This is a genomic window from Geodermatophilus sp. CPCC 205506 (assembly GCF_051383635.1).
GTDB lineage: Bacteria > Actinomycetota > Actinomycetes > Mycobacteriales > Geodermatophilaceae > Geodermatophilus.
This window is the reverse complement of sequence record NZ_JALPKP010000021.1, coordinates 1-57,538: the sequence shown is the minus strand read 5'-3', so window position 1 is coordinate 57,538 and position 57,538 is coordinate 1. Positions and strand designations below refer to the sequence as shown.

Here is a 57,538-nt window from a genome sequence, read left to right as displayed (position 1 = left end):
CGTCCGCAACGAGGCGTCCTTCCGCTGGCACCACGAGGACCCGTTCGCGGCCCTTCGCTTCGCCCAGCGCCTGTACACCGGGCTCAAGGGCGGGAAGGTGCCGTGGCGGCTGCGCCGCCGACTGGCGCGCAAGTTCATCGAGGGCGTCCGCTTCGACCCGAAGCCGGCCTTCCCCCGCACCGTCCTCTGACGATCTCCGAGACGACGAGAGCCGCCGGCCCCTGGGGGGCCGGCGGCTCTCGTCGTCTCGGGGTATACCGTCAGCTGTCCCAGGGCGTGGTCAGCACCGTGGCCACCAGCTGCTCGTGGTCGAGGCTGTAGGCCTCCCAGCGGTAGGTGACGCCGGTCTGCTCGACGAACTCCATCCAGGCCTTGTGCTCGTGGCCCTGCCAGCCCGGGTAGTTGAAGTACTCGTCGAACACGACGACCGACCCCGGCCGCAGCCGGCGGCCCAGCGCGTCGAGCACGGTGCGCGTCGAGGAGTACAGGTCGGCGTCCAGGTGGAGGAAGGCCACCGGCCCGTCGTTCTCCTCGACGAAGCTCGGCAGGGTGTCCTCGAAGAGACCGACCACGAGCTCGGCGCCGGGCACCTCGGGCAGGGACTCCTGCTTGAACGTCCCGGCCGGGAAGTCGCTGCGCCACGTCTCCGGCAGGCCGCTGAAGACGTCGAAGCCGACGACCTTCCGGCCGGTGCACCGTTCGGCGATGATCCGCAGGGTCGTGCCCTGGCCGACCCCGAACTCGAGGGCCATGCCCGGGGTCTCCCCCACCAGGTCCAGGCCGTGCCGCAGCGTGTCGTGGGGGGCCGGGTACCGCGGCAGTTCGGGCATCTCGTCGAGGATGAAGCGCGTCGTCTCCTGCAACGCCAGGACGTCACCGGCGAAGCCGATGTCGCGGCGGTGGCGGTGCTCGAAGCCGGCGACCGCGGCCTGCAGCCGCAGCACTTCCGCCTTCAGCTCCTCCAGCTGCCGCGTGACCTCCTCGGCCCGCTTCTCCGCGTCCCGACGACCGGCTTCGGCCGCGTCGAGCACCGACTGGACGAGCGCCCGGGTCTCCTCCGGCCGCGACTCGCCGACCGCGTCCCGGGCGGCCTCGCGGACGGCGTTGATCAGCTTGCCGCGCACGGCGACCTTGGCCCGCTCGATCATGGGTCCCCTCTCGTGGGTCATCTGCGGTCCCCGGGCATCGCGAAACGCTCGCGCCGGCCGTCCCGGGTGAGTGCCAGCCAGTCCCGCAGCCCCCGGAGGTCCCGCCGGCTGAGGAAGAACCAGCCGAAGCGGACGAGCTCCAAAGGGAACAGCCAGCGCATGCCGGGCTGTGCCATGAGGTACCCGCGGTTGCGGTAGGTGAAGTAGCGCTTGGCCTCGTCGCTGGGGTACTGGGCGGACAGGCGCCCGCCGAGGATGGGGAGGAACTCGTCGCCCCCCTGCGGGTGCACGTAGGTCGCCCGCAGGGTGGTGCCGAACCGCAGGCCGGACCGGCGCAGCCGCCGGTGGATCTCCGTCTCGTCACCACGGATGAACAGCCGCAGATCGGGGACGCCGACCGCGCGGAACGCCTCTGCGCGGAAGAGTGCCCCGTTGAACAGCGACGCGTACGAGGGCAGGAACTCGTCGGTCCCGAAGTCGTCGACGGAGCCCCTCCAGCGCAGGCCACGACGGAGCGGGAAGGCCAGCCGCCGGGGATCGGCCTCGTCGACGACGGCCGGTGAGATCTCGGCGAGGCCCCGGCGCAGGGCCTCCTCCACGAGCGTGGCCAGCACGTCGGGGCCACCCGGACGGCCGTCGTCGTCGGCGCACCACACCCAGTCCGCGCCGAGCGACAACGCGGTCAGCAGGCCCAGCGCGAACCCGCCGGCGCCGCCCAGGTTGGTCTCCGACGGCACGTAGACCGTTCGGAGGGGGCAGTCGCGGACGACCGCCTCGGTGGCGTGGTCGGCCCCGTTGTCGACCACGACGATCGCACCGACGGCGCGGGTCTGTCCGACGACGGCCTGCAGACTCTGCCGCAGCAGCTCGGTCCGGTGCCGCGTGACGATGACGGCGACGACCAGGTCGCCGCCGGTGGGGCGCGCGGCGGTCACGCCGCGCCGTGCCCCTCGTCCACCCACGCGTCGGGACCCTTGTAGGCGAGCAGGATCTCCTTCAGCGAGCCCTGCTGCTTCACCCGGCCGTGCTCCATCCAGATCGCACTGGTGCACAGCTGCCGCAGGAACTCATCGGAGTGGGAGGCGAAGACGAGGAGGCCGGCACGGTCGACCAGGTCGCTGAGCCGGTCGCGTGCCTTCTCCAGGAAGGCGGCGTCCACCGCGCCGATGCCCTCGTCCAGCAGCAGGATCTCCGGGTCGATGCTCGTCACGACGCCCAGGGCCAGGCGCACGCGCATGCCGGTCGAGTACGTGCGCAACGGCATGGAGAGGAAGTCCCCGAGTTCGGTGAACTCGGCGATGTCGTCGACCCGCTCCTCCATCTGCTTGCGGGTCATGCCGAGGAAGAGGCCCCGGATGAGGATGTTCTCGTAGCCGGAGATCTCCGGGTCCATGCCCACACCGAGGTCGAACACCGGCGCCACCTTGCCCTGCACCTCGGCGGACCCGCGGGTCGGCTCGTAGATGCCGGCCAGCAGCCGCAGCAGGGTGGACTTGCCGGCGCCGTTGTGCCCGACCAGGCCCACGCGGGCGCCGTGGTCGAGATCCACCGTGATGTCGCGCAGGGCCTGGATGATCGGCACCTTGGTGTCGCTGGAGATGTTGCCGCCGACGAGGCCGAGCACGGTCTTCTTCAGGGACCTGCTCTTGGCGTCGAAGATGGGGAAGTCGACCGACGCATCCCGCGTCGTGATGCTGACCACGAACCGTGCCTTTCTGTCGGCTGCTCGGGCGGGGCGTCAGACCCAGTAGGCCACGCGTGCCCGGTAGCGGCGCATGACGACGAGGGCCAGGGTCCAGCCGACGACGGTGATCACCAGGACGACCACCCAGTGTCGCACCTGCTGGTCGGCCCCGAGCAAGGGCGCCCGGATGATCTCGATGAAGTGGAGGAAGGGGTTGAACTCGGCCAACCGCGCCCGCTCGGCGACGGCGGGGTTCGGGCTGTTGAGGAAGTCGTCGTAGATCCACACGATCGGCGTGAGGAAGAACATCAGCTGGACGATGCTCTGCGTGATCGGCGTCAGGTCGCGGAACCGCGTGCTGACGATGCCCGCCAGCAGGGCCACCCACGCGCCGTTGACCACGAGCAGCACGAACGCCGGGATCGCGGCGAGGGCGGTCCACTTCAGCGGCTGCGGGAAGATCACGAGCATGACGGCGTAGACGATCAGGTTGTGCAGGAAGAACAGCACCTGCCGCCACACCAGCCGGTAGACGTGCACGCTGATCGGCGAGGGCAGGTGCTTGATCAGGCCCTCGTTGGCGATGAACACCTCCGAGCCCTCGTTGATGCACCCGGCGATGAAGCCCCAGACGATGAAGCCCACGAGGATGTACGGGAGCTGCTCCTCCAGCGGGTTGTTGAACAGCCCCGCGTAGAGGATGCCCAGGGCGACCGCGGTGACCGCCATGCTGAGGGTGATCCAGATCGGGCCGAGCAGGGAGCGGCGGTAGCGCTGCCGGATGTCCTGCCAGCCCAGGTGGCCCCAGAGCTCGCGGTGACGCCATCCGATCTGGAGATCCGAGAGGGTCTTCGCCATGGACGTGGGGGTGGTACGGGCCGAACGCACGCGGGGGACGGTACCCGCCGCCGGTCTCGCGGCGGCGCAGGAGCGGGGCACGCGGGACGGGTCCGTCTCACGTGTGACCAACCAGTCCCACGGGCCCGGTCCGCCCCACGAGCAGCACCCCCGGAGGGGCTCCAGAGGGCCGATCAGCCGGCCGGACCGGACCGCAGGGCCGGGTCGGCCAGCGCCGCCCGCAGCGCCGTCCGCCACGGCTGTGGGGCGGGCAGCCCGGCGGCGAGCCAGGCACTGCCGTCGAGGACGGAGTACGCCGGGCGGGGCGCCGGGCGCGGGAAGGCCGCCGTCGTGGTCGGGCTGACCAGGCCGGGGTCGGCGCCCAGCTCCTCGTAGACGGCGCGGGCCAGCCCGAACCAGCTGACCGCGCCGGCGTCGGTGCGGTGGAGGACCGGCGGCACCGCGTCCGGGCGGGCGCCGAGGTCGACCAGCCCGGCCGCCAGCCCGGCCGACCAGGTGGGTGAGCCGACCTGGTCGTCGACGACCGACACCGGCGCGCCGGCGGCGGCGCGCCCGGCCATCGTGCGGACGAAGTTGGCGCCGTGCGCGCCGTAGACCCACGAGGTGCGGACGACGACGGCGTCCCCGCCGGCCGCCGCGACCGCCCGCTCCCCCGCGACCTTGGTGCGCCCGTACGCCGACCGCGGCGCGGTGGGCGCGTCCACGGGGTAGGGCTCGCGCGCGGTGCCGTCGAAGACGTAGTCGGTGGAGACGTGCACCAGCCGCCCGGCGCCCGCCAGCTCCTCGGCCAGCCAGCCCGGCGCCCGGCCGTTGACCAGCAGCGCCGTCTCCTCGTCGGTCTCGGCGGCGTCGACGGCGGTGTGGGCGGCCGCGTTGAGGACGACCGGCCGCAGCCCCCGGCCGCGGGCGCCGGCCAGCCAGTCGCGCAGCACGGCACGCACCCCCGCCTCGTCGGTCAGGTCGACGTCGGCGCGGCCGAGCGCGGTGACGGCATCCCCCGGGCGCCCGGCCAGGACCGCGAGCAGGTCCCCGCCGAGCTGCCCGCGGGCGCCGGTGACCAGCCAGGCGGTGCCGGTCATGCCCGGGCGGTGGCGGCCGCCGCCTTCAGCGGCTCCCACCAGGCCCGGTTGTCCCGGTACCACTGCACGGTGAGCGCGAGGCCCTCCTCGAAGGTCATCCGCGGCGCGTAGCCCAGGGCCGCGGTCTTCGAGTAGTCGACGGAGTAGCGCAGGTCGTGGCCGCCGCCGCGGGGGTCGACGATGTGCTCCACGTAGCTCCAGTCGCGGCCGGTGGCCTCGAGCAGCTTCTCGGTGAGCTCCCGGTTGGACAGCTCCCGGCCGCCACCGATGTTGTAGAACTCGCCCGGCCGGCCCTTCTCGAGCACCAGCTGGATCCCGCGGCAGTGGTCGTCGACGTACAGCCAGTCGCGGACGTTGGTGCCCTGGCCGTACAGCGGCACCCGCTCCCCGTCGAGCAGGTTGGTGACGAACAGCGGGATGACCTTCTCCGGGAAGTGGTACGGCCCGTAGTTGTTGCTGCACCGGGTGATCGAGATGTCGAGGCCGTACGTCCGCGCATACGCGCGGGCGACGAGGTCGCCGCCGGCCTTGGCCGCCGAGTAGGGCGAGTTCGGCTCGAGGAGGTGGTCCTCGGTCCAGGACCCCTCGTCGATCGAGCCGTACACCTCGTCGGTGGAGACGTGCACGACCCGGCGGACGCCGTGCCGCAGCGCGGCCTCGAAGACCTGCTGGGCGCCGAGCACGTTGGTGAGCACGAACTCCGACGCGCCGGAGATGGAGCGGTCGACGTGCGACTCGGCGGCGAAGTTGACCACCACGTCGTGTCCCGGGAGCGCGGCGTCGAGGTCGGCGGCGCTGCAGATGTCACCCCGGACGAAGCGGTACCGGGAGCTGTCGGCCACCGGGGCCAGGTTCGCGAGGTTGCCGGCGTAGGTGAGCTTGTCGAAGACGGTCACCTCCGCGTCCTCGTAGCCCGGGTAGCCACCGCCGAGCAGGGTCCGGACGTAGTGGGACCCGATGAAGCCCGCTCCACCGGTGACAAAGACGCGCATGGCCCCGATCCTGCCGTGACCGGGTGTCCAGGTCATCCTCACGAGGTGTGACGTCTGCGCACGGTGGGAAGAGGGGCGACGGTCGTTCCCGGTGAGACGGGACGGTCCCGTGTCGGACCCGGTCGGGCGACCGTCCGCGTGGCTACCCTGGCTGTCGCCGACCTGCGTCGGCGCCCTCCGGCCACACTCCCGCCGGCACCAGCCGGACCGGTCCTACAGCTGGAGCCGCTCCCAGAGTCCGCCGGCGCCGCCGCTCCCCGAAGTGAGGACACCCGTGAGCCGAGACCGCTCCGAGCAGGGCCCTGCTGGTCGCCCGCTCCCGCCGCGGCTCGACCCGCGCGCCGGGCGTCCGTCCCGTGCCCGCTCCTCCGCCGGCCGCGCCGAGGAGCGCCCGGCCGAGCGCGGTGACGCGGCCCGCGAGGCGACGCCGGGGCGCCGCGGACGCCGCGGACGCCGCGGGGCGATCGTCGCGCGGACGGTGGCCGGCCTGCTCTCCGCCGTCCTGCTCGCCGGGTCCGGCTGGGGCTGGTACCTGGGCCAGGTCGCCGAGGCCACCGTCAACCGCACCGACGCCATCCCGGCCTCGGGCAACGACGAGACCGGCGCGGCGCCCGAGGCCATGAACCTGCTCCTCGTCGGCAACGACAGCCGGGCCGACCTCACCCCCGAGCAGCTCGCCGAGCTGCAGGCCGGTGAGGACTCCGGCATCAACACCGACACGATGATCCTGGTGCACATCCCGGCCGACGGGTCCCGCGCGTCGTTCGTCTCCTTCCCGCGCGACTCCTACGTGGAGATCCCCGGCCACGGCTGGGAAAAGCTCAACGCCGCCTACGCCTACGGGTACGCCGACACCTCCGAGGAGGCGCCGGTCGACCAGCGGCAGGCCGGCGGGGCGCAGCTGCTCGTGCAGACGATCAGCCAGCTGACCGGCCTGCAGATCGACCACTACGCCGAGGTGGACCTGCTCGGCTTCTTCAACCTCAGCTCCGTCGTCGGCGGCGTCGAGGTCAACCTGTGCGAGCCCGTCGACGACTCGCGCTGGTCCGGTGCGGTGTTCCCGGCCGGCCAGCAGACGATCAGCGGCGCGGACGCGCTCAAGTTCGTCCGCCAGCGCCACGGTCTGCCCCGCGGCGACTTCGACCGCATCGTCCGGCAGCAGGTCTTCATCGCCGGCGTGCTGCGCAAGATGCTCTCCGACGAGGTCCTGCTCGACCTGGGCAAGCAGCGCGAGCTGGTCCAGGCCGCCTCCCAGTCGCTCACCGTCGACCAGGGCCTGGACCTGTTCCAGCTGGCCGAGCAGATGCAGTCGGTGACCGCCGGCAGCATCGAGTTCCAGACCATCCCCTACGTCGGCACCGACCGTGACGAGCAGGACCGGTCGATCATCCGGCTGGAGGACGAGGACGTCCTGCACGACTTCTTCGCCCAGCTCTCGGCCGAGCCCGAGGCCCCGGCGGAGCAGACCCCCGAGGCGCCCGCGACGGTCGCGCCGGCCGAGGTCTCCGTCGACGTCCTCAACGGCTCCGGGATCTCCGGGCTGGCCGCCGACGCGGCCACCGACCTGGAGGCCGGCGGGTTCGTCGTCGCGAGCACCGGCAACGCCGACTCCTCGGACTACGAGCAGACCATCGTCCGGTACGCCGCGGGCGACGAGGCGCTGGCCACCACGCTCGCCGGTGCGATCCCCGGCGCCGTCGCCGAGGCCAGCGAGGACGCCACCTCGGGCACCGTGCAGCTGGTCCTGGGTACGGACTTCAACGGCGTCGGCCAGGCCGTCACGCCGCCGGCACCGTCCGAGCCGGTGGAGGGCGAGGACGCCCGCACCGCGGCCGACACGACCTGCATCTACTGACCCTCGGCCGACGCCGACGCCGAGAGGGGCCCACCGCCGCGGCGGTGGGCCCCCCTCGGCGGATCTCAGGAGTGCGTGACCGGTGGCCTCACACGGGGGCGCCGGTTGCCTCGAAGGCGGCCAGCTCCTCCGGCGTCCCGAAACAGTAGAAGTCCCCCCGCACGAGGCCCACCCGGTGCCCCGACGCGATGAGCTCGTTGAAGACCAGCGACACGTAGTACTCGGGCATCGCCGCCCCGATCTGCTTGTCCATGAGGCGGTCCGCCGCGTCGAGGAAGACCTGGGCGCGGGGGAAGGAGTAGACGCCCATCAGCGCGTCGGAGGAGATGGCCTGCTTCTCCGCGGTCCGGACGACGAGACCGTCGGGCCCGACCTCGGCGAAGCTGTACCGCGGCTCGGTGGAGGCGAAGGAGAGGAGGAGGCCGTCGACGTCCTGCCCCTCGACCGCCGTCTGGAGAGCACGGAAGTAACCGGGGCTGTCGAAGGCGATGTCGCAGTCCATGATGACCAGCGGCTGATCGGGGTCGAGCCGGCTGCGTGCCTCCAGGCACGTCTCGACCGCGCCGCGGGTGTCGTGGTCGAGCAGGACGATGGACGCCGAGGACTCGACCGCCAGGACCCGCTGGGCCAAGCCGAACTCGCGGTCGTCGTCCTCCCGGACCACGACGGTGACGCTCTTCTCCCCCGCCCACGGCTCGAAGGAGCGCAGCGCGCGCTGGAACATCGGCACGCCCTGCACCTCGATGAGGGGCTTGGGAGTGGTGACGCCGACCTTGCGGAACCGTGTCCCGAGTCCGCCCATCGGCATGAGCACCTGCAGGGTGGTCATCACTGCACCTCGTCCCACTCGTAGTCCCGCGGCTCGGCCGGCGGCTCGGACGTTCGCCGGCCCAGCCGCCACAGCGCCAGGTTGCGCAGCGCCGTCCGGAAGATGTTCCAGTTGCGCGCGTTGGACACCTGGTCCTCCTCGCGCCAGGTGATCGGGACGAAGGTGAAACGCACCTTCCGCCGCACCAGGTCGAGGATCAGCTCGTAGTTGAACGTCAGCTTGTCGGCGAAGCCGAGGTAGGTCGCCGGGTCGAGGTCGCGCAGTGCGAAGAGGTTCAGGCCGGAGCCGAGATCCTGCAGGGGGCGCAGGGCCACCGCGCTGTACACGGCGTTGAGCACCCGGTTTCCCCAGACCCGCTTGGCGTCGTAGCCGTGCAGCCGCGAGCGGCGGCTGAACCGCGAGCCGAGGACGGTCTGCGTCTCCGGGTGCGCCTCGGCGTGGTCCAGCAGCAGCGTGACCTCGTCGCTCTTGGCCTGGTTGTCGCCGTGCAGGATCACGACGTGGGTGTGCCCCGCCGCACGGGCGTGCTCGAAGGCGACCTTGTGCGTGCCGCCGAGGCTGTTGTTCTGCCGGTTGAGGAACACCCGGAGGTTCGGCAGCCGGCCACTGCGCTTGTACTCCAGCGCCCGCTCGAGCGTGTCGTCGGTGCTGCGGTTGTCGATCACCCAGATCTCACGGAGCCGGTGGGCCACCTCGGGGCTGATCTCGTCGAGCACCCGGCCGATCTGCGGTGCGCAGTTGTAGGCCGGGATGGCGATCACGGCGTCCACGGGGTCAGTACCTGGCCTCTCATCGCGGGCTCGGCGGGCACCTCGGACTCGAGGGGCTCGCTGCTGAAGATGTCGGGCTGCTCGTCCCGGACGGGCAGCTCGTACTGGTCGAGGAACCGGTTGAGCGCCAGGACGCACACCCCGTAGTACTTCAGGGCGGTCGCCGGGTTGATGACGATCCGGTGCGTGAGCATCCGGCCGTAGAAGAGCCCGATGTGGAAGAGCACCGCCCGTTGCTCGGCGGGTGTGAGGTGCCGCGTCATCACCTGGGCGCTGATGTAGTCGGCGAGCTCGGCGTAGCGGGCCGAGCGGTGGTCCCGGTACACGATCTCGGGCATCCCGTCGCGGTTGCCGAGCCGGACCGGCGCCTCGTCCTCGTTGAGGAACTCGTAGCCGTACAGCAGGGACTGCATGTGCCGAGCGAAGTCGATGACCGGACCCCGGACCTGGTTGTCGTCCGACGGATCGATCACGAGGACCCGCCGGGTGTCCAGATCGACCAGCACGTTGTCCACGGTCAGGTCGCCGTGGATGTTGGTGGAGGTCCGGTAGGTGGCCAGGTCGCGCCAGGCCTCCTCGTGGGCACGGATGCGGTCGATCACCCGGTCGAAGTTGTCGACCTCACGACCGTTCACGAAGATGCGGTCGGCCTTCATGGCCTCCGCCAGGTCGGGGTCGGAGTCGGCGGCCGCCCGGACGCGCAGCACCAGCCGCTCGGCGACGTAGTCCTCGAGCAGTTCGGTGTGCTCCTCCAGCGGCCCGAGCGCGTACACCTCGTCGTACATGTACTGCCACACCTCGGCCAGCATCGCCGCCCCCTGGGAGAAGGGGTTGCCGTGCACGTAGTCGAACAACGGGACCGAGTTCGGCCGGTACTCGAGGTCGATGGCGTAGTGGTCCTCGGCGTGCTGCTCGCGCAGCACCGTGACCAGCCGGGCGTGGTCTGCGCGCTCGGCCAGCCAGTCGTGCTGGTTCTTCAGCCGGTGCGCGTACTCCGGCGGCACCATCTTCTTCACGAAGGTCTCCCCGCCGGAGGTGGCGAGGATGGTGACGGCGTTCGAGCCGCCCTTGAAGAAGCGGACCAGGCTGACGTTTCCGTTCACCTCGAGCCGGTGCAGCACCTGGCTGAGGTGCTGGCCCTGGAAGTACGCGTCCAGGAAGTGGGTCATCGCGCCGGAGATGTCCTGGTCGCGGCCGAGCTTGTTGACGTACCGGTCGGCCGGGCTCAGCTCGGCACCGGTCAGCGGGGCGCTGGTGCGCCGGGCCCAGTTCACGAACAGGGCGACGACGGCGACGACCAGGACGGGGACGGTGACCACCGCCCAGGTGGCCGTGGCGAAGAGGAGCACCGCTTCGCCGTCCAGGCCGCGCCCGTCCCCGAGGAAGCCGGCCACGCCCTCGGTGTACGCGCCCGGGGCGCCGTTGCCGAGAGCCGGGCTGCTGACGGCCGACGGAGCGGCGGTCGCCGCGGCCCCGTCCCGCCAGCCCAGCAACGGGAAGACGGCGAGGGCGACCAGCAGGGCCGCGCCGGCGTAGCAGACCCACGAGGCGAGCGCGAGGCCGACGTACCGGACCAGCTGGCGGCGCTGCCGGAAGAAGCGCTGGAACCCGAAGATGACCGACCACAGCTTGAACCGGGCGCGGTTCTCCAGCTTGGTGTTGAGCAGGGCGGTGCCGCGCCACGCCAGCCGCATCAGCAGCGCGTTCTCGCGGACCAGCAGCGCGAACGCGGTGATCGCGGCCGCGGAGACCAGCAGCGCGACCAGGGCCACCGAGAGCACCCCGCCCAGCGGGATGTCGGCGAGCGCCGCCACGACGAGCAGAGCGCCGGCGACCAGGACGACGTCCAGCAGCCGCTCGAGGACGACGGCCAGGAGGGTGTACAGGAAGCTGATCCGCAGCGTCCTGGCGATGAGGAAGGCGCGGACGACCTCGCCGAGCCGCAGCGGCCACACGAGGCTGAACAGGTAGCCGATCGACAGGTGCCGGAACTGGCCGGCCAGGCTGCCGCGGCGGACGTTGTCGATCGGGACCTTCGTGCGGGCCGCGCGCAGCACGTGCCCACCCAGCTGGACGACGCAGGCGACGCCGAGCACCGCCCAGTCGCCGCCGGAGAGTCCGTCGGCCAGGCGGGCGGCGCCCGCCACGAGCGAGGGCCACGTGGAGGCCACGAACACGGCCAGGGACGCGAGGGCGAGCCCGATGAGGACGAGACGGCCCCGGGAGTAGCGATGGACCATCAGAAGTGCGGCACCTCGAGCACCGCGAGCCCGGCGGCCAGCGCCGCGTCGCGGCCGGTCGCGGAGTCTTCGAAAGCCAGCCCCTCCGCCGCCTCGACGCCGAGCAGTGACAGCGCCTTGAGGTAGCCCTCGGGGTCGGGCTTGCTGCGCGACACGTCGTCGCCCCAGACCACCACGTCGAACAGCTCCCGCAGGCCGTGAGCCCGCAGGATCTGCTCACCGTTGGCGGACTTGGCCGTGCTCACCAGCGCGGTGCGGTGGGTCGGGGCGGCCAGCCGGAGGAAGGCGATCAGCGCTGCGTTGGCGGTGGTGCGGTCGAGCAGATCCGCGTAGAGCGTGCTCTTGGCCGCGCGGATGGTGTCCACGGCCGTGCGGTCGACGCCCGGCAGCAGGTCGGGGATGAAGTCCCGGGAGTCACGGCCCCACGTGGTGGCGAACTGCTCCGGCGTCAGGTCGTGCCCGGAGGCGGCGAAGGCGGCGCGGTAGGCCTCGTAGTTGGCCTCACGCGTGTCGACGAGGGTGCCGTCGAGGTCGAACAGCAGTGCGCGAACGGTCCCGGCGGTCGGTGCCATGGCTCCAGGCCCCCCAGTGGTCGGTTGTTCAGACATCGGCGCGGTCCCGCACGGGCGCGGCGTCCACGGAGGTCGCGGACGCGCCCTTCGAGCCCCGGAACAGCAGCTTGCTGGCGAGGAAGTTCGCCCCGAAGGAGGCCGGCAACGAGAGCAGCTTGCAGAGGAACGGCGACCAGCCGGTGCCGCCGTGGAGCACCTCGATGAGCACGGAGAAGAGCAGGATCGAGGTGACGTACCAGCCGACGAACAGCAGGAAGGACGAACGCGTGCGGCCGGTGCGGAACGCGTACTTGGTGACGAAGAGGTACACGACGACGACGGCGCACCCGGCACTGACGATGTTGGCCAGCCACGGGGCAGCGCCCAGCCACACCGACGTCTGGAACAGCGTCAGGTCGACGAGCAGGCCCAGGCACGAGCCCAGGAGGAACCGGACGAGCTGGTGCAGCGTCGACCGCGTTCGCGGGCTCACCGCAGCACCCGCCGGCCGGTCGGCTGCACCTGGGCGGCGCCGGGGAACGGCGGGGAGTCGGCGAATACCGGCTCGTGGAGGTGGCTGGTCACAGGTCTGCGGTCTCTTCTCCGATGCGGGCGGCGCTCGGCGTCCGCACGCGACGACCGCCTCGGGTCGTCGTCGGGCATGGTCGCGCGCGGCGGCACGCATGGGTGGGCTTCGGTCATCGACTGTAACCGCAGAACCGTGGTGCCGACGGGGGGTCCGGACGATCCGGTGCCACCCTCTCCCCATGGACCACAACCGACCCGCCACCCCCGGGGACCTGCTCGCGGCCACGCTGCGGCGGGATGCCGCAGCGCCGCTGGTCACCTTCTACGACGACGGGACCGGCGACCGGGTGGAGCTCTCGGCCACCACGCTGGCCAACTGGGTCGCCAAGACCGCCAACCTGCTCCAGGACGAGTTCGACGTCACGGCGGGCAGCACGGTCGCAGTGGCGCTCCCGGTGCACTGGCAGACCGCCGCGGTGCTGCTGGCGGTGTGGAGCTGCGGCGCGACCGTCCTCGACACCGCGGCGGAGGACGACGGCCGGCTCGACGGCGTCGACGTCGTCCTCGCCGCCCAGGACCGGCTGGCGCCGCTGGAGGAGCAGGACCTCCCCGAGCTGCTGGGCCTCTCCCTGCACCCGCTGGGGATGGGCATGGCCGGCTACGCCGGCCCGGCGCGGGACTTCGCCCTGGAGGTCCGGGCGCACGGCGACGTCTTCACCGCCTGGCAGCCGCCCGACCCGGGCGCGCCCGGCCTCCTGGTGGGCGGGCTGGAGCTGACCCTCGGCGGGCTGGCCGGCACCGCGGCGGAGCTGGCCGACCGGCTGGGGATCGCCGAAGGCGACCGGGTGCTGGTCGACGACGTCGTCGCCGCCGAGGCCGGCCCGGTGGCGTGGCTCCTGGCCCCGCTGGCCGCCGGCGCCTCGATCGTGCTGGTCCGCTCCGCCGACCCGGGCCAGCTGCCGGGCCGGGCGTCCGCCGAGCGGGTCACGGCTACGCTCGGACGCACGATCGACGGCGTCCGCGAGCTGGGCCGTCCCTCCTGAGACGTGGCCGCCCGGCCGGCCACGACCCATCGCGCGCCGGCGAGGAGCTCCCGTGACCTTCTCGGTTCTCGCCCGCGACCCGGCCACGGGGCACCTCGGCATCGCGGTCTCCTCCTGCATCCTGGCCGTGGGCCGTGCCGTGCCAACCGCGCGGCCGGGCGTGGGCGTGGTCGCCGTCCAGGCGCGCAGCCGGCGCGGGCTGGGGCCCTCCCTGCTCCAGGGACTCGAGGAGGGGGCGACCCCGGCCGAGCTGGTCCGGGCCGCCGCGCACGCCGCCGAGGACGTGGACCGGCAGATCGCCGTCCTGGACACCGGCGGCGCCGTGGCCGCCGACACCGGGCGCGGCTCGTTCCCGGTGAGCGGGCACCTCGTCGGCGACGGGATGAGCGTCCAGGGCAACATGCTGGCCTCCACCGACGTGCTGCCGGCCATGGTGCGGGCCTGGGACGCCACGACCGGGGACCTCGCCGACCGGTTGCTCGCCGCGCTCGCCGCCGGGCAGGACGCCGGCGGCGACCTGCGCGGCCGGCAGTCCGCCGCGCTCCTGGTGGTCGGCGGGACGCCGGCCACCGAGGAGGACGACGGGGTCCGGGTGGACCTGCGGGTGGACGACTCCGCCGACCCGGTCGCCCAGCTCCGGATGCTGCGCAACCTGCAGCGCGCCTACGACGAGCGGGACTACGAGCACCTCGCCCTGTTCGCGCCGGAGGGTGCCCGCGACCTCTACGCCGCCCTCGCCGCCTCGCGACGCGGCGACCGGGCGGCCGCCCGGGCCGCGCTGGAGGCGATGCGGTCCCGGCCGGGCTGGTCGGCGTGGCTGGCGGCGATGGCCGGCGACGCCCGGCTGGCGGCGGTGTCCCGGCTGCTCGACGGCGCCGGCCCGGACGTCAGGTGCTGAGCACGCTGGCGCCCACGCACAGGCCCCAGACCAGGCCGAGGACGAGCAGCACCTTGTCGCGCAGCACGATGTCCTCGGGTGCCCCGGCGTCGCCCCGGTCGACGTCGACCGCGTAGCGCAGCAGGGCGAGCACGAAGGGGGCGATCGAGATGGTGGTCCAGGCGATGCCGTCGTCGGCCCGCATCTCGAAGGCCCAGAAGCTGTAGGTCGTGCACGCCACGCCGGCCGAGAGACTCCAGACGAAGCGCAGGTAGCTCGCCGAGTACTCGCGCAGCGCCCGCCGGGTCTCCCCCTGCTCCCCCAGGGCCACCAGCTCCGCGTAGCGCTTCCCCGCCACCATGAACAGCGCGCCGAAGGCGGACACGAGGATGAACCACTGCGAGACCGCGATCCCCGCGGCCGCGCCGCCGGCCACGCCGCGCAGCACGAAGCCCGACGCCACGGCGGCCAGGTCGACGACCGGCTGGTCCTTGAGCCAGAAGCTGTAGGCCACCGAGATGGCGACGTAGCAGGCCAGCACCCCGGCCAGCTGCCAGCGGGTGAGAAGGGCCGCGCCGGTCAGGGCGACGACGAGCAGCACCACCCCGGCGACCACCGCCACCGGGACCGGCACCGCCCCGGAGGCCACCGGGCGGAACCGCTTGCGCGGGTGCCGGCGGTCCTGCTCGACGTCACGGACGTCGTTGAGCAGGTAGATGCCGCTGGCGGCCAGGCAGAACACCACGAACGCGAGCGCGGTGGCGCGCAGCACCGACGGCTGGAACAGCGTGCCGGCGGCCAGGGGGACGGCGAGGACCAGCACGTTCTTCGTCCACTGCCGCGGTCGCATGGTGCGCAGGACGCCGAGGGCCACGGCGCCGGCGCCGCCCCGCCGCGCACCGGCGGCCGGCGCGGCGGTCCCCGGCTCCGCAGGCTCCACGGCGGGCGGGACGGTGCCCGGCTCCGCGGGCTCCGCGGCGGTCACCGTGGGCAGGTCGGCCACGACGTTGTCGGCGAACACCGCCCGCACCGTGGCGTTGCGCCGTTCGTCCTCGACGTCCATCCCACCTCCTCCGGGCTCATGCCGCACGCAGGGGTGGCCCCCGGCTCCTCCGGCCGGCCGGCCGAACTGATGTGTAGTCCACGGTAACCGGCCCCGGGAGACAACCCCTGCGATCAGGGAGCCGGGGCACCCGTCCAGCCGGGCACGACCACACGGGTGGGTGACAGGTCGTAGCCGCGCTCGGGGTGGGGCACGCCGAACCGGTAGACCTGCACGTCGCGGATCTCCGGGTGGCCGCGGATGACGGTGTCGAGCTCGGTGACCGACGAGGTGCGCTGCACGGGCGCGAACAGCCCGCCGCGGGCGACCGCCCAGGTGTTGTCGGCCAGACCGTCGCCGTCGGCCCCGAAGCGCCAGAGCACCCCGTACTCCGCGGGCTCGGTGATCCCGTACCGGACCACCGGCTGGCGCTGGCACGGGAAGGCGAAGGCGAACTGCCAGGCGACGGCGACCGCGGCGTCCTCGGGGAGGTACGCCGACAGCGGCACCCGTGGCAGCACCGAGGGCCCGGTGAACGCCAGCCACCCGCCGGTCCCGCCGCTGCGGTCCTCGGCCACCAGGCGGAGGAGCGCGGCGTCGCCCGCCGGCCCGGCGTCGAGCACGAAGGTGCGCCAGCGCGGCGCGTCCTGGCGGTCGGTGAGCTCCTGGGTGGCCACGACCTCGCCGTCCGCGCGGGCGTACTCCACGCGCAGCTCGTTGCCCACGGTCAGCCGCCCGGCGGCGAGCACGGCCAGCGCCTCGTCGTCGCCCGTGGCCGGGACGGCGAACCACGGCGTCACCTGCTCGCCGGTCGCGTCCTCTCCCCCGCCGTCCGGCAGGCTGCCCCACGCGTACCGGGCCACCCCGGTCCCCGGCGCGGCCGGCGGCGGGCCGGGCGCGAACCAGCCGCCGCCCGGGACGAAGTCCCCGGGCCCGGGCGCCTCCGGTGCCGCCGCGTCCGGCTCCAGCGGCCGGGCAGCGGACACGTCGAGGACGTCGATCCCGCCGGCGGCGCCGCAACCCTCGGCCGACGGGTCGGTCAGCGAGTCCGCCCAGGGCGACCAGGGCAGGCCGTCGAGCGTCCGCAGGGTGGCCACGGCGAAGCTGCCGAGCAGGTGCCCGACCGAGACGGCCAGGAACACCAGGACGAGCACCGGCACCGCGACCGGCCACCCCCACCCGGTGCGCCGTCTCCGCCCCACCAGCCGGACGGCCAGCAGCACGACGACGGCGACCGCCGTCCAGGTGGCCAGGCTGCCCAGGACGACCGGCCCGACGAACGGCGGTTCCCCGGGGTGCGGCATCCCGGGCAGCCACGTGTAGGGCCAGCTGTTGGGCCCGTGCAGGGCCAGTGCGGCCACCACGACCGCGGAGCCCACCGCGAGCACCGGCGTCACCGGGGAGGCCGCCGTCTCCCGGAGCAGGCGGCGGACCAGCACCGGGGCCGACACGAGGAAGAGGGCGAGGAAGAGCGGTCCCAGGCCGGACAGGGCGCCGAAGTGGTGGGTCCACTTGCTCGGGGTGAGCCAGAGCAGCAGCAGCGCCGCGGCCAGCGACTGCCCGGCCAGCAGCAGCGTCGCCGGGATCCGCAGCCCGGAGGCCCGGGCGGCGACCGACAGGACGAGGAACCACAGCAGCGCCGCGATCCCGGCCAGCACCGCCGCGCGGCGGGCGTAGGACCCCATCGGGATCTCGTTGAGCAGGAAGCCGTAGCGCTGCCACTCGTCGTACCAGGAGTTCTGCTCCTGGATGGACAGGAAGATCTCCTGACCGCGCCGGAAGTCGTACAGCGACCCGTCGGCGAAGGCGGCCACCGCCGCGAACGCCCCGGGTGCCAGCAGCAGCGCCACCCGCGCCGCCACCCCCGAGCCGGCGGCGTCCTCCCGCACCAGCCGCGCCAGCCGCGGCAGGGCGGCCACCAGCGGGGCCAGCGCGACGAAGCCCGTCGGATGGCCCGCCACCGCCAGGCCCGCGGCCCCGACGGCGAGCGCGACCGGCAGCAGCCGCCGGCGCCGCAGGCCGGCGAGGATCCCGGCCAGGACAGCGAGGGCGAGCACGCCGACGACCGCCTCGGGCCGGACCCCCATGCCGTAGGGCAGCCACCAGGCCAGGAAGACCGTGGCGAGGACGACGACGGTCACCGCGCCGCCCCACCGCGCGCCGGCGACCGCGGCGGGCAGCGCGCCCGGGCGGGTCGTGAGCCGGCGCAGCAGCACCCAGGTGGCCAGGCCGCAGACCAGCGCGGGCACCCGCAGCAGCGCCGGGCTGTCGCCGAGTTCCTGCCACCAGCCGAGGAACCGGTAGAACCAGGTGAACGGCGTGAAGGACTGGTTGAGCAGCTGGTAGTAGTTGCCGACGAACCCCTCCTGCTCGGCGTTGCGGGCCATCGCGGCGTAGTAGCCGTCGTCGTCCGACAGCGGCGCGAGGAAGAGCCAGAGCACCGCCGTCGCGACGACGACGACGTCGACCGCCGCGGACAGCACGCGGGCCGCCGGCGCCGGCTTCCCGCCGCCGGACCGGGAGGTGTCCGGGCGCACGGGCGCGCGCCGGCGGTCGGCCCGCCACAGCGCGACCAGCGAACCGGCGGCGGCGAGCAGCGCGAGCGCAACCAGCACCTGCTTGAGCCGCGTCGGCGTGGTGTTGAACTGGTTGTCGACGGTCAGCTCGACGCGCAGGTCGCCGTCCGAGGGCAGCGCGGTCAGGCTCGTGGCGAGGACGTCGACGTCGGGCAGCGCGTCCGCCCCGCCCGCCGCGGCGGCGACCTCACGGCCGTCGCGCTCGAGGACCAGGCCGCCGGCGTCCCCGGTGACCCGGTACGCGCAGTCGCCGGCGGCGACTGGCTCGTCGAGGAGCTCCTGGCCGCGGTCGAGGACGGCCAGCCGGCCGTCGCGGGCGGTGACGAGCAGGCCGTCGGTGCGGGCCGCCGGGTGCCCGGGCTCCAGCGTGGAGACGAGGACCCCGTCGGGGGTCGCCGCGGCCGCCCGCACCGCCGCGCAGCTGAAGGAGACGTCGACGGCCAGCGGCTGCTGGTTGGTCAGCTCGAGCATCGTGGACGCCGGCCGCGCCGGGTCCTGCGGCCAGCTGACCGTGGGCACGCTCATCTCGACCGGCGCGAGCGGCAGCGCCACCGAGCAGGCGATGGCGACCAGCGCCAGCAGCAGCGGGAGGACCCGCCGCACCCGGCCGCCACGGGACACCGACGGGCGGTCGGTGACGTCGGGACCGGCGGGCACCCGGTCGACGACGTCCAACCCAGTCCCCCTCCACCGCCGACCGTCCTGGCCGGGCGTCAGTCAACACGGTCGGGGCGGAACCCGTCACGCGGCCGTCGCCCGATACGGTCCCTGCGTGCGACTGCGGACCGCTCCCGGCGAGCCCTCGCCGGGAGCCGCGCACTGAGCGCCACCGAGCGCCGGAGGCTGGCGCCCGCGCTGAGCTGGGTCGCGCTCAGCGTCGTCGTCTCCGGTGTGCTCACCTACGGCTACCTCGCGCTCGTCGCGCGCAGCCTGCCCGCCGACGAGTACGGGTGGTTCGGCGCCTACTGGTCGCTGGCGCTGGTCGTCGGCTTCGGCGTCTTCCTCCCGCTCGAGCTCGAGGTGACCCGGCTGGTGCACCGTGCGGGCGGGGGCGGACTCCCGGCCGGGGCGGGCACGGCCTGCGCCGTGCTCACCGGGGCCAGCCTGGCAGCGGTCCTGCTCGCCGGCCCGCTGCTGCTGCCGGCGCTGGGCGGGCACCGCGGTCTCCTGCTGGCCCTCGGTGCGGTCTGCGTCGTCTCCGCCGGGCAGTTCCTGCTGCGCGGGCTGCTGCTGGGCAACGGGCGGTACGGCACCCACGGCACCGTCCTGCTCACCGACGCGGCCGCGCGGGTGGCCGGCGCGGCCGCCGTCGCGGCACTGGTGGGACCGGCCGACGCGACGGCGTTCGGCTGGACCCTGGTCGCCGCGCTCGTCCTGGCACACCTGCCGCTGCTCGGCTGGCTGGCCCTCCGGCCCCGACCCGCGCCGCCTCCCGGGGCCCGCGCCGAGCGCCTCCGGCTGCCCGCCGTCGGCCACCTCGCGATCGGCACCCTCTGCGCCCAGGCGCTGCTCAACGCCGCGCCGGTGCTGGTCACCGGCACCGCCGGGCCCGGGGAGGCGGCCGCGGCCGCCGCGTTCGTGGCCGCCTTCACCCTGGTGCGGCTGCCGCTGTTCGTCGCCGTGCCGCTGCAGAGCGCGCTCCTGCCGACGCTCACCGACGTCGCCGCCCGCCCCGAGCCGGGCCCACGGCGGCGGATGCTGGGCGGGTTGCTCGCCGGGACGGCCGCGCTGGCCGCGGTCGCCGGAGTGGTCGGCGCGCTGGCCGGACCGCCCGCGGTCGCCCTCGTGTTCGGCGAGCGCTACGCGGTGGCGGCCGACGTCGTCGCCGTCCTCGCGGTCGGCAGCGTGCTGCACCTGGGCCTGCTGGTCTGCAGCCAGGCCGTGGTGGCCGCCGGGCGGCACCGCGACAGCGCCCTCGCCTGGGCCAGCGGGCTGGTGGTGGCCGCCGGGGTCGCCGCGCTCGTCCCCGGCGCCTCGGCGCGCGGGGCGTGGGCGTTCGCCGTCGGGACGGCGGCGGCGCTGGCCTGGTGCACCGTCGCCCTGTTCCACCACCGGCCGCAGCCGGCGCCGGCGGCCGCCCGAACCGGAGGAGGGACCCCGTGACCCGGCTCGACGTCCTGGTGTCGCTCGACTACTACGCGCCCTACGTCAGCGGCCTGACCAACGTGGCCCGAGACGTGGCGGTCGGGCTCGCCGCCCGCGGCCACCGGGTGCGCGTGGTGACCAGCCGGCACGACCCGTCGCTGCCCGAGCACGAGGTGCTCGACGGCGTGGAGGTCGAGCGGGCCCCGGTCCTGGCCCGGGTGGGCAAGGGGGTGATCTCCCCGGCCCTGGTCCGGCGGACGCGGGCCGCGGCCGCATCGGCCTCGGTGGTCAACCTGCACCTGCCCATGCCGGAGGCCGGCCTGCTCACCGGCGTCCGCACCCCGCTGGTGACCACCTACCACTGCGACGTGAGCCTGCCGCCGGGGCTGGTCAACCGGGTGCAGACCGCCGGCGTCGACGCCGCCAGCCGGCGCGCCCTGCGGCGGTCGCACCGGGTGGTGGTGTCCAGCGACGACTACGCCCGGCACAGCCGGCTGTGGCCGGCGATGTCCGACCGCACCGCCGTCATCCCCCCGCCGTGCCGGCCGCGCACGGGCGGGGTCCCCCGGTTCCGGGACGGCGACGGCCCGCACATCGGGTTCCTCGGCCGGATCGTCGAGGAGAAGGGCCTGCAGTACCTGGTCCGCGCCGTGCGCGCGCTGCCCGACCCCACCCTCCGGCTGCTCGTCGGCGGCGACTTCGCCGGGGTGGTCGGCGGCTCGGTGGTGGACGAGGTGCGCCGGCTGGCCGGCGAGGACCCGCGGATCCGGCTGCTCGGCTTCCTCCCCGAGGAGCAGATCCCCGACCTCTACGCCTCGCTGGACGTCTTCGCGCTGCCGTCGGTGAACGCGTTCGAGGCGTTCGGCATCGTGCAGGTGGAGGCGATGATGAGCGGGGTGCCGGTGCTGGCCAGCGACCTGCCGGGGGTCCGGACGCCGGTGCAGGAGACCGGTTTCGGGGTCGTCGTCCCCCCGCGGGACGTCGCGGCGCTGACCGCCGCGCTGGCGCAGCTGGCCGCGGCGCCCCCGGACCGGGCCCGCGGTTCGGCCCGCGCCCGGGAGCGGTACGCGTTCTCGACGGTCCTCGACGCCTACGAGTCCGTGTTCGCCGAGGCCGCCGGGCTGCCCTGAGCCGGCGTGCTCCTCGCGGGCCCGCCGGCGGCGATGCGGACGACGACGTTGCCCCGCTTGCGACCCGTGTCGACGTAGCGGTGCGCCTCGGCGATGTCGGCCAGGTCGTAGGTGCGGTCGCGGACCGCCCGGTAGGAGCCGGCCTCGGCGAGGTCGACCAGGAACGCCAGGTCCTCGGCGGTGGGCTTCCCGACGGTGGCGATGACGCGCTTCCCCGTCGTACGGCTGCGCCACGGTGCCCGCAGGATCCCCGGCAGATCGGCGATGACGAGCAGCAGCGCGCCGCCCGGGTCGAGCAGGTGCCCGACCCGCTCGAACGGCGCGTTGCCGACGCAGTCGACGATCACGTCGTAGCGGGCCGGCCCGGCGGCGAAGTCGTCGGTCGTGTGGTCGATCACCCGGTCGGCGCCCAGCGAGGTCACCAGGTCGCGGTTGCCGCCGCTGCAGACGCCGGTGACGTGTGCCCCGGCGTGCGTCGCGAGCTGCACCGCCGCCGTCCCGACCGCGCCCGACGCCCCGTTGACCAGCACCCTCGCACCCGGCGCGAGGTCGACCTGGTCCAGGAAGCCGCGGGCGGTGAGACCGCCGAAGACCAGCGTCACGGCGTCCTCGAACGTCATGGTCCGGGGCTTGAGGGCGATGGCGCCGTCCTGCCGCACCCGGGCGAACTCGGCGTGGCCGCCGAACTCCGCGCCGGGCATCGCGACGACCTCGTCGCCGGGCCGGAACCGGGTGACGCCGGCGCCGACCGCCTCGACGACGCCGGCGAGGTCCATGCCCAGCACGCGGCGCTTCGGCCGGAAGGCCCCGATGCCGGCCGCCGCGAGCAGCCCCAGCCCGCGCGGCACCTCGCGGCTGCGGGCCCGGTGGTCCGCAGCGCTGACGGTGCTCGCGCACACCCGGACGAGCACGTCGTCCGGGCGCACCGGCGGGCGCGGCAGCTGCTCGACCCGGACGTTCTCCGGGCCACCGAACCGGGAGTAGACCGCGGCCCTCATCGCACGGCCTGCTCGGACGGGAGGGCGGCGACGGCGGCGGGCCGGAAGCCCTTGACGGTGAGGTAGACGCCCAGCGAGAACTCCCAGATCGCGATCGGGAGCGCGGCGACGGCGATCGGGCCCAGCCGGTCGGCGACGCCGAAGAAGATCGCGATGTCGGCGGCGAGCAGCAGCGGGGCGCCGATCAGCCCCAGGGTGGGCAGGATGCGTGGCACGAGGCCGGACCGGTACAGGACGTAGCCCAGGCACAGCGCGTTGAAGACCGGCATGAGGCTCTGGCTGAGCAGGAACGTCCAGTCGTAGGTCGCGGTCAGGGTGGAGCCGACGGTGGCCAGGGACGCGGGATCCGCGTCGGCGCCGCCGGCGACGTCGTTGCGCAGGGTGACGAGCGTGAGCACGCTGACGACGCCGACGATGATGAGCGCGCCCTCCACCACGCGGGCGGTGACGAACCCGATGGCGGCCGTCTGGCTGACCCGCCTCGCCACCGGGAAGAAGACGACGGCCGTACCGATGCCGGCGAGGGCGACGACCACCTCGGAGAAGGCGCCCCACAGCACGCCGGTGTCGCTGCCGGCGCCCAGCACGAAGCCGGCGCCGTCCCGCACCGGCTGGAACACCATCAGGGTGGGCATCGACACGAACGTGAGCAGGTACAGGATGCCGGCGGCTCGGGAGGTCCGGCGCAGCGAGTCGGGCGACGGGCGGGTCGCTCCGGGGGTGTGGGCGGTGGTGGTCATGTCGCGGTCCTTCCGGGTCGTGCGGGAGTGGAGGTGGACGGCTGGTCCGGGCCGAGTCGGGTGACGGCGAGCAGCGGCAGGCCCAGGTCGCGGACCCTGCGCAGCAGGCCGTGCAGTGCCGCCTGGTCGACCACCGGACCGGTGAGGACGGTGCTGCCGTCACCGGCGCGGCTGAGGCTCATCCCGTCGAACCAGACGGCCCAGCGGGCCTCGAGGTGGCCCCCGAGACGGATCTCGTAGCGGCTCGGGTCGGAGGGGCCGCCGGTGGTCTGCGTCGTCATCGAGTCCCCCTGTCCGGTGTCGTCCTCGCACCGGCGTCCCGGCGTTCGTCGGTGCGGGACGAAACGTAGGGAGGAGGGTGGTGAGAGCGGATCACCACGTCTGGTGATCCGGGAGGGTGATCCGCGACCGGGAGGCCGACGTGCTACTGGTCGGCGCGCGCGGGCCGGCGGTGCGGCCGGGCCAGCAGGTCCAGTTCCTCGCCCCGGCGGACCGCCGCGCGGCGGTTGTTCACGCCCAGCTTGGCGTAGATGTTCTTGGTGTGGGTCCGGACGGTGTTCACGGACACGAACAGCCGGCGGGCGATGTCGGGGCCATCGAGGTCGGTGCCGAGCAGCCGGAGCACCTCGAGCTCACGAGCGCTCAGCGGCTCGACCAGGCCCACCGGCGCCGGCGCGCCCTCCCCTCCCGTCCCCAGTGCCGCCAGCAGCCGCCGGGCGGAGCCCGCGGCGGCGCCGCCCTCCACGGCGACCGCCCGCAGCAGGGGCGCCAGGGCTGCGCCCTCGTCCAGCAGCAGCCGGACGTGACCCTCCGGTTCGGCCAGGGTCAGCGCGCGGCGCAGCGCGGCGAGCGCGGCCGGCAGGTGCCCCCGGGCCTGCTCCGCGAGCGCCTGCACCACCAGCACGTCGATGACGGTGCCGGTTCGCCCGCCCTGCTCGCTCGCGGAGAGGAGGCGCTCCAGCAGCTGCAGGGCCCCGGAGATCGAACCCTCCCCGGCCGCGTACCCGGCCACCAGCACCCGGGCCAGGGTGGTGTGCTCGAACTCCCGCAGGTAGTGCAGGTCGTCATCGGTCGACACCCCGCGCTCCTCCGCCCAGGCCAGCGCGTCGGCCCACCTGCCCTGCCGTGCGTGCACGCGCGCCCGGAGCGCGGCGATCGGCCGCACGTCGGGGAAGTAGTCACCGACGTACCGGCGCTGCGCCTCGTCGAGGAGCGCGAGCGCGCCGTCGGGGTCGCCCTCGGCCTCGCGCAGGCGGGCCGAGACGACCCGCCAGCGGTAGGGGTTCTGCGGCAGGCCGGCCTGCTCGCCCAGGTCCCTGCTCGTGGCCAGGTGCCGGCCGGCGGCCTCGAGGTCCCCGCGCTCCAGGAGCACCCCCGCGATGCCCACGTGCATGTCCGCGGCTCCGCGGAGGACCGGGCCGGTGCCGGGGGTCACCAGCCGCAGCGCCCGCTCGTAGGTGCTCATCGCGTCGCGGAGCCGGCCCTGGGTGATCCGGATGTCGGCCAGCGCGATGGCGCAGCCGGTCCCGTCGGACCGGTGCCCGGCCAGCTCGAGGTCCGCCGCGGCCGCGGCGTACGACCGGTGCCCGGCGTCCAGGTCCCCGCCGGCCCAGTGGGCCAGGCCCAGCAGGCCGGCCGCCCCGCCGCGGCCCAGATGGTCGTCGGCACCGGCGAGGTCGATCGCCCGCCGGGCGTGCGTGACGGTGCCGGCCAGGTCGCCGGCCAGCAGGGCCAGCCCGGCGCGGTACATGGCGATCGCCGTGGGCAGCCGGCCGAAGGCGTCGGCGTCCACCACCACCATGTCCGCGGCCGGCGCCCCGGTCGGGTCGAGTCGGCGCTCGGCGTCGCGCAGGCGTGCCTCGACGCCCTCGACCTCGCCCCGCACCATCAGTGCCCCGGCGTACGCGACGCTGAGCACGGGGCGGGCCCGGATCACCTCGTCCGGGAGGGCCTCCAGCCAGCGGCGCATCGTGGCCTCCTGCCGGCCCTGCTGCAGCGCGGGCAGCCCCAGCTCGACCAGGTCCGCCGCTCGGGCGACGTCCCGGCCGGCCAGCGCGTGGTGGACCGCCTCGGCCAGGTCGCCGGTGCGCTCGTACCAGTCGCAGGCCCGCCGGTGCAGGTCCGGCACGGCGTCGGGCTGCTCGGCGTGCAGGTGCACCTGCAGGACGTCGGCGAACAGGTGGTGGTAGCGGTACCACCGGCGCCGGTCGTCGAGCGGGACGAGGAACAGGTTGTCCCGGTCGAGAGCCTCCAGCATCGCCTGGCCGCCGTCCCGGCCGGTGACCGCGTCGCACAGTGGGCCGGTCAGCCGGCCCAGCACGGAGGTCTGCAGCAGGAAGCCGCGCACCTGCTCGGGCTGGCGCTCCAGGACCTCCTCGACCAGGTAGTCGACGACGTAGCGGTCGTCACCGGCGAAGCCCGCGATGAACGCCGGAACGTCGTCGCGGCCCTGCATCGACAGCGCCGCCAGCTGCAGCGCGGCGATCCACCCCTCGGTGCGGTCCTCCAGCGCAGCGACGTCGTCCGCGGTCAGCGCCAGTCCCATCGCGGCGCCGAGGTAGGCCGCGGCCTCCTCCGCCGTGAAGCGCAGGTCGGCGGCGCGGACCTCGAGGAGCTCACCGCGCCCGCGCCACCGCGCCAGCGGCAGCGCAGGGTCGGCGCGGCCGGCGATCACCAGGTGGACCTGCGGCGGGAGGTGCTCCACGAGGAACGCCATCCCGTCGTGCACCTCGCGCGCCTCGATGACGTGGTAGTCGTCGAGCACCAGCACGACGTCCCGGGCGAGGGCGGACAGGTCGTTCACCAGCGTCGCGAGGACCGCCTCCAGGGACGGCTGCGGCGACTGCAGGAGCGCCAGCGCCGCGGCGCCGACGTCGTCCGCCGCGGCCCGCAGCGCGGCGATCAGGTAGCTCCAGAAGAGGGCCGGGTCGTTGTCGCGCTGGTCCAGCGAGAGCCAGGCGACCGACCGCTCCCCCGGGGGGAGGGCGGCCAGCCACTCCGTGAGCACCGTCGTCTTCCCGAACCCCGCCGGCGCCGACACCAGGGTGAGCGACGCCTCCTCCGCACGGTCGAGCCGCTCGACCAGCCGCGGACGCGCCACCGCGCGGCGCCGCCGCCGCGGGACGTGCAGCTTGGTCTCGATCAGCGGGCCGGCCATGACCACCTCCCCTGACGACCCGGTCTCACGTGCCGTCGGCAGGCACCCGTCGCCGGCGGCACCGGTGGCCTCCGGGCGCATGGTGCCATGCGTGACCCGGGCGGTGGCCCGTCGTCAGGGGGACGCGTGCACGACGGCCGGTTCCCGCGCCTCGGACCGCGGAGCCGACGACCCGGTCTCGGCGCGAGGAGGGGTCCGGCCCCTCCGTGCCCGCAGCACCCGCGACAGCGCCGTCCGGTGACCGAACGCGGCCGTGAGCCGGTCGAGGAAGATCGCGAGCAGGACGACGGCGAGGCCACCCTCGACGCCCGAGGCGACGTCGAGCTGCGTCACCGCCCGCACGACCACCGCTCCGAGGCCGAGCGCGCGGGGGTCTGCGCGCTGATCACGGCCGTGGAACTACCCGCTGCTGGCGATCTCCTGGAAGCTGGCGCGCGCTCGCCGCCGGCTGCACCGCCGTGGTCAAGCTGAGCGAGCTCACCCCGTTGACCACCGCCCACCTGGTGGCGCTGCTCGCCGAGGCCGGGCTGCCCTCGGGCGTCGTCGGCCTGATGCTCGGGGACGGGGCGGCCGGGGCCGCGCTGGTCGCGCACCCCGACGTCGACCTGGTCAGCTTCACCGACGGCACCGCCACCGGCCGCGGGGTCCTGCGCGCGGCCGCGGACACCGTCACGCGGGTGCACTGCGAGCTGGGCGGCAAGAACCCAAACGTCGTCTTCCCCGACGTGGACGTGGACGTGGTGGTCGACAACGCCCTGCACGGCGCGTTCCTGCACGCCGGCCAGGTCTGTTCGGCGGGCTCCCGGCTGGTCGTGCACGCCGAGGTGCACGACGCGGTGGTCGCGGGGCTGGTCGCCGGCGCAGCGGCCATCCGGCTCGGCGACGGGCGGGACGACCGCACGCAGTCGGGCCCGCTGATCTCGGCGGCGCAGCGCGCGCGGACCGAGCGGATGGTCGCCGGGGCGCTGGCCGAGGGCGCCGTCCTGGCCGCCGGCGGGCGCCGTCCCGACGAGCCGGCGCTGCGGAACGGCTTCTTCTACCGGCCCACGGTGCTCACCGGGTGCCGGCGGGACATGGCCGTCGTTCGCGAGGAGGTTCGCCGAGCGGGTCGCCGCCGCGCTGCGCTGCGGCACGGTGTGGATCAACGACTACCACCCGTACGTCCCCGGAGCGGAGTGGGGCGGCCGCGGGCAGTCCGGGTGGGCAGGGAGCTGGGGCCCACGGGGCTGGCGGAGTACCGCGAGCTCAAGCACGTGTGGCGTCGTCGCACGCCCGGCCCCAGTGGCTGGCTCACCTGACGGGCCCCGGTCTCCGGCGCTCGGGGAGCCGGGCCGCCGGTCGGCGCCCTACCTCAGCAGGCTCCGGGCGATCACCATCCGCTGGATCTGGTTGGTGCCCTCGTAGATCTGGGGTGGTCCAGGACCTCAGCCCCCCACTCCCCCGCTGACCTGCCCGTTCTCACCAGGCCGTCACGCCGTGTCACACAACACCACGAGACCCCCGGACGACACGTCCTGGGGACGCATGCACATCGCCCACTACCTCGACGTCAGCGAGCGGCACGTCCGCGACATCCGGCGCGAGGACGAGACGTTCCCGCCGCCGCGGATGGTCGGCAGCAAGCCGCGCTGGAGCCCCGACGTCATCCGGCGCTGGGTCGCGGACGGCGGGGCGTCCCGGCCGCCAGCCGGCCCCACCGGCCCGACCGGCCCGACCGGCCCGAAGCGGAAGGGCCGGGGCCTGTCCAGGAAGCGGAAGCTGACCAGGCGCCGGCCCGCGAGCGGTGCGGGTGGCAGTGGAGGGGCTGCCACTGGCTCCGGCACGGGTGGGCGTCCTGGTCGCTCGCACCGGAGTCGGACGGCGGCTACGGGATCAACCCCACCCGCGTCCAGGCGTGGCTCGGACACGCGAAGCTGAGCACGACCACGGACACGTACGTCCACAAGCCCCGGGGGGACGACTCGCACATCCGCGAGGGCGACCCGCCGCCTCCCCGGTTCGCGGACGGGCGAGTAGCCCACACCGCAGGAGGGGGTCGGCTGCGTGAGCAGCCGGCCCCTCGGCTTGCCGCATCCCGTTCAGGTCGGCACCGAACCCGCCACCGGCGGCGGCGACGGCACCGAGGTGCCCGATCGGCTGGGTGTGCAGGAGGAGCAGCGCGGTGGCCACCACAGTGAGCCCCAGCTCGACCAGGACCCACCAGTGGCGGAGCAGGCCCCACGGGGTGCCCACCGACTGGACGATGCCGGTGAGCAGCGAGACGAGGCACAGCGGCACGATGCCTCCGCAGCGTCCGTCGCGGAGCTTCGTGGCCGCTGTCGCACCGTCAGCGGGACACCGGCTCCGGCGCCGGGACCGTGGCCGTCTCGGCCGCGGGCGTCTCGGCCGCGGCGGGTAGCCGCAGCCGCTTGAGCAGCAGCGCGTTGACCGCGACGAGGAACGACGACCCGGACATCGACAGCGCGGCGATCTCGGGCCGCAGCACCAGGCCGAACGCCGGCTCGAACACCCCGGCCGCGATCGGCAGCGCGATGGCGTTGTAGCCGATCGCCCAGCCGAGGTTCTGCCGCATCTTGCGCAGCGTGCCGCGGCCGATGGTCAGCGCGGCGGGCACGTCCAGCGGGTCGGATCGCATGAGCACGACGTCGGCGGTCTCGATGGCGACGTCGGTGCCCGCGCCGATTGCGATGCCAAGGTCGGCGGACGCGAGTGCGGGTGCGTCGTTCACGCCGTCGCCCACCATCGCGACCCGCTTGCCGGCCCGCTGTAGCTCGGTGATCTTCGCGGCCTTGTCGCCGGGCAGGACGTCGGCGATCACGGTGTCGATGCCCAGCTGGCCGGCGATGCGTCGGGCGGTGGCCTCGTTGTCGCCGCTGAGCATGACCACCTCCACGCCGGCCTCGTGCAGTGCGGCCACCGCCGCAGCCGAGGTCGCCCGCGGGGCGTCGGCCAGCGCGATCACCCCGGTGGCCCGGCCGTCGACGGCGACGAGGACCGCGGTGCGGCCGCTGCCGGCCAGCTCCTCGCGGCGCACGCTGAGCGTGCCGAGGTCGACGCCCTCGTCGGCCATCAGCTTGGCGTTGCCGACCAGCACCGGGCGGCCGCCGACCTCTGCGGAGGCGCCGTGGCCGGGGACGTTGCGGAACCCGGTGGCGACCAGCGCCGGTGCACCGAGGTCGTCGGCGTGCCGGGCCACGGCGGCGGCCAGGGGGTGCTCGGACTCGCGTTCCACGGCGGCGACCAGCGCCAGGACGTCGTCTGGCTCCATGCCGTCGACGACGACGTCGGTGACCTCCGGCTCGCCCTTCGTCAGGGTGCCGGTCTTGTCCATCACCACCGTGTCGATCCGCGCGGCGGTCTCCAGTGCGGTGGCGTTCTTGAACAGCACGCCGCGTCGGGCGCCCAGGCCGGTTCCGACCATGATCGCCGTCGGCGTGGCCAGGCCGAGCGCGTCGGGGCAGGTGATGACCACGACGGTGATCGCGAACAGCATGGCCGTGGCGAAGGAGGCGCCGGCCAGTAGCCACACCCCCAGGGTCAGGCCGCCGCCGAGGAGGGCGACGAGCACCAGCCAGAACGCGGCACGGTCGGCCAGCCGCTGGCCGGGCGCCTTCGAGTTCTGCGCCTCCTGCACCATCTGCACGATCTGAGCCAGCGCGGTGTCGGCGCCGACCTTCGTCGCGCGCACCCGCAGCGTGCCGGTGGTGTTCACCGAGGCGCCGATGACCTGATCGCCGGGCGCCTTGTGCACCGGCAGGCTCTCGCCGGTGACCATCGACTCGTCGACCTCGGACTCCCCGTCCTCCACCGTCCCGTCGACGGGGATCTTGGCGCCGGGGCGGACCAGGATCAGGTTGCCGACGACGACCTCGGCGGTGGGCACCTCGATCGGCTGCCCGTCGCGCAGCACCACCGCGCGCGGCGGCGCGAGCTCGAGCAGCGTGCGGATGGCGTCGTTGGCGCCGCCGCGGGCGCGCATCTCGAACCAGTGGCCGAGCAGGACGAAGGCGGTGAGGACGGTGGCGGCCTCGTAGAAGACCTCGCCGCCCCCGGTGAGGGTGATGACCAGGCTGTACAGCCAGCCGGCGCCCACCGCGACGGCGACGAGCACCATCATGTCCAGCGTCCTGGCACGCAGCGCCCGCCAGGCGCCGTCGAAGAAGATCCAGGCCGAGTAGAAGACCACCGGCAGCGAGAGGATCAGCGAGAAGACGTCGTCGCGCAGGCCGAAGGGTGCGGCAGCAGTGAAGCCGAGGACCTCCCGGCCGATCGGCGACCACAGCAGGATCGGGATCGACAGCAGCGCCGCGACCAGGAACCGGTTGCGCATGTCGCGGGTCATGTCGTCCATCGACATGCCGGCGTGGTGCCCGCCGTGACCCATCGCCTCTTGCGGGGTCATGCCGGCGTGACCGCCGTGGCTCGCCTCGTGACCGCCGTGCTCGCGGGTCGCTCCCCCGGCGTCCACGTCCGGCTGGTGGCCGTCGTTGTGCGCGGCGAAGCCGCGCGGTTGCGGCTCGACCGCTGGGTCGCATACGTGTTGCGGTACCGACTGCCCGGCGCAGTGGTAGCCGCAGTCGCGGATCCACCCGGCGAGGTCGGCCACCGAGGTCCGCGTGGGGTCGTAGGTGACCGTCGCAGTCGCGGCCACGGGGTTGGCCTCGACGCCCAGCACGCCGGGGCGGCGGCCGAGCATGCGTTCCACGGTCGCCTTCTCCGACGCCCAGTGCACACCGGCGACCTCCAGCACGGCGGTCGTCTGCTGCGTTGCCATGACCCTCTCCTCCTCCGGCCTGGGTGGTCGATTCGGCCTTTCGGTGTGTGGGACAGCTGTGTCGATGCAGGCGGTCAGTGCGCGACGGCGGTCGCCGGAGGTGAGCTGACGGCATTGGCGCCGCCGGGCCCTTCGGTGGCAGGCGCCGGGCCGTTGGCGCTGCGGAAGCGCCGGAGTCGCAGGCTGTTGGAGACGACGAACACCGAGGAGAACGCCATCGCCGCCCCGGCGAGCATGGGGTTGAGCAGCCCGGCGGCGGCCAGCGGCAGCGCGGCGACGTTGTAGGCGAAGGCCCAGAAGAGGTTGCCCTTGATGGTGGCCAGCGTCTTGCGGGACAGCCGGATGGCGTCGGCGGCGGCCCGCAGGTCGCCACGGACCAGGGTGAGGTCGGACGCCTCGATCGCGACGTCGGTGCCGGTGCCCATCGCCAGGCCCAGGTCGGCCTGGACGAGGGCGGCGGCGTCGTTGACGCCGTCGCCGACCATCGCCACGACCTTGCCCTGGTCCTGCAGGCGGCGGACGACGTCGACCTTGTCGGCGGGCAGCACCTCGGCGATGACCTCGTCGATGCCGACGGCGGTGGCGACCGAGCGGGCGACGGTGGCGTTGTCGCCGGTCAGCAGCACCGGGGTCAGGCCCAGGTCCCGAAGCTCGCGGACGGCCTCGGCGGAGGTGCCCTTGACCGCGTCGGCGACCACCAGGACGCCGCGCGCGGCGCCGTCCCAGCCGACGGCAACGGCGGTCCGGCCCTCACCCTCGGCAGCGGACTTCGCCTGCTCGAGCTCCGGCGTCAGGCGGAGCGACCACTCCTCGAGGAGCTGGGTGCGGCCGACGAGCACCGCGTGCCCGTCGACGACGCCCTGCACGCCGAGGCCCTCGACGTTGGTGAAGCCCTCGACGGGCGGCAGGGCGCCGACCCGCTCGGTGGCGCCGGTCGCGACAGCGCGGGCGATCGGGTGCTCGGAGGCGTGCTCCAGCGCGCCGGCCAGTCGCAGCAGCTGCTCGGGGTCCTCGCCGGGGGCGACGACGACGTCGAGCAGAGTCATCCGGCCGGTGGTGACGGTGCCGGTCTTGTCCAGGACGACGGTGTCCACGCGGCGGGTGCTCTCCAGCACCTCCGGGCCCTTGATCAGGATGCCGAGCTGAGCGCCGCGGCCGGTGCCGACCATCAGCGCGGTCGGCGTGGCCAGGCCCAGCGCGCAGGGGCAGGCGATGATCAGGACGGCGACCGCGGCGGTGAAGGCGGCGGCCAGTCCTCCGCCGGTGCCCAGCCAGAAGCCGAGGGTGCCGACGGCCAGCGCGATGACGATCGGGACGAAGATGCCCGAGACGCGGTCGGCGAGGCGCTGCACCTCGGCCTTGCCGTTCTGGGCGTCCTCGACCAGCCGGGCCATCTGTGCGAGCTGGGTGTCGGCGCCGACGCGGGTGGCGCGGACGACGAGCCGGCCGCCGGCGTTGACGGTGGCCCCGACGACGGCGTCGCCCGGTCCGCCCTCGACCGGCACGGATTCGCCGGTGAGCATCGAGGCGTCCACGGCCGAGGAGCCCTCGGTGATGACGCCGTCGGTGGCGATCTTCTCGCCGGGGCGGACCACGAACAGGTCGCCGACGGCCAGCTGGTCGACGGGGATCCGCTGCTCGCGCCCGCCGCGCAGCACCGATACCTCCTTCGCGCCCAGCTCGAGCAGCGCGCGCAGCGCCGCGCCGGCGCGGCGCTTGGAGCGGGCCTCGAAGTAGCGCCCGGCCAGGATGAACGTGGTCACCCCGGCGGCGGCCTCGAGGTAGATGTTCCCCGACCCGTCGGTGCGGGCGATGGTCAGCTCGAACGGGTGCGTCATGCCCGGCTCACCGGCGGTCCCCCAGAACAGCGCGTACAGCGACCAGGCCAGCGCGGCGAGGGTGCCCATCGAGACGAGCGTGTCCATCGTGGACGTGCCGTGGCGCAGGTTGGTCCACGCCGCCCGGTGGAACGGCCACGCACCCCAGACCACCACGGGAGCGGCCAGGGTGAGCGACAGCCACTGCCAGGAGGTGAACTGCAGCGCCGGGACCATCGCCATCGCGATGACCGGGACGGTCAGGACCGCGGAGACGATCAGCCGCTGCCGCAGGCTGCGAACGTGGTCGTCGGCCTCCGACGTCGCAGGCCGCCCGTCCTCGGGACGGAGCCGCGGCGGCTCCGGCAGGGCGGCGGTGTAGCCGGTCTTCTCCACCGTCGAAATGAGGTCGGCGGGCGTGACGTCGCCGGTGAAGCTGACCTTCGCCTGCTCGGTGGCGTAGTTGACCGTGGCCGAGACGCCATCGAGCCGGTTGAGCTTCTTCTCGATGCGCGCCGCGCACGAGGCGCAGGTCATCCCGCCGATCGCCAGCTCGACGTGGTTCTCCCCGGCCGTTGCCGGCGGGCGCGTGCGCTCAGTGGCGGAACTCATGGTCTTCTTCCTCTTGAACCGCTCGGGCGGGATCGGCGGAGTGCGTCGGTTCAGCCGTGGCCGTGGCCGTCGTCGACGTGGCCGCCGGTGCCGGTGGCGGGCGCGACGGTGTCGCCGGCGCGGACGGTGAACTCGGCGGTGCGCACCACGTCGCCGTGCTGGAAGTCCAGGAACAGCCGGTACTCCCCTGCCGAGGGGGCGGTGGCGTAGAAGGTGATGTCCGGGCCGGGCGCGGTGGTGCCGTCGCCAGGCTCGCCGGCCGGGTGCACGTGCAGGTAGGCGAGGTCGCCGTCGCGCAGGGCGACGAGGTGCCCGTAGGCAGCCAGGTAGGGCTGCAGGTCGGTGACCGGCTGCCCATCGCGGCTGACCGACAGGGTCAGCTGGGACTCCTGACCGGGGGCCAGCTCGCCGTCGAGGGTGACGGTGTACCCGTCGACCTCGGCCGTGGGCGCGGGCTCGGGCAGCGGCTGCGGGGTGTAGTCGCCGGCGACGGCGACGTCGGTGCCCAGGACGAGCGGCTCGGCAGGGCCGGCGGGGTCGAAGTCGGCGAACAGCCGCCACTCACCGGCGGTCAGGTCCAGCGGGATCGACCAGGTGCCGTCGGGCGCCAGCTCGGGGTGGACGTGCTGGTAGCCGGTGAGGTCCCTGCGGACCGCGATCAGGTGCAGGTCTTCGTCGTGCGCGGTGTCGTAGGCGGTCACCGGCTGCCCGTCGGGGCCGAGGATCTGGAAGGACACCAGGGTGGCCGCGCCGGCCGGCAGCGAGCCGGCGGCGTCGAAGGTGTAGCCGTTCTCGGAGACCTGCAGGCCACCGGGCAGGTGGGTGCCGGCGGCGGATGCCTGTGCGCCGGTGTCCATCGGGGACTCCGCAGGCGTCTCGCCGTGGGGAGCGGTGTCGTGGCTGGCGGTGTCTGCGGCGGCCGCGTCGACGGGGCCGACCACCGAACCGAGGCCGGCGGCCGCGCCGAAGACGGCGACCAGCCCGAGCGTGTAGGCGCCGAGCTTGGCGAGGGTGTTCACGGGAGGTCCTCCGTGGTCAGGAGCGGACGAGGCGGGCGATCGCCTCGGAGGCCTCGCGGACCTTCGCGTCGGCCGCCGGGCCGCCCTTCTGCGCGGCGTCGACCACGCAGCCGGCCAGGTGCTCGTCGAGCAGGCCGAGGGAGAACGACTGCAGGGCGCGCGTCGCCGCCGACACCTGGGTCAGGATGTCGATGCAGTACTTGTCGTCCTCGACCATGCGCTGCAGGCCGCGGATCTGGCCCTCGATACGGCGCAGCCGCTTGAGGTGCTCGTCCTTGTCGTGGCTGTAGCCGGCCATGTCTGTCGGTCTCCTCGTGAGGTGGGACGGATCGGGAGGCGGGGCACCGGGCGGCCGGCGCCCCGCCGGGGATGCCGGTCAGCCGGTGACGACCTCGTAGCCCGCCTCGTCGACGGCGGCAGCCACCGCGTCGTCGGGCACGGGTCCGGTGCTGCGGACGGTGACGCGGCCGCCGGCCACGTCGACGTCGACGTCGGTGACGCCGGGGATCTTGGCGACCTCCTCCGTGACCGCGCTGGCGCAGTGCCCGCAGGTCATTCCTCGGACTGTGTACTCGGTGCCCGTCACTGCATCTCTCCTCTCGCGGTTGGGTACCCCCTAGAGGTATTTGGTACCAGTAATACCCCCGGTGGGTACATTCCGCAAGCGGTGGACGGATCCGTCCAGCGAGCCGCGCCGTTCGTCCGGCCGGGCTGACGAAGTCCGCCGAGCCCGCGCGTGCATGCGCCGGTGCGCACCTCGGCTCGGGTGGCTCCCGTGCTGATCAGGCCCTCACGGGGCCGCCGACGATGGCGGCCAGGCGGGCAACTCCCGCTCACCTCCTGGAGTCCTCCTCGGTCGGACCGACCCGGCACCCTCGGGACCGTGGGCCCGTCGACGACGCCGCGGGACAGCCCGTGCCGCCGCCGTCGCGGCTACGGCCGTTCATGTGCTGCGGCCGCGGCGCGACGGGTGGCGCGACGGACGGCTGCGAGGGTGAGCGCCACGGCGGCGAGGGTCAGCGGCCAGCCGAGCAGCAGCTTGCCGACGGCGAGCAGCCCGGGGAGGTCCTCCCGGTACAGGAACGCCTGCACGCCGGCGCGGACCGCGAACACTGCGGACCAGCCGAAGGTGGCCAGCACGAACAGCCGGCGCAGGCGCGGATCGTCGCGCCAGTCGTGACGCCGGTACAGCAGGCCGTAGAGGGTGCCGACCAGCGGATAGCCGATCAGTGCGGAGCCGGCGAAGACGGCCCCGTAGGCGGCGTCGACGAGGATGCCGGGCAGGAAGAACCCGCGCGCCTCACCCGAGGTGGCGGCGAACAGCACCGCGACGGTGAGGCCGGCCAGCCCGCCGAGAGCCTGGCGCAGCGGCTCCCTGCGCAACAGCCGCAGCGCAACGATGCCCAGGCCGGTGGCGGCCGCCGCGCCGATCGCAGCGGTCAGGGCCATCGGCCGCGTGGTCTGCGCGCCGGCGACGGCGTTGACAGCGACGAAGACCAGCGGGGGCAGGCCACCGTCGATGAGGCCGCGGGTGCCGCCGAGCGCAGGGGGAAGGCCGGTGGGTGGAGTTGCCGCGAGAGGAGCGCCGTTGGACGGCGTCGTCCCGGTGCGGGGCGCGGTGTCGGTGGGGCTCATCGCTGGCTTCTCTCCGGCCGGGCGGGCCTGGCGGTGGTGCAACGTCCCCAGGCTCGCCCGACCGGCTGTCGCCTCACTGTCCGTCTGCTTGCGCCGTCGGTGACCCGCGGGCCGGGAGGTTGCGGCCGGGTCAGGCGCCGGTCCGGGCCAGGCGCTTCGGCTTCGCGGCGATCACCGGCGCGAGCAGGCCGATCGCGGCGCGCATGGTGCGCGGCAGCGGTGGGATGTGAGCCCAGTCGATGCCGCCGAACGGCGGCTGCGGGTCGTAGTCCAGGGCCAGCTGGACGCGGCGGGCGGTGGCCTCGTCGGTGAGCCGGGCGACGAGGTGCAACGCCCAGTCGATGCCGGCCGACACCCCGGCGGACATGGTCACGTTGCCGTCCTCGATCCACCGCTGCCGGTGGTAGGTGGCGCCCAGCGGCTTGAGCACTCCGGCGAAGAACCAGTTGGTGGTTGCCTGGCGGCCCCGGAGCAGGCCGACGGCGCCGAGGACGAGCGAGCCGGTGCACACCGACCCGACGACGTCGGCCGAGGCGGCAGCGGTGCGCACGTAGGTCCGCACGCCGGGATCGCTCATCGCGCGGAGGGTGCCGTTCCGGCCGCCGGGCACGACGAGCACGTCGGGGTGCGGAACCTCGGCGAAGCTGCGGTCGGCGGCCAGCTGGAGCGGGAGGTCGGTCGCCATCGGGTCGGTGTGGGCGCCGACGACCACGGTGCGGTACCGCGGCGCGAACCGCTCGAGCTCGGTGAGCACCTGCAGCGGGCCGACCAGGTCCAGGGCGGTGAGCCCCGGGTAGAGCACGACGGCGATGGTCTTGGTATCGGTGTCGGCGGCGGTCATGTCGCTCACCTCGGCTCTGCGTGGTCTTCGGCGCGGGCGGCGCGAGGCCGCGGAGTGCGCAGCCGCACGGCCAGGTCGGGATCACCGCGGTCCCGGCCGAGCGGCCCGAGCGGCGGCTCGGGGTCGTACTCCATGAACAGCTGCGCCAGCTGCGCGGACGAGCGGCTCTTCAGCCGGGCGAGCAGGGCCAGCATCGCGTCGATGCCGGCTGCGCCGCCGGCGGCCGTGAGGAGCCGACCGTCCTCCACCCAGGGTTCCCGCGCCCAGGTGGCGCCGGAGCGCTCGAGGTGCTCGGCGTAGGCCCAGTGGGCCGCCGCCCGCCGTCCGGTGAGCAGGCCGGCGGCCCCGAGGATGAGTGCCCCGTTGCCGGTGGCGCCGACCAGCTGCGCGGTCGCCGCCGCGGTGCGGACGTAGCCGACGAGCGCCTCGTCGGCCATCGCCGCGACCGTCGCCGGCCCGCCGCCGGGCACGATGACCGCGAACGGCGCGGGCACCTCGGTGAACGAGGCGGCCGGGACGACCCGTAGCGCGGTGTCGGTGGCCAGCCGGTCGGTGCGCTCGGCGACGACGACGGTGCGGTACCTCGTGCCGGTCAGGTTGCGCAGCACGGTCAGCGGGCCGATCAGGTCCAACGGCGTCAGGCCCGGGTACACGGCGAATGCCAGCATCTGCTTCTCCCGCCGCCGGGTCCGGGTGGTCATGACGTCGCCGCCGGCGTGACGGTGAAGGTGAACATCATCCCGCTGTGCATGTGCTCGGCGATGTGGCAGTGCGCCATCCAGCGCCCCGGGTGGGTGACGTCGAAGAGCAGGTCGACGGTCTGCCCGGTGGGGATGAGCACGGTGTCCTTCCACACCAGGTTGGGCTCCGGCGTCCCGTCGCGCGCGAGGACGAGGAAGCGCCCAGCTCCGTGGATGTGGAACGGGTGGTGCATCGGGTGGTCGGAGTCCGCCTCGTTGACCACCCGCAGCTTGACCCGGTCGCCGACGGTGAACCGCCAGTCGTCCGGCGGCGCGTCACGGCCGGCGGTGCGGTCCAGCAGCCTCCAGTGCATGTTGGCCGAGGTCATGGCGCGGTTCATCTCGACCATGTGGTCTTCCCACTCGATGCCGTCGCCGGCGTCGTCCGGCACGCCTGGCATGTCGTGGCCCTTCGGCATCTCGTGGCCCATGTCCCCGTCATGGCCCATGTCCATGCCGCCCATGTCCATCTCGCCCATGCCCCCCATGTCCATGTCGCCCATGCCCATGTCGCCCATGTCCATCTCGGCGACGACGGCGATGACCTTGTCCGGCGGTGCCGCCAGCCACCGGTCGAGCTGCCGACGTTCGGCGGTGAGCTCCGGGGCTGAGCGCAGCCGCCCGAACACCTCGGCCAGTGGCGGCGCGGCGGCCTCCTCGGTCACGCTGATCGAGGCGAGGCGGTAGATGCGGTCGGGCGTGCGGTGCTCGAGGGCGTACCGACCGGCGCGGTCCACGAGCACGTCGACCACGGCCCGCTCGGACGGGGCGAGGGTCACGTAGTCGACGAACTGCTCCTGCTCGACCCGGCCGTTGTCGCCACCGATCAGCTTCATCCGCGCGCCGGGCAGGGCGACCCGGAAGACGCGGCTGTTGGCGGTGTTGACCAGCCACAGCCGCAGCACCTCGCCGGTGCGCGCGGTCAGCGTCAGGTCGGTCTCGCCGGCGACGAGCAGCAGGTTGCCGTAGCGGCCCATCGCCGCGTAGTCGGTCTCCGTTCGGCTGAACGGGGCGATCACGCCGTCCTCGAGCAGCACGTCGTCGAGGGTGAGGACGACGTCGCGGTGCGCGGGCGGCCAGTAGTCGGGCTCGGCAGGATCGACCAGGACTGTGCCGTAGAGGCCCATCTCCTGCGTGTAGTCCTCGCGGACGTGCGGGTGGTACCAGAACAGCCCCGGGTCGACGAAGGGCAGGCGGTAGGAGAAGTCGCCGCCGGGCGGGATCGGCGTCTGAGTCTGCCCCGGCACGCCGTCGTACCGGTTCTCCAGGCGCAGGCCGTGCCAGTGCACGGTGGTCTCCAGGTCGGTGTCGTTGGTGACGTGCACGACGATCTGCGAGCCCTGACGCACGCGCAGCGTCGGGCCGGGGATCGAGCCGTTGTAGGCGAGCATCCGCACCGTCGTCCCTGCCAGCTGCTTGGCGACCGGGCCGAGCCGGAGCTGCAGCTCATCCCCGTCGGCGATGTCCAGGCTCTGCTGACGGGTGGCCTCGGGCAGGCCGGTGGTGTCGGTGGAGAAGAAGGTGTCCACGGGACGTCCTCCTGTTCTGGGGATGCCTGGAGGCGGGGAGCCGTCGGTGGCCGCGGCGACGGCGAAGCCGGCGGCGATGACGGCCGCGGTGACAGCGGTGGGATCGACCGGGCCGGTCACCTGAACGGTGCGGGTGGCCAGGTCGGCCTGGAGGGTCTGCACACCGGGGACGTCGCTGATCGAGGCGCTGATCGCTCGGACGTCCTGGCGTGCGGTCATCGCCGGCACGTGGACGGTGAACATGGCGTCTCCCTCGGCGGGTGGGATGGCTTCACCCTGGCGGCGTGCGCTGTCCATCTGCTGTCGGTCCGCTGACCGCGCCGCGTCCGCCGGCTCGTTGTCTCGGCTTCGGTACGAGGGCGAGAATCGGCGCCTCGGCCAGACGGACTCGTTCCGGGAGGGGCGGCGCATGGAGATCCGCGTCCTGGGCTCGGTCGAGGTGGTCGTCGACGGGCAAGCTCGATCGCTGCCCGGTGGTGGTGAGCGGGAGCTGCTGGCGCTGCTGGCGCTGTCGGCCGGGCGGGTGGTCCCCGTCCCGGTCCTGGTCGATGCGCTGTGGGGCGAGGCGCTGCCGGCCAACCCGGGCAATGCGCTTCAGGTGCGCGTATCCAAGCTGCGCCGCGCGCTGGCCGCCGCCGGGGCGCCGAGCGCGGTCGTCGTGACACGCCCAGCGGGCTACCTGCTCGACCTCGACCGGGACCGGGTCGACGCGCTGCGCTTCAGCGACCAGGCGACCGCCGCCCGCGCCGAGGCCGCCACCGATCCCGCCGCGGCCGCCCACCGGTACCGGACAGCCCTGGCGGCATGGCGCGGCCCGGCGCTGGCCGAGTTCCCCGACGCCGCCTGGGCCTGCGGCGAGGCGGCCCGTCTGACCGAGCTCCACCTGGCCGCCCGCGAGGAGCTGGTCGACCTGCAGCTCGCCGCGGGCCGGCACACCGACGTGCTCGGCGAGCTTGCGGAGCTCACCGCCGCGCACCCGCTGCGCGAGCGGCTGCACGCCCGGCTGATGCTCGCGCTCTACCGCGCCGGCCGGCAGGCCGACGCGCTCGCGGCCTACGGGCGGGCCCGCGCCGTCCTCGACGCCGAACTCGGCCTGGAGCCCGGCGCGGAGCTGCGCGAGCTGCAGGAGGCGATCCTGCAGCAGCGTCCCGACCTGCGGGCTCCCGCGCGGTCACCGGTCACCCCGCCCCCTGCGGTGCCCGCTCCCCCACCACCGCAGGCGCCGGCACCGCCCCGGGACCGGTTGCCGACGCGGCTGACGTCGTTCCTGGGCCGCGAGGGGGACCTGGAGCGGGTGGGTGAGCTGCTGCGGGCGGCGCGGCTGGTCACCGTCACCGGTCCCGGCGGGGTCGGCAAGACCAGCCTCGCGCTGGAGGCCGCCCGCGCTGCCGCGGAGCGCTTCGCCGACGGCGTCGCGTTCGTCCGGCTGGCCGGGGTCACCGACCCCGGGCAGGTGCCCGCGGCCGCCCTCGCGGCGCTGGACATCCGGGACGTGGCCACCGCGACCGCGGACGACCAGCTGCTCGGTCACCTCCGCGACCGCGCTGTGCTGCTGGTGCTGGACAACTGCGAGCACCTCGCCGACGCCTGCGCGGTGCTGGCCGAGCGGCTGCTGGAGTCCTGTCCCGACGTCCGGCTGCTGGCCACCAGCCGCGAGCCGCTGGCGGCCCGCGGTGAGGTCCAGTGCGCCGTCGACCCACTGCCGGTGCCCGGCGGTGAGTTGGAGCTCGGGGATGTGGCGGCCAGCGCCGCAGTGCAGCTCTTCCTCGACCGGGCGCGCGCCGCGCTGCCGGACCTCGCCCTCTCCGAGGACAACGCGGCGGCTGTCACCGAGGTCTGCCGGCACCTCGACGGCATCCCGCTGGCGCTGGAGCTGGCCGCCGCCCGGGTGGCCGCCCTCCCCGTCGAGGAACTGGCCCGGCGCATGGGCGACCGCTTCACCCTGCTCACCACCGGCGCGCGCACCGCGGAGGCACGCCAGCGCACCCTGCGGGCCACCGTCGACTGGAGCCACCAGCTGCTCAGCGACCCCGAGCGGGTGCTGTTGCGGCGGCTGTCGGTCTTCCGCGGCGGCTGGACCCTCGAGGCGGTGCAGGCCGTCGCCGGCGGCGAGCCGCTGGGACCGGCGGTGGCGGTGGACCTGCTCGGCCGGCTGGTCGACCGGTCTTTGGTGGTGGTCGACCGCGCCACCTCCCTCCGGGACGCCGGGCCCCGCTACCACCTACTGGAGACCGTCCGCGAGTACGCCGCCGAGCGGCTGGCCGAGTCCGGCGAGGCCGACGCGGTATGCCGGGCGCACGTCGGCCACCTCACCGACCTGGCCGAGCGGGCCGAGGCCGAGCTGCGTGGTGACGGGCAGGCCCGCTGGCTGCCGCGGCTGGCCGCCGAGCGCGACGACGTCGACGCCGCGCTGGCCTGGTGCACCGCGCACGCGGACACCGAGCCGGACGCCGGGTTGCAGCTGGTCGGCTCCCTCGGCTGGTACTGGTACTTCGCGACCCACCCCGACGGCGGCCGGCGCGTCGCCGCCATGCTCGAAGCCGCACCCGGCGGCTCCCCGGCGGCGCGAGCTCGGGCGCTGCAGGCGCTGGCCGTCGCGGCCCGACCCGGGGCGTGCATCGTGCACCCGAATGCGGACTGTGCCGCCGCGGCGACGCAGAGCCGGGCGCTGTTCGCCGAGCTCGGGGACGGGTTCCGCGCCGCGCTGTCGGACACCCTGCTCGCCGTCGAGGCAATCGGCGGTGACGAGCCGGCCGAGGCCTTCGCGCTGCTGGCGCAGGCGGAGCGCCGGTTCGCGGAGGCCGACGACGCCTGGTGCACCGCGCTGGCCGACTTCGTCCGACTGGAGCTGCACGCCGGCAGCGGCGATCTCACCGCGGCCACCGCCGTCGGGCACCGGGCACTGCTCGCCTTCCGCACGCTCGGGGACCAATGGGGGGTGTCGGCCATCCAGTTCCACCTCGGCATGGCCCTGCACCGCGCCGGCCGGCTCGAGGAGGCCCTGGAGATGTACGAGGGGGCACTCGCCAGCGTCCGCGACGTTGGTCCGGCGAACACCGTCCAGTACGCCCTGGCCGGCGCCGGGCACGTCACGCTGCTGCTCGGCGACGCCGACCGGGCCGAGCAGCTGTTCGCCGAGTCACACGCGGTCGCTCACCAGCTCGGCGCCGACGGCAACCCGCGGGCCGCGGTCGGCGAGGCACTGCTGGCCCGCGAGCGCGGCGACCCGGCCGCGGCCCGGGAGCGCCTCACCGTCGCGCAGCAGCTGCTGGCCGGGCTGACCGAGCCGGAGTGGACCGCCGCCGCCCTGGTCGGCCTCGGCCACGTCGCCGAGGCCGACGGTGACCTCGACAGCGCCGAGTTCTTCCACCGCAGGGCGTGGCAGACCGCGCCCGGGCACGCCGCCGCGCTGGAGGGGCTGGCCTGCGTGGCCGCCGCGCGCGGCGATGCCGAGGCCGCGGCCCGGTTGCTCGGCGCGGCCGTGTCGTGGCGGCAGCGCCGGCACCGGCCGGCGTCCCGGCTGGAGTGCGCCGACGCTGAACGCGCCGAGCACCTGGCCCGCACCGTGGTCGGCGACGCCGCGTTCGACCTTGCCTTCGCGGCGGGCACGGCACGGCCCGACGCCGTCCTCGACGACGCCGACCGCGTGCCCGCGCGGCGCTGACCGGAGCCCGGCGATGACCACGACCGGGACGCAGCCGGCGGAGACCATCCGGACGCCGGACCAGCGGATCCGGGTCTTCGTCAGCTCCACACTCGGCGAGCTCGCTGAGGAGCGCCGCGTCGTGCGGGCGGCGATCGAACGGCTGCACCTGGCGCCGGTGATGTTCGAGCTCGGCGCCCGCCCGCACCCGCCGCGCGAGCTGTACCGCGCCTACCTGCGGCAGTCCCACGTCTTCCTCGGCATCTACCACCAGCGCTACGGCTGGGTCGCGCCCGGCGAGGCGATCTCCGGGCTGGAGGACGAGTTCCGGCTCAGTGAGGGCATGCCCCGGCTGCTCTACCTCAAGCGCCCGGCCGCGGCGATCGAGCCGCGGCTGCAAGCCATGCTCGACGCGGTCAGCGCGCAGGGCAGCGCCTCCTACCGGCAGTTCACCGATTCCACCGAGCTCGCCGCGCTCGTCGAGGACGACCTCGCCGCGCTGCTCAGCGAGCGGTTCATGGCCCAGTCCCCGGGCGCCGCCACCTTCTCCAGCCGTGAGCTGGCCCGGCCGGTCCCCGCGCCGGTGCCCCTGACCGCGACAGTCGGCCGCGACGCCGACATCGCCGCCGTCGCCGAGCTGCTCGGCCAGGACGTGAGGCTCGTGACGGTCACCGGGCCGGGCGGGGTCGGCAAGACCCGCCTGGCGCTGGAGGTGGCCCGCGCGGTGGCCGGACGCTTCGCCGACGGGGTCGCGTTCGTGCCGCTCGAGGACGTCCCCGGCCCCGAGCTCGTGTTGCCGGCCCTCGCGGCCGCCCTGCGCCTGCCCGAGGCCGGCACCCGCCCGCTGCTGGACCGCCTCGTCGACGAGCTGACCGGCCGACAGCTGCTGGTGGTCGCCGACAACATGGAGCACCTGCGCGCCGCGGGCCCGGACCTGACAGGCCTGCTCGGCCGCTGCCCGAGGCTCGCGCTGCTGGTGACCAGCCGGCAGACGCTGCGGCTGCGCGGCGAACACGAGTACCCCCTGCCGCCGCTGCCCGTGCCGAACGACGACCAGGTGACCGGCGACGGGGCGGTCGACGACGTGCCGGCAGTGAGCTTGTTCGTGCAGCGGGCGGCCGACGTCCGGCCCGGGTTCGCGCTCACCGAGGACAACCGCGCTGCGGTCACGGCGATCGTGCGGCTGCTCGACGGCCTGCCGCTGGCCATCGAGCTGGCCGCGGCCCGCTCGCGGCTGTTCCCGCCGACCGCGCTGGCCGGCCGGCTTGCCCAGCGGCTCGACGTGCTCGCCGGCGGCGCCGCGGGCGACCTGCCCGCCCGGCAGCGCACCCTGCGAGCGACCCTGGACTGGAGCTGCCAGCTGCTCACCCCGGCCGAGCAGGCGCTGTTCGCGCGGCTGAGCGTGTTCGCCGGCGGCGCGACCCTGGGGGCGGTCGACGCCGTCTGCGGCGACGACACCGTCTCGGACGTGCTCGACGGCGTCTCCTCGCTGCTGGAGAAGAACCTGCTGTTCGCCGACGCCGCCGACGAACCGCGGGTGGGCATGCTGCACGTCGTCCGCGCCTACGCCACCGACCTGCTCAACGAACGCAACGAGGCCGAGCGCCTCAGCGACCGCCACGCGCTCTTCTACGCCGACCTCATCGAGCCTGCCGACATCATCGCTCACAACGACGCGCCTGGGTCCTGGCCGCTGCTGACCCGGGAGGCCGACAACCTGCTCGCGGCCGCGCGCTGGGTCGCGACCCGCGGCGACATCGGCGTGCTGGCCGCCCTGGCCCGCCGGCTGTGGCCGTGGCTGATCTACACCGGCCGGGTCGGCGAACTGCGCGACGTGGTGCCGGCCGCCGTCGACGCTGCCGCGGACTCCAGAGAGGAAGATCCCGGCGCGCGGGAGCAGGCGTTCCTGCACCACCTGGCCCTGTGCTACGCGCAGACGCAGACCGGTGACCACGCCGCCGCGCTCGCCTCCGCGGAGCGGGCCCTGACCCTGGCCGCCGACACCGTGGACCGGGAGACCGCCCTGCTCGCGGCCGCCGTGCGGCTGCTGCGCGGGGCGCTGCGCCTGTCCCTCGGGGAGACCGCCGGCGTCGCCGACGATCTGGACAGCGCGCTGGACACCGCTCGCCGGGAGGACAACGCCTGGCTGCTGGGCCACGCCACCCTGCACCGCGGCGTGTGGCGGGCGCTCACCGGCAACACCGCCGGGGCGCGCGCGGACCTCGAGGAGGCCGCCGGGGTGGCCACGGAGATGGGGCACGACGTCCTGCTCGCCCAGGCCGTCGGGCACCTGGCCACCCTCGACCTGCTCGCCGGCGACCTGGAGGAGTCCCTGTCCCGGTTGCGCTCGCAGATCGAGCATCTGCGTCGGGCGCGGAACCTGGAGGGGCTGGCCACCGCCCTGGACACCACGGCGGCGCTGGCGTCGCAGCAGCAGCGCTGGGAGACCGCGGCCCGGGCGGCGGCCGCCGCGGATGCGCTTCGTGAGCGGGTCGGGCTGCCCGCCCGCCCGGTGACCCGGGACCTGCACGACGCCGCGGTGGACGCCACCTTGCAGCGCCTCGGCGACCGGGCGCCGGCGATCCGGGCTGCGGCGAGCGAAGCCGACCCCTGGGTGCTCGTCGATGACGTGCTGGCCCAACTCGCCGGAGCCCCGTACGCCAGTCGCGGCCACTGACGTCCTGCTCTGTAGCGCCCGACCGACGTCACCGCGTGGCGGCGTTCAGACAAGTGCGGATCACCTTCCCCACGACGCCTGGGTCGGCCATCTGTGCCAGCTTCGAGGACCCGGCCGGGTCGGCGTAGAGGTAGGTCGCGCTGACGTTGACTGCTGCGCACCACCTGCAGCGCGCCGACCGAGGCCGCCGCCCGCGCCGGAGGGCTCGGGACGAGCAGCATCGCAACCCACTGCCCCTCGCGGGTAGCCGTTCTCGCGGGTCGAGTCGCAGCACCCAGGTGCTCCGACCTGCGAAAACGCGGCTCGCCCTCCTACCGTAGGAGACTCCGTGCGATCACCATCCGCTGGATCTGGTTGGTGCCCTCGTAGATCTGGGTGATCTTGGCGTCGCGCATCATCCGCTCGACCGGGAAGTCGGAGGTGTAGCCGGCGCCGCCGAAGAGCTGGACGGCGTCGGTGGTGACCTTCATGGCGACGTCGGAGGCGAAGGCCTTGGCCGCGGCGCACAGCCGGCCCAGGTCCGGACCGCCGTTCTCGCCGCGGGCGGCGGCGACGTAGACCAGGTGGCGGGCGGCCTCGATCTGCATGGCCATGTCGGCGAGCATGAACTGCACGCCCTGGAAGTCGCTGACCGCCCGGCCGAACTGCCGGCGCTCGCGGGTGTACTCCACGGCCGCGTCCAGCGCGCCCTGGGCGATGCCGACGGCCTGCGCGCCGATGGTCGGGCGGGTGAAGTCCAGCGTCGTCAGCGCGGTCTTGAAGCCGGTGCCGGGCTCCCCGATGATCCGGTCGGCCGGGATGGTGCAGTCGGTGAGGTACAGCTCGCAGGTCGGCGAGCCCTTGATGCCCATCTTGCGTTCCTTGGGGCCGACGGCGAAGCCCGGGTCCTCGGCGTGCACCACGAACGCGGAGATCCCGTTGGCGCCCTGCTCCGGGTCGGTGACGGCCATGACCGTGTACCAGGTCGAGACACCGGAGTTGGTGATCCAGGCCTTGGTGCCGTTGAGCACCCAGCTGTCGCCGTCGCGGCGGGCGCGGGTGCGCATCGCGGCGGCGTCGGAGCCGGCCTCCCGCTCGGAGAGCCCGTAGCTGATCATCGCCTCGCCGGCGGCGATCGAGGGCAGCACCCGGTGCTTCAGGTCCTCCGACGCCGAGAGGATGATCGGCATCGAGCCCAGCTTGTTCACCGCCGGGATCAGCGAGGCCGACGCGTCGACGCGGGCGACCTCCTCGATCACGATGCACGTCGCGATCGGGTCCGCGCCCTCGCCGCCGTAGGCCTCGGGGATGTGGGTGGCGTGGAACCCGGCCGCGGTCAGCGCCTTGTGCGCCTCCACCGGGTACCGGGACTCGGCGTCCACCTCGGCGGCGAACGGGGCGATCTCCCGCTCGGCGATCTCCCGGACCGCGGCCCGGATCGCGTCGTGCTCCTCGGTCAGGGCGTACAGCCCAGCATTGTTACCCACGGGTAGAGAATAGGACGGCGCGCCCCGGATGACGATGCTCCCGGCTCCTCAGGAGGAGGCGAGTCGCTCCTGCAGGGCGGCGTCCCGCGCGACCACCGACTCGGCCAGCTCGGCCTGGAAGCGCTCGACCGCGGCCCGCAGCGCGGGGTCGGCCGCGGCGAGGATGCGGACGGCGAGCAGCCCGGCGTTGCGGCCGCCGCCGATGGACACCGTCGCCACCGGCACCCCGGCCGGCATCTGCACGATCGACAGCAGGCTGTCCAGCCCGTCGAGCCGGTCCAGCGGGCGGGGGACGCCGATCACCGGCAGCGGGGTCGCCGCCGCGACCATCCCCGGCAGGTGGGCCGCTCCCCCGGCGCCGGCGATGACCACCCGCAGGCCGCGGCCGGCAGCGGACTCGGCGTAGTCGAGCATCCGGCGCGGCGTGCGGTGCGCGGAGACGACGTTCACCTCGTGGGGGACGCCGAACTCGGCCAGCGCCTGGGCCGCGGGCTCCATCATCGGCCAGTCGGAGTCGCTGCCCATGACGATGCCGACCAGCGGGTTGTCCACGGGGCTCCTCAGTGCTCGGTCGCGAAGGCGAACGCCGGGTCGGTCTCGCCGTCGGCCAGGTAGCGGGCCGCCGCCACCGCCCGGGCGCGGACCCGGTCGAGGTCGTCGCCCAGCGCCGTCACGTGGCCGAGCTTGCGGCCCGGGCGCTGGCCCTTGCCGTACCAGTGCAGCTTCACGTCGGGCCAGTGCGCCATGAGGTGGTGCACCCGCTCGTCGAGCCCGGGGCCGCTCCAGCCCTCCTCGGCGGCCCGCCCGCCGAGGACGTTGGCCATCACCACGACCGGCGCGGTCATCGCCGTGGCACCCAGCGGATAGTCGAGGACGGCGCGCAGGTGCTGCTCGAACTGGCTGGTGCGCGCGCCCTCGATGGTCCAGTGGCCGGAGTTGTGCGGGCGCATGGCCAGCTCGTTGACCAGGACGGCGTCAGCGGTCTGGAACAGCTCGACGGCGAGCACCCCGACCACGCCGACCTGGGCGGCGATCCGGACGGCGAGCTCCTGCGCGGCGGTCGCGGTCTCCCCGTCCAGCCCGGGCGCCGGGGCGAGCACCTCGTGGCAGACGCCGTCCCGCTGCACGGTCTCGACGACCGGCCAGACGGCCACCTGCCCGAACGGCGAGCGCGCGACGACCGCGGCCAGCTCCCGGACCAGCGGCACCCGCTCCTCGGCCAGCAGCGTGCCGTGCCGGTCCACCAGGGCGGCGGCCTCGGCGGCGTCGTCCACCAGGAAGACGCCCTTGCCGTCGTACCCGCCGCGGGGGGTCTTGAGGACCACCGGCCAGCCGTGCGCGGCGGCGAACCGCTCGACGTCGGCGGTGCTGGCCACCTCGGCCCAGGCCGGCTGCGGCTCGCCACTGGCGGCGAGCGCCCGCCGCAGCACCAGCTTGTCCTGCGCGTGGACGAGGGCCTCGGGGCCGGGCGCGACCCGGTGGCCGGCGGCCTCCAGCGCGTGCAGGTGCTCGATGGGGACGTGCTCGTGGTCGAAGGTGACGACGGTGGCGCCGTCGGCGACGGCGAGCAGCGCGTCGAGGTCGCGGTGGTCGCCGAGCCGGACGTCGGCGGCCACGAGCGCCGCGGACTCGTCCGGGCCGGTGGACAGCACCCGGAGCGACTGGCCGAGGGCGATCGCGGCCTGGTGGGTCATCCGGGCCAACTGCCCGCCACCGACCATGGCGACGACGGGGAGCCCGGTGCGCGGGTCGAGTGGGGTGTCCATCGGGACGCGAGGTTAGCCGGTGGCGCCCTCTCACCCGACGCCGCCGTCCAGCAGCACCTCCCGGATGACCGCCCCCGCCTCGTCAGCGGCGCGTTGTGTGGGGTGGACGCCGTCCAGACTGGCTCCGGGTCGGTAGGCGCCCTCCTGAGTGACCCCGGTCCACGGGTCGACGAACTGCCACCCCCGCTCGGCGGCCAGCGTCCGCAGCCGGTCGTTGAACCCGGTCGTCGCCTCGGGCAGGGCGTCGCTCGGCGGGACGGCGGAGAGCAGTACGGCCCGAGCGCCCACGATGGCGGCCACGGCGCGCAGGTCGCCCTGGACCTGCTCCCAGCGGCGGCCGAGGAGCACGTCGTTCGTGCCCCCCATCAGCACGAGGACGTCGGCGTCCATGGGCGTGGCAGCCGCCCGCATGTCGGCCGTGGTGGCTCCGCCGATCGCCCAGCCGCCGCGGAACTCCAGCAGCGGCCCGCGAGCCGCGCTGATCCACGACAGGTCGCCACCCGTCCCCGGACCGAGGATGGGCACCCCGCCGGCGGTGATCGAGTCCCCCACCGCCACGAAACTGCGGAGCTCGGCCCGGGATGACGGTGCGGGGGCGCCGGCTGCGGCCGTCGAGACCGACGCCCGGCTCGCGTCGGCCCGTCCGTCCGGGGCCTGGCAGCCGGCGGACAGCGGGACCGCCACCACGACCGCCACCAGAACGGCCCCGAACGGAGCGGTTCGGCGCGGGTGGTGCACCGTTCCAGTGTCCCCGCGCCGACGGACCCGGGCCACCGGCGCCCCTCATAGACTCGCCTCGTGCCCGCCGACGCGCCCCTCCGCGGCCGACTGCAGGGCCCGTGGCGGCTCCTCCTCCGGGAGCTGAGCGCCTTCGGCACCGTGGGGCTGCTGTGCTTCGGCATCGACGTCGGCCTGTTCCAGGTCCTCTACACCGGCGGCGTCGCCCCCGTCACCGCCAAGCTCGTGTCGACGCTGGTCGCCCTGACCGTCGCGTTCCTCGGGCACCGCTTCTGGTCGTTCAGCCATCGGGCCCGGACGGGACTGGGTCGGGAGTACCTGCGCTTCGGCCTGGTCAACGCCCTCACGCTGGGTCTGGGGCTCGCCGTCATCGCCGTCGTCCGGTACCCGCTCGGCCAGGAGAGCAGCCTGGTTCTGCAGGCGGCCAACGTGGGGTCGATCGCCGTCGGGACGGTGATCCGGTTCACGTCCTACCGCTGGTGGGTGTTCCCGGCCGTCGACACCTCCGCGGGTGCCCTGCCCACCGCCGGCGCCGCCCCGGCCGTGCCGCGGGACGCCGCCGCGCGGGACTGAGCCGGCCTCAGACCTCGAGGGAGCGGGGCAGCATCCGGCGCATGCCCTTGCGCATGGGCTCCTCGACGAAGCGGAACAGCGCCCAGCCGCCGAGCACCGACAGCAGGAGAGCCGCCGCGACGAGCCCGCGCCGGGCGAGGGAGCTGACGTCGTCGGCCACGTCGGTCTGCCCGATGACGAAGAGCATCAGGTCCAGGAAGAACCAGTGGACGAGGTAGAAGGCGAAGGAGATCTGCCCTCCCCACACCAGCGCCCGGCTCGACAGCAGCTTCGAGACACCGCCCGAGCTGAGGGCCAGCGAGCCGATCAGCAAGGCGAACAGCGGGATCACGACGACGGACTCGGTCGACCCCCAGAGCGAGTGCCCGTTGTGACCCCACTCCTGCCCGAAGCGCGGCCGCCACACGGGGTCGAACTTCTGGAGCAGGTAGATGACGGCCACGATCCCGGCCACCAGGACGGCCGGTCGGAGCAGCAGGGGGACCTGGCGACCACTGCGGGCCAGCCGCTGGACGACGAGGGCCACCAACGCACCGGCGAAGAACTCGCTGAGCACCCGCAGCGCCACGATGCCCGGGATCATCTGATCGCCGTTCCAGGCGAGGTCCGAGCCGTCCTCCAGCGACAGGCCCACGATCACCATCGGCACGAGCGCGGCACCGGCGAGGAGGACGAGGGCCCGGGTGCGCAGCGTCGACTGCGCCTTGGCGAGGAAGAGGACCAGCACGCCGAAGACCAGGTAAGCCATCCACTCGGCGCTGATCGACCAGTCGATGGGGTTCCAGTCGTGGTGCTCGCTCCCCCACGACTGGATGAGGAGCACGTGCATGAGCAGCCGGCGCACGTCCAGGGACGCCGCATAGGCACCGTCCCCCGTGACCCACGTCTGGGCGATCCGGTAGGCGCCGTACACGAACAGCATGGCCACGGTGACCGGCCACACCCGCGACAGCCGCAGCCACAGGAAACCCAGCACCTTGCGCGGCTGCCAGCCCGAGGCCATCCGGTCCAGGTGCGTGAAGGTGAGGATGAAGCCGCTGAGGATGAAGAACAGGTCGACGCCGAGGTGGCCGACGTTGAACAGCGGAGTCAGTGGCCAGCTCTGCGGGAAGCTCTCGAGCAGGTACGGGCGGAAGTGGAAGCACGCCACCCACAGCGCCGCGAACGCCCGGATACCGGTCAGCTGCGGGATCACCCGCGGCAGGCCACGGGACGGCGTCGCGGCCTCGGTTCCACTCCGCGCGACGTCCGCACGAGGCCCCGTGGAGGGCACCGGCGGGACGACGCTGCGGCCGGGAGCCCGGCTGTCGATGAGCACCATGAACGTCACTTCCGTCGAGTGTGAGTTGCCCTGCCGTCCCAGACGGCGGCCTGGGCCACGGATCCTCGGCGGCCCTTGCAGTGCGTGCGTCCAACGTTACAGGGAGATACGGCTCCGTTGCGTCCTCGGGCTGAGTTCACACCCGCTCGCGCACCACCGGTCACAGCACCCACGCAGACCTCGATCACCGGGCCTGCCGGACACCCGAGGACTCATGCGGCGGCGGAGTCCGCGGCGACCGGCGCCCGGCGGGCGGACAGCCGGCGGTCCAGCCAGCGCACCAGCGCGACGGCGAGGAGGAAGTTCCCCACGACGTACACCGGCAGGTAGTACATGAAGTAGTAGGCCGGAGCGGACCCGAACACGATGCCGGCGTGCACCAGGAGGGCGAGCGACAGCAGACCCCACGTCCAGCGCCGCCGGGCCAGGCCGACGACGGTCATGGCGACCAGTCCGACGAGCGTGGGGATCACCGTCCACACCCAGGGCCGCAGGGCCGTTCCGGTGCCGTCGGACTGCATGACCAGGAGGGCGCGCATCGTGGTGTGCCGCACCTCGTCGTCCCACGGCTGCGCGCCGATGTTCTCCCGCTCGAAGGTGGTGAGCATCTCGTTCCCCGGCGCGTCGGTGAACAGCAGCCCCGTCGGGACGTAGGGCCGCGCCGGGTCGACGTTGTTCGTCGCGACGAACGTCTTCCACCGGGCCTCGAGGAAGTCCTCCGGGTTGTGCAGCACGAGGCTGACCACACCGCGGTAGAAGTCGTCGAGGTGGTCGGCGTAGTCCGGGCGCAGCGCCCCGGGTGCCCAGTAGCCAGGGATGTCCGAGTAGTCGGAGTACTGCCGCAGGTGATCGACGTCCATGACGGTGTCGATCAGGGCGAGGTCTGCGTCGACGTCCCCACCGGTGAGGTCCCCGTCGGCCACCATCACCGACAGCGGGTTGTACAGCGCGGTGAGCTGGTACTCCGGCCGGGACGTGGCCTGGGTCAGGACGAACCCGCAGGCCACGACCGCCAGCCCGGCCAGGGTGGCCACCACGGCCCGACCGTTCCTCCGCCAGAGCTCGCGCAGCAGGCCCAGCCTCGCGGCGACGACGGGGAGGAGGACCAGGTAGAAGATGCCCTCGGTGCGCCAGAACGCCATGAGGGTGACCAGCACGCTGTAGCCGACGAACTCGCGGTACCGGTCGCCGCGCAGGTCCGGCGCCAGCGCCAGGAGCAGCACCTTCCCGAGAGCCAGCAGCGCCACGAGGCTGTACGCGGTCATCCGCAGCGGGTGGTACACCTCGAACAGGACCGGCAGGAAGAGGAACGGGACGACGACGAGCCAGGCCAGGCGCCGGTTGTCCAGCACCGTCCGGATGCCCGAGGCGAGATAGCCCACGACGGCAGCGGCCAGCAGCATCTGCACCAGCACGATCCCCACACCGGTCGGCACGAGGTACAGGCAGAGCGTGTGGAACACGACCGTGAGGTAGTGCTGCCAGTAGTACGGGGCGTAGGTCTGCGCGGCGTGGAGCACGTGGAACTCGTCGAACGTCCAGTGCCCTGGGTAGACGAGCGCCGCGACCACCACCAGGACGACGAGGTAGGCCCCGCCCATCACCAGCCCCGCGCGCGTCCGGTCGTCGCCCGCCCGCAGCCGGGCCAGGAGGTCGACGACCAGCGCGACGAGGGCGAACAGCGCAACCGCGAAGACGCCCTTCAACACCCATGCCGGAACGGCGGTCACGTCGTCGACCGCGCCGAGCTCGAAGGCGACGGACTCGGTGAACGGGAGGACGAGCAGGCACCACGCCACGGTGACGCCGGCGCTCACCAGCCACTTGTTCGCGATGACCTTCTGCATGTCTCCCACTCGAGGCGCGTTCCCCGCAGCCCACCGGCCGGCACGCGGTGCGTGCCGGCCGGTGTCCGGGGCGTCCGGTCGGACGGTCCCGTGCCTGTCAGTTCCTCGTCACGGTGCAGCTGCCGCTGCCGGTCGTCGGGCAGGTGATCGTCCCGTGCTGGAACGTCGTCCGGCTGCCCTCGGCCACGGTAGTTGCCTCGCCGGTCGGGAAGCCCAGCTCGCTCCGGGGTCCCCCGAGCCCGCGGTAGGCCTCGTCGGCCGCCGTGAGGACGGCGAAGGACCCAGCCGTGCTGATGTAGATGCTGCCCTTCTGGAACGCCTGGGACCAGCCGCCGGGCAGGGAGCGCTCGAGCCCCGTCGGGAACCCGAGCGGGCTCGTGGCCCCGCCCATCGAACGGTACTTCGCGTCCATCCCGTTGACGGTCGGGTAGGCGCCGGCGGCACTGATGAACAGCGTCCCGTTCTGGAACTGCTGGGCCCAGCCACCGGCCACGGCCATCTCGGGACCGGCGGGGAAACCGAGGAGCCCCGCGGGACCCCCGAGGTCCTGGTAGGCGGCGTGGATCCCGTTGATCGTGGGCCAGGCACCCGCCGCGCTGACGTAGAGGACGCCCTGCTGGAACTGCTGCGACCAGCCCCCGGCGACAGTCCGCTCCACGCCGACCGGGAACCCGAGGGCACTCCTCGGCCCACCCAGCTCCACGTACCGCGCGTTGATCGCGTTGTACGTCGGGAAGGTCCCCTCGGCGCTGAGGAACAGCGAACCGCGCTCGAACCCCTGTCCCCAGCCGCCCGGGTAGGAGCGCTCCCCGGATGCCGGGAAGCCCAGCGCACTGTTCGCGCCACCCAGCTGCTGGTACTTGGCGTCGATCGCGTTGACGGTGGCGAACGACCCCGCCGCGCTGACGTAGATGGAGCCGACGCCGAACTGCTGCGTCCACCCGCCGGCAACGCCCCGCTCGGCGCCCTTCGGGAAGCCGAGGACCGTCGGTCCCCCGATCCGCTGGTAGGTGGCGTTGATCGCGTTGAGCGTGACGAAGGAGCCGTCGGCGGTCACGTACACCGCCCCACGCTCGAAGTTCTGCCCCCACCCACCGGGGAAGGTCATCTCGGGGCTCGTCGGGTAGCCCAGCGCGCCGCCCGGCCCACCGAGCTGCTGGTACGCGCCGTTGATGCCGTTGACGGTCGCGAACGAACCGGCCGCACTGACGTAGATGACACCGCGCTCGAACTGCTGCGACCAGCCGCCTGCCAGGGTCAGCTCCGGGCCGACCGGGAAGCCGAGGACGCCGTCCCGGCCTCCGAGCTCCTGGTAGCGGGTGTTGATTCCGTTGACCGTCGCGAACGAACCGGCCGCACTGACGTAGACGACGCCGCGCTCGAACTGCTGCGACCAGCCGCCGTTGATCGCCCGCTCCGGGCCGACCGGGAACCCGAGGACGCCGTCGCGGGCGCCGTTCTCCCAGTACTCCGAGTTGATGCCGTTGACCGTCGCGAAGGTGCCGGCGCCGCTGGCCCAGATCGACCCGCGCTGGAAGTGCTGAACCCAGCCGCCGTTGATCGTCAGCTCGTTGACCACAGGAGCACCGAGGACAGCCGGCCCGTCGTTGGACCAGTACCAGTCGCGGATCGTCCCGGTCACGATGAACTGGGTGGACCCGAACCAGTCGCTGAAGTAGCTGAAGAAGTTCCGGTTGCCGTACGAGGAGCAGCTGTTGCCCAAGCCGTAGCCGGCCGCCAGCGCGGCAGCGTTCGGCTGGTAGGGCGTGTAGTTGTAGAGGTTCGCCGTCGCCTGGTTCTCGATGTACACCTGCGTGGAGCCGCAGGCGCTGTTCGGGTGCCAGAGGATGGTGTTGTTCATCCCCGCCTTGTAGCCGTAGTTGCGCGGCAGGGTGGAGTAGCGCCGGAACTGCCAGGCGGCCATGTAGACCTGGTTGAAGAACCCGTAGTACTGCGCGTCGCAGGCCGCCGTGTCGGGGCAGCCGTAGCCCATGGCGATCCGGTACTTGCTCGCCGTCGGGCTGGTCGCGGTGACCAGACCCTGCTCCTTCTGCAGGGTGACGAGCAGGACCTGCGGGTTGATGCCGCAGACCTGGGCGACCTTCCAGATGACATCGGCCGCGCGCTCGTTCTCCCCTCCCGGATACGTCGCGCAGTTGGTACCGGTCCGCGTGAAGGTCGACACGCGGTAGTTCTTCATGCAGAGGTCGCCGGCGGTGCAGTTGGCCCCCTTCTGCACCAGGAAGGCCTGGATCTGGTCCGGCGTCATCGTCGAGGGGTTGAAGTACACCGCGTCGGAGACGATGTTGCCCGCCCGGAAGGCGCTCAGGTCGGCCGCCTGAGCCGGGGTGCTGGAGGTCTGGACGACGAGGGTCGCGGCGGTCGCCAGGACACAGACCACCGCCGCCAGCAGCCGGACCGCCCTGGTGGTCCGCATCAGGGGACCTCGACCTCGACGTCGCGGGACAGCGTGTCGCCGTCGGCCGCGGTGTACGTCACCTCACCGCTCCAGGAGCCCGGCCTCATCTCGGGAAGCGTGAGCTCGCCGCAGCTGGTCGTCCGCGCGTCGGGCACGGCCTCGACCGTCGCCGTCCGCTCGGTCGTCCCGTCGGAGAGCGTCAGGCCGCACTCACCGCCGTCCTCGAGGAGACCGGCGACGTACGCGCCGACCAGCACCGCACCAGTGGCGACGTCGAACCCGCTGTAGGTGACGACGAGGTCGGCCTCGGTCGGGCGCTCGGTGTCGAGCGCCGGCGACTCAGCGGCTGGATCGGGCTCCTCGTCCTCCTCGCCGGCTGCCGTGGCGGTGGCCGGCGACGCGCCGGTCGTGGACCCGTCCGCCCCGGTTTCCGCGGGGATGGTCGGCAGGACGGCCGTGGTCTCGACGTCGACGTCCTGCCCGCTACGGGAGACGACGAACGCGGCGCCAGCGACGGCCACCAGGACAACCAGGCCGATCAGGACGCGGCGGGACCGCTGCTTCATCTGTGTGACCTCGACTCGTGGACGTACTGAGCGCTGACGCGCCCGGGTGCGCCCCGCTGGGCCCGCGGCAGCCGTGCCGCACCAGAAGGGTGACGCTCAGTGAGTGCAGGCTAGCCAAGCGCACTTGCGGAACCGGCCCGACACGCGGTGTGACGGTTCCGTCACTTTGTTGCGGGTCAGCCGGCCAGGCGTGACCCCTGCCGCCCGGCGACGACCTCCAGCCGGGTGGGGATGCGGGTGCGCAGCTCCTCGAGGTGGCTGATCACCCCGACCGTCCGCCCGCCCCGGCGCAGCTCGTCGAGCACGTTCATCACCGCGTCCAGGGCCTGCGCGTCGAGGGTGCCGAACCCCTCGTCGACGAACAGCGTGTCCATCTGCACGCCACCGGCCTCGGACGTGACCACGTCGGCCAACCCGAGGGCGAGGGCGAGCGAGGCCATGAAGCTCTCGCCGCCCGACAGCGTCTTGGTGGGCCGGCGGGCGCCGGTGTACTCGTCGAAGACGTCCAGCCCGAGCCCGCCCCGGGCGCCGTGCCGGCCCTGGGCGTCGCTGTGCAGGAACGTGTAGCGGCTGCCCGACATCTCCTGCAGCCGCCGGCTGGCCACCTCGGCGACCTGCTCGAGCCGGGCGGCCAGCACGAAGGACTGCAGCCGCATCCGCAGCGTGTTGGCCCCGCGCCCGTTGACCAGGTCGGCGAGGCCGGCGACCTGCTCGGCCCGGGCCCGCCGCTCGGACAGCTCCACCTCCGCGGCGACCACGTCGCCGGCCAGGCCGTCCAGCGCGCGGCCGCACCGACGGGCCTGGTCGAGCGCGGTCACCGCCTCCTCGCGGCGGGCGGTGAGCTCGGCGCAGCGCCGCTCCAGCACCGCGACGTCCGGCCGGTCGGGCAGGTCGGTGAGCTCGGCGGCGGCGAGGGTGGCGACGACGACCGACCGGGCGGAGTCGTGCTCGGCCAGCCGGCGTTCCACCGCGGCGAGCTGCCCCGGCTCCAGCAGGGCCCCGGCCGCGTCCAGCACGTCGTCGAACGCCGCGGCGGCGGCCCGCCGCTCGGCGGCGACGCGGGCGGTGTCGGCGGCGGCACGGGCCCGCAGCTCCTCGGCCTCCGTCGCGACGACCGCCTCGCAGCGCTCCGCGGCGGTGGTCAGCCGCCGGACCCGCGCGGGCAGGTCGGCGTCCGCGCCGCGGGCGGCGTCGAGCCGCGCGGCGAGCTCGCGCAGCGCCTCCTCCCGCGCCGCCCGTTCCGCGGTGCGCCGCTGCAGCTGCTCGCGGTCTGACGCCAGCGCGGCCAGCGCCGCATCCCGGCCGGTCTCGGCCCCGGCCAGCTCGCGGCGGGCGGCGGCGGCCGAGCCGGCCAGCCGCGTCGGCGCGGTCAA

General features: G+C 74.1%; 46 protein-coding genes and 1 pseudogene (1 of these 47 cut by a window edge). 11 read left to right on the top strand and 36 right to left on the bottom strand.

Annotated elements, in window-relative coordinates; translation table 11 throughout:
• Nucleotides 1–190: the final stretch of a glycosyltransferase family 2 protein gene (locus MY520_RS13780; RefSeq protein ID WP_436692665.1), read on the top strand. The gene continues 716 nt to the left of window position 1, outside the view; only the last 190 of its 906 coding nucleotides appear in the window; its start codon lies off the left edge, out of view; its stop codon occupies nt 188–190.
• Nucleotides 191–260: 70 nt separating this feature from the next.
• Here MY520_RS13780 and MY520_RS13775 read toward each other — a convergent pair whose 3' ends face one another.
• From MY520_RS13775 to rfbB, 6 genes are all read right to left on the bottom strand, one after another.
• A complete protein-coding gene (locus MY520_RS13775) occupies nt 261–1,169 on the bottom strand; it encodes a class I SAM-dependent methyltransferase (RefSeq protein ID WP_436692664.1) in 909 nt (302 codons plus the stop codon).
• The gene (gene glfT1 / locus MY520_RS13770; protein WP_436692663.1) at nt 1,166–2,083 is read right to left on the bottom strand and encodes a galactofuranosyltransferase GlfT1; all 918 of its coding nucleotides are present in this window, start codon (nt 2,081–2,083) and stop codon (nt 1,166–1,168) included. Before glfT1 ends, MY520_RS13775 begins: the two co-directional genes overlap by 4 nt.
• A complete protein-coding gene (gene wzt / locus MY520_RS13765) occupies nt 2,080–2,850 on the bottom strand; it encodes a galactan export ABC transporter ATP-binding subunit Wzt/RfbE (RefSeq protein ID WP_436692662.1) in 771 nt (256 codons plus the stop codon). The genes glfT1 and wzt overlap by 4 nt, the downstream gene beginning before the upstream one ends.
• Nucleotides 2,851–2,886: 36 nt before the next feature.
• A complete protein-coding gene (wzm, locus tag MY520_RS13760; RefSeq protein WP_436692661.1) occupies nt 2,887–3,720 on the bottom strand; it encodes a galactan export ABC transporter permease subunit Wzm/RfbD in 834 nt (277 codons plus the stop codon).
• Between the two features lie 143 nt (nt 3,721–3,863).
• Nucleotides 3,864–4,769, bottom strand: a complete 906-nt coding sequence (gene rfbD / locus MY520_RS13755; RefSeq protein WP_436692660.1) for a dTDP-4-dehydrorhamnose reductase — start codon at nt 4,767–4,769, stop codon at nt 3,864–3,866.
• The gene (gene rfbB, locus MY520_RS13750; RefSeq protein ID WP_436692659.1) at nt 4,766–5,761 is read right to left on the bottom strand and encodes a dTDP-glucose 4,6-dehydratase; all 996 of its coding nucleotides are present in this window, start codon (nt 5,759–5,761) and stop codon (nt 4,766–4,768) included. The genes rfbD and rfbB overlap by 4 nt, the downstream gene beginning before the upstream one ends.
• Before the next feature lie 274 nt (nt 5,762–6,035).
• On the opposite strand from rfbB, the gene MY520_RS13745 reads away from it, so the two are divergent.
• Entirely contained in the window at nt 6,036–7,616 is a 1,581-nt protein-coding gene (locus tag MY520_RS13745; protein ID WP_436692658.1) for an LCP family protein, read from the top strand.
• Between the two features lie 88 nt (nt 7,617–7,704).
• Here MY520_RS13745 and MY520_RS13740 read toward each other — a convergent pair whose 3' ends face one another.
• The 5 genes from MY520_RS13740 to MY520_RS13720 are packed head-to-tail and all read right to left on the bottom strand — an operon-like array spanning nt 7,705 to nt 12,499.
• Entirely contained in the window at nt 7,705–8,445 is a 741-nt protein-coding gene (locus MY520_RS13740; RefSeq protein WP_436692657.1) for a glycosyltransferase family 2 protein, read from the bottom strand.
• Nucleotides 8,445–9,215, bottom strand: a complete 771-nt coding sequence (locus MY520_RS13735; protein WP_436692656.1) for a glycosyltransferase family 2 protein — start codon at nt 9,213–9,215, stop codon at nt 8,445–8,447. The genes MY520_RS13740 and MY520_RS13735 overlap by 1 nt, the downstream gene beginning before the upstream one ends.
• Nucleotides 9,203–11,455 carry a lysylphosphatidylglycerol synthase domain-containing protein gene (locus tag MY520_RS13730; RefSeq protein WP_436692655.1) on the bottom strand — a complete coding sequence of 751 codons (2,253 nt, stop codon included), beginning with the start codon at nt 11,453–11,455 and terminating at the stop codon, nt 9,203–9,205. The genes MY520_RS13735 and MY520_RS13730 overlap by 13 nt, the downstream gene beginning before the upstream one ends.
• On the bottom strand, nt 11,455–12,027 hold the full coding sequence (locus tag MY520_RS13725) for an HAD family hydrolase (protein ID WP_436692654.1): 573 nt from the start codon (nt 12,025–12,027) through the stop codon (nt 11,455–11,457). The genes MY520_RS13730 and MY520_RS13725 overlap by 1 nt, the downstream gene beginning before the upstream one ends.
• A 28-nt stretch (nt 12,028–12,055) precedes the next feature.
• Nucleotides 12,056–12,499, bottom strand: coding sequence for a GtrA family protein (locus MY520_RS13720; RefSeq protein WP_436692653.1), 444 nt, complete (start codon nt 12,497–12,499; stop codon nt 12,056–12,058).
• Nucleotides 12,500–12,773: 274 nt separating this feature from the next.
• Between MY520_RS13720 and MY520_RS13715 the strand changes: the two genes are divergently transcribed.
• Nucleotides 12,774–13,577, top strand: a complete 804-nt coding sequence (locus MY520_RS13715; RefSeq protein WP_436692652.1) for a TIGR03089 family protein — start codon at nt 12,774–12,776, stop codon at nt 13,575–13,577.
• A gap of 52 nt (nt 13,578–13,629) precedes the next feature.
• Nucleotides 13,630–14,475, top strand: a complete 846-nt coding sequence (locus tag MY520_RS13710; RefSeq protein ID WP_436692651.1) for a DUF1028 domain-containing protein — start codon at nt 13,630–13,632, stop codon at nt 14,473–14,475.
• Here MY520_RS13710 and MY520_RS13705 read toward each other — a convergent pair.
• Both MY520_RS13705 and MY520_RS13700 read right to left on the bottom strand, forming a co-directional pair.
• A complete protein-coding gene (locus tag MY520_RS13705) occupies nt 14,465–15,517 on the bottom strand; it encodes a decaprenyl-phosphate phosphoribosyltransferase (protein WP_436692650.1) in 1,053 nt (350 codons plus the stop codon). The two genes, MY520_RS13710 and MY520_RS13705, sit on opposite strands and share 11 nt — an antisense overlap.
• Before the next feature lie 113 nt (nt 15,518–15,630).
• Nucleotides 15,631–18,747 (bottom strand): arabinosyltransferase domain-containing protein, encoded by a 3,117-nt coding sequence (locus MY520_RS13700; protein WP_436692649.1) that lies wholly within the window; start codon nt 18,745–18,747, stop codon nt 15,631–15,633.
• 216 nt (nt 18,748–18,963) lie between these two features.
• Between MY520_RS13700 and MY520_RS13695 the strand changes: the two genes are divergently transcribed.
• Together MY520_RS13695 and MY520_RS13690 are read left to right on the top strand one after the other, a co-directional pair.
• Complete coding sequence (locus MY520_RS13695; protein ID WP_436692648.1) at nt 18,964–20,175, top strand: hypothetical protein; 1,212 nt, start codon at nt 18,964–18,966, stop codon at nt 20,173–20,175.
• Nucleotides 20,172–21,287: a glycosyltransferase family 4 protein gene (locus MY520_RS13690; protein ID WP_436692647.1), complete on the top strand. Its 1,116-nt coding sequence runs from the start codon at nt 20,172–20,174 to the stop codon at nt 21,285–21,287. Before MY520_RS13695 ends, MY520_RS13690 begins: the two co-directional genes overlap by 4 nt.
• Here MY520_RS13690 and MY520_RS13685 read toward each other — a convergent pair.
• The 5 genes from MY520_RS13685 to MY520_RS13665 form a co-directional block, all read right to left on the bottom strand.
• A complete protein-coding gene (locus tag MY520_RS13685; RefSeq protein WP_436692646.1) occupies nt 21,248–22,285 on the bottom strand; it encodes an NAD(P)-dependent alcohol dehydrogenase in 1,038 nt (345 codons plus the stop codon). The genes MY520_RS13690 and MY520_RS13685 overlap by 40 nt on opposite strands.
• Nucleotides 22,282–23,025, bottom strand: a complete 744-nt coding sequence (locus tag MY520_RS13680) for a DUF4386 domain-containing protein (protein WP_436692645.1) — start codon at nt 23,023–23,025, stop codon at nt 22,282–22,284. Before MY520_RS13680 ends, MY520_RS13685 begins: the two co-directional genes overlap by 4 nt.
• Nucleotides 23,022–23,306, bottom strand: a complete 285-nt coding sequence (locus MY520_RS13675) for a hypothetical protein (protein ID WP_436692644.1) — start codon at nt 23,304–23,306, stop codon at nt 23,022–23,024. The genes MY520_RS13680 and MY520_RS13675 overlap by 4 nt, the downstream gene beginning before the upstream one ends.
• Nucleotides 23,307–23,449: 143 nt before the next feature.
• Nucleotides 23,450–26,182: a LuxR C-terminal-related transcriptional regulator gene (locus tag MY520_RS13670; protein WP_436692643.1), complete on the bottom strand. Its 2,733-nt coding sequence runs from the start codon at nt 26,180–26,182 to the stop codon at nt 23,450–23,452.
• A gap of 114 nt (nt 26,183–26,296) precedes the next feature.
• Nucleotides 26,297–26,515: a hypothetical protein gene (locus tag MY520_RS13665; RefSeq protein WP_436692642.1), complete on the bottom strand. Its 219-nt coding sequence runs from the start codon at nt 26,513–26,515 to the stop codon at nt 26,297–26,299.
• Nucleotides 26,516–26,640: 125 nt separating this feature from the next.
• Between MY520_RS13665 and MY520_RS13660 the strand changes: the two are divergent.
• Both MY520_RS13660 and MY520_RS13655 read left to right on the top strand, forming a co-directional pair.
• Nucleotides 26,641–27,219, top strand: a pseudogene (locus tag MY520_RS13660) (aldehyde dehydrogenase family protein); the annotation flags it as partial.
• A gap of 97 nt (nt 27,220–27,316) precedes the next feature.
• Entirely contained in the window at nt 27,317–27,586 is a 270-nt protein-coding gene (locus MY520_RS13655; RefSeq protein WP_436692641.1) for a hypothetical protein, read from the top strand.
• 922 nt (nt 27,587–28,508) lie between these two features.
• Here the strand turns inward: MY520_RS13655 and MY520_RS13650 are convergent.
• From MY520_RS13650 to MY520_RS13610, 9 genes are all read right to left on the bottom strand, one after another.
• Nucleotides 28,509–30,956, bottom strand: coding sequence for a heavy metal translocating P-type ATPase (locus MY520_RS13650; protein WP_436692640.1), 2,448 nt, complete (start codon nt 30,954–30,956; stop codon nt 28,509–28,511).
• Nucleotides 30,957–31,030: 74 nt separating this feature from the next.
• The gene (locus tag MY520_RS13645) at nt 31,031–33,385 is read right to left on the bottom strand and encodes a heavy metal translocating P-type ATPase (RefSeq protein ID WP_436692639.1); all 2,355 of its coding nucleotides are present in this window, start codon (nt 33,383–33,385) and stop codon (nt 31,031–31,033) included.
• Nucleotides 33,386–33,435: 50 nt separating this feature from the next.
• On the bottom strand, nt 33,436–34,404 hold the full coding sequence (locus MY520_RS13640; RefSeq protein ID WP_436692638.1) for a hypothetical protein: 969 nt from the start codon (nt 34,402–34,404) through the stop codon (nt 33,436–33,438).
• A gap of 16 nt (nt 34,405–34,420) precedes the next feature.
• Nucleotides 34,421–34,702: a metal-sensitive transcriptional regulator gene (locus MY520_RS13635; protein WP_436692637.1), complete on the bottom strand. Its 282-nt coding sequence runs from the start codon at nt 34,700–34,702 to the stop codon at nt 34,421–34,423.
• 78 nt (nt 34,703–34,780) lie between these two features.
• Nucleotides 34,781–34,990: a heavy-metal-associated domain-containing protein gene (locus MY520_RS13630; protein ID WP_436692636.1), complete on the bottom strand. Its 210-nt coding sequence runs from the start codon at nt 34,988–34,990 to the stop codon at nt 34,781–34,783.
• 347 nt (nt 34,991–35,337) lie between these two features.
• Nucleotides 35,338–36,039, bottom strand: coding sequence for a DUF3159 domain-containing protein (locus tag MY520_RS13625; RefSeq protein WP_436692635.1), 702 nt, complete (start codon nt 36,037–36,039; stop codon nt 35,338–35,340).
• Nucleotides 36,040–36,169: 130 nt separating this feature from the next.
• Complete coding sequence (locus MY520_RS13620) at nt 36,170–36,880, bottom strand: DJ-1/PfpI family protein (protein ID WP_436692634.1); 711 nt, start codon at nt 36,878–36,880, stop codon at nt 36,170–36,172.
• Between the two features lie 5 nt (nt 36,881–36,885).
• Nucleotides 36,886–37,581: a DJ-1/PfpI family protein gene (locus tag MY520_RS13615; protein WP_436692633.1), complete on the bottom strand. Its 696-nt coding sequence runs from the start codon at nt 37,579–37,581 to the stop codon at nt 36,886–36,888.
• Nucleotides 37,578–39,392, bottom strand: coding sequence for a multicopper oxidase domain-containing protein (locus MY520_RS13610; RefSeq protein WP_436692632.1), 1,815 nt, complete (start codon nt 39,390–39,392; stop codon nt 37,578–37,580). The genes MY520_RS13615 and MY520_RS13610 overlap by 4 nt, the downstream gene beginning before the upstream one ends.
• Before the next feature lie 166 nt (nt 39,393–39,558).
• On the opposite strand from MY520_RS13610, the gene MY520_RS13605 reads away from it, so the two are divergent.
• Together MY520_RS13605 and MY520_RS13600 are read left to right on the top strand one after the other, a co-directional pair.
• On the top strand, nt 39,559–42,813 hold the full coding sequence (locus MY520_RS13605; RefSeq protein WP_436692631.1) for an AfsR/SARP family transcriptional regulator: 3,255 nt from the start codon (nt 39,559–39,561) through the stop codon (nt 42,811–42,813).
• Between the two features lie 13 nt (nt 42,814–42,826).
• Nucleotides 42,827–45,469 carry an ATP-binding protein gene (locus tag MY520_RS13600; RefSeq protein WP_436692630.1) on the top strand — a complete coding sequence of 881 codons (2,643 nt, stop codon included), beginning with the start codon at nt 42,827–42,829 and terminating at the stop codon, nt 45,467–45,469.
• 311 nt (nt 45,470–45,780) lie between these two features.
• Here the strand turns inward: MY520_RS13600 and MY520_RS13595 are convergent, their stop codons facing one another.
• The 4 genes from MY520_RS13595 to MY520_RS13580 are packed head-to-tail and all read right to left on the bottom strand — an operon-like array spanning nt 45,781 to nt 49,439.
• On the bottom strand, nt 45,781–46,935 hold the full coding sequence (locus MY520_RS13595; RefSeq protein ID WP_436692629.1) for an acyl-CoA dehydrogenase family protein: 1,155 nt from the start codon (nt 46,933–46,935) through the stop codon (nt 45,781–45,783).
• A gap of 48 nt (nt 46,936–46,983) precedes the next feature.
• On the bottom strand, nt 46,984–47,487 hold the full coding sequence (purE, locus tag MY520_RS13590; RefSeq protein WP_436692628.1) for a 5-(carboxyamino)imidazole ribonucleotide mutase: 504 nt from the start codon (nt 47,485–47,487) through the stop codon (nt 46,984–46,986).
• A gap of 8 nt (nt 47,488–47,495) precedes the next feature.
• Nucleotides 47,496–48,701: a 5-(carboxyamino)imidazole ribonucleotide synthase gene (locus MY520_RS13585; protein WP_436692627.1), complete on the bottom strand. Its 1,206-nt coding sequence runs from the start codon at nt 48,699–48,701 to the stop codon at nt 47,496–47,498.
• A 30-nt stretch (nt 48,702–48,731) separates the two neighbouring features.
• Nucleotides 48,732–49,439: an SGNH/GDSL hydrolase family protein gene (locus tag MY520_RS13580; RefSeq protein ID WP_436692626.1), complete on the bottom strand. Its 708-nt coding sequence runs from the start codon at nt 49,437–49,439 to the stop codon at nt 48,732–48,734.
• Between the two features lie 60 nt (nt 49,440–49,499).
• Here MY520_RS13580 and MY520_RS13575 point away from each other — a divergent pair, with 60 nt between their 5' ends.
• Nucleotides 49,500–50,012, top strand: coding sequence for a GtrA family protein (locus MY520_RS13575; RefSeq protein ID WP_436692625.1), 513 nt, complete (start codon nt 49,500–49,502; stop codon nt 50,010–50,012).
• Between the two features lie 7 nt (nt 50,013–50,019).
• Here the strand turns inward: MY520_RS13575 and MY520_RS13570 are convergent, their stop codons facing one another.
• The 5 genes from MY520_RS13570 to MY520_RS13550 all read right to left on the bottom strand — a co-directional run.
• The gene (locus tag MY520_RS13570) at nt 50,020–51,333 is read right to left on the bottom strand and encodes an acyltransferase family protein (RefSeq protein ID WP_436692693.1); all 1,314 of its coding nucleotides are present in this window, start codon (nt 51,331–51,333) and stop codon (nt 50,020–50,022) included.
• 212 nt (nt 51,334–51,545) lie between these two features.
• The gene (locus tag MY520_RS13565; RefSeq protein WP_436692624.1) at nt 51,546–53,180 is read right to left on the bottom strand and encodes a hypothetical protein; all 1,635 of its coding nucleotides are present in this window, start codon (nt 53,178–53,180) and stop codon (nt 51,546–51,548) included.
• 97 nt (nt 53,181–53,277) lie between these two features.
• Complete coding sequence (locus MY520_RS13560; RefSeq protein ID WP_436692623.1) at nt 53,278–55,617, bottom strand: LGFP repeat-containing protein; 2,340 nt, start codon at nt 55,615–55,617, stop codon at nt 53,278–53,280.
• Nucleotides 55,617–56,165, bottom strand: coding sequence for a hypothetical protein (locus MY520_RS13555; protein ID WP_436692622.1), 549 nt, complete (start codon nt 56,163–56,165; stop codon nt 55,617–55,619). Before MY520_RS13555 ends, MY520_RS13560 begins: the two co-directional genes overlap by 1 nt.
• Nucleotides 56,166–56,341: 176 nt before the next feature.
• Nucleotides 56,342–57,538 (bottom strand): SbcC/MukB-like Walker B domain-containing protein (locus MY520_RS13550; RefSeq protein ID WP_436692621.1); only part of this gene is annotated, 1,197 nt, incomplete at its 5' end.

Excerpts from the sequence above, each read along its gene's own strand:
- MY520_RS13645 (WP_436692639.1), bottom strand. The coding sequence starts at position 33,385 with ATGAGTTCCGCCACTGAGCGCACGCGCCCGCCGGCAACGGCCGGGGAG.
- MY520_RS13775 (WP_436692664.1), bottom strand. The coding sequence starts at position 1,169 with ATGACCCACGAGAGGGGACCCATGATCGAGCGGGCCAAGGTCGCCGTG.
- MY520_RS13585 (WP_436692627.1), bottom strand. The coding sequence starts at position 48,701 with ATGGACACCCCACTCGACCCGCGCACCGGGCTCCCCGTCGTCGCCATG.
- MY520_RS13740 (WP_436692657.1), bottom strand. The coding sequence starts at position 8,445 with ATGACCACCCTGCAGGTGCTCATGCCGATGGGCGGACTCGGGACACGG.
- MY520_RS13605 (WP_436692631.1), top strand. The coding sequence starts at position 39,559 with ATGGAGATCCGCGTCCTGGGCTCGGTCGAGGTGGTCGTCGACGGGCAA.
- MY520_RS13705 (WP_436692650.1), bottom strand. The coding sequence starts at position 15,517 with ATGGACGTCGAGGACGAACGGCGCAACGCCACGGTGCGGGCGGTGTTC.
- MY520_RS13715 (WP_436692652.1), top strand. The coding sequence starts at position 12,774 with ATGGACCACAACCGACCCGCCACCCCCGGGGACCTGCTCGCGGCCACG.
- MY520_RS13635 (WP_436692637.1), bottom strand. The coding sequence starts at position 34,702 with ATGGCCGGCTACAGCCACGACAAGGACGAGCACCTCAAGCGGCTGCGC.
- MY520_RS13725 (WP_436692654.1), bottom strand. The coding sequence starts at position 12,027 with ATGGCACCGACCGCCGGGACCGTTCGCGCACTGCTGTTCGACCTCGAC.
- MY520_RS13625 (WP_436692635.1), bottom strand. The coding sequence starts at position 36,039 with ATGAGCCCCACCGACACCGCGCCCCGCACCGGGACGACGCCGTCCAAC.
- MY520_RS13650 (WP_436692640.1), bottom strand. The coding sequence starts at position 30,956 with ATGGCAACGCAGCAGACGACCGCCGTGCTGGAGGTCGCCGGTGTGCAC.
- rfbB (WP_436692659.1), bottom strand. The coding sequence starts at position 5,761 with ATGCGCGTCTTTGTCACCGGTGGAGCGGGCTTCATCGGGTCCCACTAC.
- MY520_RS13620 (WP_436692634.1), bottom strand. The coding sequence starts at position 36,880 with ATGACCGCCGCCGACACCGATACCAAGACCATCGCCGTCGTGCTCTAC.
- MY520_RS13555 (WP_436692622.1), bottom strand. The coding sequence starts at position 56,165 with ATGAAGCAGCGGTCCCGCCGCGTCCTGATCGGCCTGGTTGTCCTGGTG.
- MY520_RS13615 (WP_436692633.1), bottom strand. The coding sequence starts at position 37,581 with ATGACCACCCGGACCCGGCGGCGGGAGAAGCAGATGCTGGCATTCGCC.
- MY520_RS13560 (WP_436692623.1), bottom strand. The coding sequence starts at position 55,617 with ATGCGGACCACCAGGGCGGTCCGGCTGCTGGCGGCGGTGGTCTGTGTC.
- MY520_RS13570 (WP_436692693.1), bottom strand. The coding sequence starts at position 51,333 with ATGGTGCTCATCGACAGCCGGGCTCCCGGCCGCAGCGTCGTCCCGCCG.
- MY520_RS13680 (WP_436692645.1), bottom strand. The coding sequence starts at position 23,025 with ATGACCACCACCGCCCACACCCCCGGAGCGACCCGCCCGTCGCCCGAC.
- MY520_RS13565 (WP_436692624.1), bottom strand. The coding sequence starts at position 53,180 with ATGCAGAAGGTCATCGCGAACAAGTGGCTGGTGAGCGCCGGCGTCACC.
- MY520_RS13600 (WP_436692630.1), top strand. The coding sequence starts at position 42,827 with ATGACCACGACCGGGACGCAGCCGGCGGAGACCATCCGGACGCCGGAC.
- MY520_RS13730 (WP_436692655.1), bottom strand. The coding sequence starts at position 11,455 with ATGGTCCATCGCTACTCCCGGGGCCGTCTCGTCCTCATCGGGCTCGCC.
- MY520_RS13610 (WP_436692632.1), bottom strand. The coding sequence starts at position 39,392 with ATGTTCACCGTCCACGTGCCGGCGATGACCGCACGCCAGGACGTCCGA.
- MY520_RS13675 (WP_436692644.1), bottom strand. The coding sequence starts at position 23,306 with ATGACGACGCAGACCACCGGCGGCCCCTCCGACCCGAGCCGCTACGAG.
- rfbD (WP_436692660.1), bottom strand. The coding sequence starts at position 4,769 with ATGACCGGCACCGCCTGGCTGGTCACCGGCGCCCGCGGGCAGCTCGGC.
- MY520_RS13670 (WP_436692643.1), bottom strand. The coding sequence starts at position 26,182 with ATGGCCGGCCCGCTGATCGAGACCAAGCTGCACGTCCCGCGGCGGCGG.
- MY520_RS13685 (WP_436692646.1), bottom strand. The coding sequence starts at position 22,285 with ATGAGGGCCGCGGTCTACTCCCGGTTCGGTGGCCCGGAGAACGTCCGG.